Raw genomic sequence first — 57,413 nt, 5'->3', positions numbered from 1 at the left:
TCTTCATCGTCATCGGCGGCGTCACCCGCGTCATCCCGCTGACCGGCCTCACGACCCCGTTCCTCGCGGCCGGCGGCTCGTCGCTCGTCGCCAACTGGATCATCGTGGCGCTGCTGCTCAGACTGTCCGACACGATCAGGAGTGGACCGAAGCTGGTGGTCGGCCCGTGAACAAGGAACTCAAGCGCGTCAGCTTCGCGGTGCTGGCGATGTTTCTCGCCCTCTTCCTCTCGACGACCACGATCTCGGTCTTCCAGCGCGAGACGCTGCAGTCCGACGGCCGCAACGTGCGCGTGCTCTACGACAGCTACTCGACCCAGCGCGGGTCGATCCTCGTGAACGGCGAGCCGATCGCGCAGTCCGTGCCCGTCGAGGACCGCTACAACTACCAGCGCGAGTACGCCAACGGGCCGCTCTACGCACCCATCACGGGCTACTTCACGCTCAACCAGGGCACGACGGGCGTCGAGAGCGAGCTGAACGACTTCCTCAGCGGCACGGCGAACGAACAGTTCCTCGAGCAGCTCAACGCGATCCTCACCGGCCAGGAGGCGCAGGGCGCCTCCGTCGAGCTGACCATCGACCCCGCCGTGCAGCAGGCGGCGTGGGACGCCCTCGGCGACCAGACGGGGGCCGTCGTTGCCATCGAGCCGTCGACCGGCCGCATCCTCGCCATGGTGTCGAAGCCGACCTACGACCCGAACCAGCTCGCCTCGCACGACACGCAGGCGGTCATCGACACGTACGAGGCGCTCGAGGCCGACGAGGGCGACCCGCTGCAGAACCGCGCGATCGGCGGTGCTCTCAACCCGCCCGGCTCGGTGTTCAAGCTCGTCGTCACCGCCGCCGCCCTCGAGAACGGCCTCACGCCCGAGAGCGAGTTCCCCAACCCGCCGACGTTCACCCTGCCCGGCAGCACCGCGACGGTCTCGAACTCCGGAGAGGGCTCCTGCGGCGGCACCGAGAACGCGACGATCGCGACGGCCCTGCGGCTCAGCTGCAACGTGGCGTTCGCCCAGATCGGGCTGGCGGTCGGTGAAGACCGGATCCGCGGCCTCGCCGAGGAGTTCGGCTTCGGGCAGTCGGTCGACGTGCCGATGTCGTCGACGCCGAGCGTCTACCCGGACGAGATGGATGACGCGCAGCTCGCGCTCTCGTCGTTCGGTCAGTACGACGTGCGCGCCACCCCGCTGCAGATCGCCATGGTCTCGTCAGCGATCGCCAACGGCGGCGAGCTCATGCGCCCGACCCTCCTGGAGAGCATCATCGGCCCCGACCTGGAGACCGTCGAGGAGTACCAGCCAGAGGGCTTCAGCACGCCGATCAGCCAGCAGACCGCGTCGACGATGACCGGGATGATGGTCGAGGGCGTCGGGAACGGCGTGGCGAGCAATGCAAGAATTGGCGGCGTCGACGTGGCCGGCAAGACCGGTACCGCGGAGAACGGGAACGACGAGCCGTACACGCTCTGGTTCACCGGTTTCGCGCCTGCGAACGATCCGCAGGTCGCTGTCGCCGTGGTCGTGGAGAACGGGGGCGGACTGGGTCAGTCCGGTTCCGGAAACAGGGTGGCTGCGCCCATCGCGCGCCAGGTGATGGAGGCGGTGCTGAACCAATGAGACCCACAAGTGGCCTCACCTTCGGTGGGCGTTACCAGTTGACGTCCCGTGTCGCGATCGGCGGCATGGGCGAGGTCTGGCAGGCGACCGACCTCGTGATCGGGCGTACCGTCGCGATCAAGATCCTCAAGGACGAGTACCTCGGCGACCCGGGCTTCCTCGAGCGCTTCCGCGCCGAGGCCCGGCACGCGGCGCTCGTCAACCACGAGGGCATCGCGAACGTCTTCGACTACGGCGAGGAGGAGGGCAGCGCCTTCCTCGTCATGGAGCTGGTTCCCGGCGAGCCCCTCGCATCGATTCTCGAGCGCGAGCGCGTGCTCTCCTCCGACCGAGTGCTCGACATCGTCGCGCAGACCGCGAGCGCCCTGTCGGCGGCTCACGCCGCGGGCCTCGTGCACCGCGACATCAAGCCGGGCAACCTCCTCATCACGCCCGAGGGCCGTGTCAAAATCACCGACTTCGGCATCGCTCGAATCGCCGACCAGGTGCCGCTGACCGCGACCGGTCAGGTCATGGGCACCGTGCAGTACCTCTCGCCCGAGCAGGCGAGCGGACACCCGGCGACCCCGTCCACCGACATCTACTCGCTCGGCATCGTCGCCTACGAGGCCCTCGCCGGCCGCCGCCCCTTCACCGGGGAGTCGCAGGTCGCGATCGCCATGGCGCAGATCAACGAGACGCCGCCGGAGCTGCCGGTCACGATCGACCAGCACGTGCGCAACCTCGTGATGTCGTCGCTCGCGAAAGACCCGGCCGCCCGTCCCGCGACGGCCGCCGCCTTCGCCAGCGCCGCCACCGCCCTGCGTCGCGGCGACGTCTCCGCCGCGGCCGCGGCCGTGCCCGCCGTCGTCGGCAACGAGGAGACGTTCACGCAGCTGCTGACGCCGACCCGCCGTCTCGACGACGACGCGGAGGCCACCCGACTGATGCCCGCCGCGGGCGCAGGTGCGGCCGGCGCGGCCGGCGCCACCGTCGGCGCGGGCCTCTTCGACACCGACGCGAACGCCGTCGCCGCGGTGCCCGCCGAGGAGACGGACGAGAAGCGCGAGCGGTCGAAGTGGACGTGGCCGCTCATCGCGCTCATCGTGCTGCTCGCCATCATCCTCATCGGCGGTCTCATCGCCCTGATCAACGGCCTCAACTCCGGCGACCCGGTCGAGACGAGCAGGCCGTCGTCCACACCGTCGCAGACGCCGTCGCAGACGCCGAGCGCCACACCGTCGGCCACGGCTCCGGCGACCGTCGACTTCAACGCGGACGACGTGATCGGGCTCTCGCCCGACGAGGCGCAGGAGGTCATCGAAGGCCTCGGGCTCGGCTTCGACGCCGTCGAGGACGCCGCTGCTCCCTCCTCCGACGAGGTCGGGATCGTCTACGAGACCGACCCCGGCAGTGGTGAGCTCGAGGAGGGCACCGTCGTGACGGTGTTCTACTACGGCAACGTCGGCGCTCCGCCGGCCCCGTCGTCGGCTCCGACCCTGAACAGCGGCAACCCGCAGGCCGGCGAGAGCTACCGGCTCAGCTGGTCGGCGTACAACCAGTGCACGGGCGGCGCGAGCGTCTCGCAGTACAACGTCTCGATCTCGGGCGGTTTCTTCACCGGGTCGAACACGCCGTTCCCGGCCGGCACGACCTCGGCCGAGGTTCAGATGGACGACGAGGCGAGCGAGTTCAGCGCGAGCTACACCGTGACCTGCTCCGACGGACAGACCACGGGCGGCTCGCCGACGCTCTCCGCGCCGGTGCAGCCGGCCGAGGAGCCCGCGCCGGCGCCCGCGCCCAGCTCGACCCCGTCCCCCTCGCCGTCGACGGCGCCTTAGGGCGTCGTCGGCGGGTGAGATCCTGACAGTCAGAGGGAGCAGTTAGACTCGCGCACCGGAGCTGACCGGGGGGAGGGCACAGTGACGACCGACAGCGTTTCGGAGGACGTCCGCACCCTCGCCGGACGCTACCGCGTCGGCCGTCTGCTCGGCCGGGGCGGCATGTCGGACGTGCACGAGGGCACTGACATCCGGCTGCGTCGCCGCGTCGCGGTCAAGCTGCTGCGCCCGGAGCTCGCGACCGACCCCGCGTTCCGCACCCGCTTCCGGCAAGAGGCGCAGGCGGCGGCCAAGATGACGCACCCGACAATCGTGCGCGTGTACGACGCCGGCGAGGACACGGTGCTCGACGACGAGGGCTACGAGCGCCAGCAGCCCTTCATCGTCATGGAGTACGTCGACGGCCGGCTGCTCAAGGACATCCTCAAGGACGGCGCACTGTCGCCCGAGCGTGCGACCGAGATCGCGAAGGGCGTGCTGACCGCGCTCGAGTTCTCGCACCGCGCCGGCGTCATCCATCGCGACATCAAGCCCGGCAACATCATGGTCACCGAGTCCGGCCAGGTGAAGGTCATGGACTTCGGCATCGCCCGAGCCATCTCCGACTCCGCCGCCACCGTCGCGCAGACGAGCGCGATCCTCGGCACCGCCCAGTACTTCTCCCCCGAGCAGGCGCGCGGCGAGAGCATCGACGTGCGCACCGACCTGTACTCGATGGGCGTCGTGCTCTACGAGATGCTCGCGGGGCGCCCGCCGTTCCGCGGCGACACCCCCGTGGCCGTCGCGTATCAGCACGTCAGCGAGGCGCCGACTCCGCCGAGCTCTCACCGCTCGGGGATCTCCCCCGCCTACGACGCCGTCGTGCTGCACGCGCTCGCGAAGGACCGCGACGACCGCTTCCAGACCGCCGGCGAGTTCCGCCAGGACCTCGAGGCCGCCGCCGCGGGCGAGCTGCCGCGCAAGCGCGAGAAGGTGCGCACCGACACGGTGTCGACACTGTTCGGCGTCAACCCCGCGCTCAACAGCGACGACGCCGCCGTGCGTCAGATCCGCGCCGAGTCGGACGACCGGATGCGGCGGGTGCAGTCCCGCCCGCCCGCCGCCTGGATCTGGCTCGGCATCGTGTTCGCGATCGTCATGGTCGGCGCGCTCGGCATCTGGCTCATCAACCTGCAGGCGCCGAACCTCGCGTTCGCACCGAACTCCGTCGCCGTACCGGACGTCGTCGGGCAGAGCTACGACGAGGCCGCCGCCGAACTCGAGCAGCTCGGACTCTCGCCCGAGCGCCGCACCGAGCCGAGCGACACCGTCGAGCAGAACCAGGTCGTGCGCGTCGAGCCCGGTGTCGGCGTCAACGTCGAGACGGGCCAGACGGTCAACGTCTATGTGTCCCTCGGGTCCGACCCCGTCACGGTGCCGCCGGTCGCTGGACTCGGTGAGCAGCAGGCGATCGACGCCCTGACCGCGGCGGGTCTCGCCTACGAGGTCGAGCCGACCTTCTCCCCGACGGTCGGCGCCGGCACGGTCATCACGTCGACTCCTGCCGGCAACAACGTCACCACCCGGGGCGACGTCGTGCGGCTGCAGGTCAGCAACGGACAGGTCGAGCTCGGCAACTACGTCGACCAGGATCTCGCAGCGGCGCAGGCCGCGCTCGTGGCGCTGCAGTTCTCGCCGCGCCTCGACCCCGACTGGAGCTGCGCGGGCAACATCGTCACGGCCCAGTCGCTCGAACCCGGACCGCAGCCGCAGCGCAGCGAGATCACGCTCACCTACTGCGCCGACCGCTAGCGCCCGCCCGGCGCCCTCCACCCGTCGGTCGAGTAGCGAAGTCCGTCGAGAAGGGGCGGCGTCAGTCCAGCGCGACCAGCGGCGACAGCTCGCGCGACGCCTCGCGGGCGTCGGTGAGGCCGGCGGATGCCAGCCAGTTGCCGAGCATCTGGTAGCCGCCCTGGGTGAGCACCGACTCGGGGTGGAACTGCACACCGAAGACGGGCGCACTCTTGTGACGCAGCCCCATGATGACGCCGCCCACGGTGCGCGACGTGACGACGAGGTCCTCGGGCACCGTGCCGTCCACGACGGCGAGTGAGTGGTAGCGCGTCGCATGGAACGGCTGGGGCACCGCCTCGTAGAAGTCGCTGCCGTCGTGCTCGACGAGGGAGGTCTTGCCGTGCATGAGCTCCTCGGCGTGCGTGACGGTCGCACCGAGCGCCTCCGCGATCGCCTGGTGGCCGAGGCAGACCCCGAGCAGGGGCTGACCGGACTCGAGGGCCGCGTGCACGACGGGAATCGAGACACCCGCGGCGGCCGGAGTACCGGGGCCGGGGCTGAGCAGCACGGCGTCGTAGTCGGCGAGGCGGTCGCCCGCGGCATCCGCCTCGAAGGCGTCGTTGCGCACGACGTCGGTCTCCGCACCCAACTGCTGCAGGTAGCCGTTCAGGGTGTAGACGAAGCTGTCGTAGTTGTCGACGACGAGGACCTTCATTGTTCGACCGTCACCTCCTGGGTGTTCACGAGCGTATCGACCCACGGGAACACCCATGTCACGCAGGCGTAGAGCACGGCCGCGGCCAGCACGAGCAGGATCAGCAGACGCACGACCCACGGCCCGGGCAGGGCTCGCCAGAGGGCTGCGTACATCAGGCTCCTCCGACGGCCGGCAGCAGGTGGGCGATCTCGGCGGGCGGTTCGGCGCCGAGCGGCTGCCACGACTCCAGCACACCGTACGCGACGATGCGCTCCGCCGCTGAGTAGCGCGGGTTGCAGCTGGTCAGGGTGATCAGCCGGTCGCTCGGGGCGACACCCTCGAGCTGCGGCACCGGGTCGATCACGCCGACGCCGGTGGGCAGCACGTACTCAGAACCGCGGTAGACGTAGGTGTAGATGCCGTCGGCGGTGGCGACGTAGATCCTGTCGCCGAGCTGCAGGGACGCGATCTCCGCGAAGGGCGCTCCCCACGTCGTGCGGTGCGCGGCGATCGCGAAGTTGCCGACCTCCCCCGGCATCTGCGTGCCCGGGTAGTGGCCGACGCCGATCGGGTTCAGCACCGTCCGCGTGCCGATGCCCTGCGCGATCGGCTTCGCGTAGTCCGCGCCGAAGCGCGGCACGTAGAGCGTGGCGAAGGTCGTGGCGGTCTCGGTGGGCTCCGGCGCGACCACTGGCTCGCCCCAGTCCGCGGCGGGCTCGACGGGCGCGACATCCGCGAGCCACTCCTCCGTCAACGTGTGTGCGCGCTCGCTCTGCTCGCCGCCCGCGACGATGTCGTTGAACCACAGCTGCCAGCCGAGGAAGAGCAGCACGAAGACGCCCGCCGTGATGAGCAGCTCCCCCAGCACGCCGACGACGGAGATCCGGGTGCGGCCGCGGCGCGCTCGGTTCATGCGGGCAGTCTAGAGGCGGCCGCCTGAGCCTCCCGAGGCGGAGGAATGGTCACGATACAATCACGGGCATGGCGCGTCCCTCTAGCAAGCCCGTCCCCTCCGAGGACCGATCGGGCGAGCCCGTTCCCAATCCCGTGTGGTTCAAGCCGGTGATGTTCGGCTTCATGATCGTCGGCCTGCTCTGGATCATCGTCTTCTACATCACCAACGGGCAGTTCCCGATCGCCGAGGCTGGCTCGTGGAACATCGCGATCGGGTTCGGCATCCTGCTGATCGGCTTCCTCATGACCACTCGTTGGCGGTGAATTACACAGGTGTAGTTCTCCCCAGTGTGAGTAACCCTGTGGATAACTAAGAGGGGGCGGATGCCATGCAGCATCCGCCCCCTCTTCTCGTTCGCGCGCCCGGTCAGCCCTGGGTCAGCAGCAGCCCGAGCGGGAACAGGTTCGGGGCCGCGAGCGGCAGCAGGGCGAGCAGCAGCAGGCCGCCGGCGACCGCCCCGAGCAGGAGCCCCAGGTGCCGGCGCTGGTCGCGTCGGCGCACCCGGCCCATGATCAGCGCGACCAGTGCACCGCCCGCGGCGCCACCGAGGTGGGCCTGCCAGGCGATCCCCGGCACGAGGAAGCCGATCGCGAGGTTGATCGCGATGAGCGCGATGATCGGCGTCGCGTTCGCACCGGTGCTCCGCGCGATGACGAAGTACGCGCCGAAGAGGCCGAAGATCGCCCCCGACGCCCCGACCGCACCGGTGAAGCTCGTCGCGAAGAGGATGTAGGCGACCGAGCCCGCGAGCCCCGACAGCAGATACAGCGTCAGGAACCTGCCCCGGCCGAGCAGGGGTTCGAGCACCCTGCCGAAGATGTACAGCGACAGCATGTTCGTCAGCAGGTGCAGGAAACCACCGTGCGCGAACATCGCCGTCACGATCCCCCACGGCACGACCCAGGCGGCCACCCCCGGGTAGACCCGGAGGTAGCCGTCGGGGATGACGAACTGCAGCAGGAACACGAACACCGAGACGCCCATCAGGGCGTACGTGACCACGGGTCCGTCGCTCGAGCGGAGCCGGCTCGGGCGCATCCGGGTCACGACCGCCGGCTTCGTGCGCGGCGCCGACTGACGGGCCTCACGCATGCACTCCGGGCACTGGAAGCCCACCGGTGCAGCGGTCTGGCACTCGGGGCAGATCGTGCGCCCGCACCGCTGGCAGAGGATGTAGCTCTGACGGTCCGGATGCCGGTAGCAGTAGTCGTTCGGGTCGTACCCGGGCTGTGTCATCGAAGGATCGGGGCGGAGGAGGTCAGACCTGCTCCACGTCGATGCTCTCGATGCGCACGTCGTCGAGGGGCTTGTCGCGCCCGTCGGTCTGCACGGCCTCGATCGCGTCGACGACCTTGCGCGACTCGTCGTCGGCGACGACGCCGAAGATGGTGTGCTTGCCCTGCAGCCACGGCGTCGGAACCGTCGTGATGAAGAACTGCGAACCGTTGGTGCCGCGGCCCGCGACCTTGCCCGCGTTGGCCATGGCGAGGATGTAGGGCTCGCCGAAGGTGAGCTCCGGGTGGATCTCGTCGTCGAACTGGTAGCCGGGACCACCGATGCCCTGACCGAGCGGGTCGCCGCCCTGGATCATGAACTGCTTGATGATGCGGTGGAAGATGACGCCGTCGTAGAGCGGCTCGGTGGACGTCTTGCCCGTGCCCGGGTGGGTCCACTCCTTCGCGCCGGTGGCGAGGCCGACGAAGTTCTCGACGGTCTTGGGGGCGTGGTTCCCGAGCAGGTTGACCTTGATGTCGCCCTTATTGGTGTGGATGGTGGCGACAGCGGTGTGAAGCGGCATGCCCGGATTCTTCCACAGCGGGCTCCCGCGAGGCTGGCGGTGCACTCAGCGAGTGTTCAGTCAACTCCATATCGCGACGGCACCCTGCGTGCCAGTATGGGTTTTCGCCGCATCGATTGACGGAGGTTTGTCACGCATGGAACTGACACGCAAGCGCAAGCGGGAGCTGAAGAAGCTGCAGGGTCGCGCGCAGAACGTCTGGAGCGAGCAGAAGCTCGTGCTGGAGCGCGCCCGTGAACTGGCCCGTGACGCGAAGGTGTCCGGCACCGACTACGCCCGCAACGAGGGCCTGACCGCTGCGCGCGGTGCCTACGACACCCGCGTGCGTCCGGCCGTCGAGTCGGGGAAGGTCGTCGTGAGCGGCGCCCGCGACAAGGTCGTCACCGACATCGCCCCGGCCCTCTCGGCCGCGATCGCGACGGCACTCGCCTCGATCACCACCGTCAGGGAGGGTGGCGAGAAGGGCGTCGACACCGCGGTCAAGACCGTGACCAAGAAGGCCGACGTCGCGCCGCAGACCGCCAAGGTCGCCAAGGCCGCCGGCAAGAAGGAGGTCGCGAAGGCGGCCGCCAAGGCGGCGGGCAAGGTCGCGAAGAGCAAGAAGAAGGGCTCGGGCTCCGCCGGACCCGGCAAGTTCATCCTCGGCAGCTTCCTGCTGGTCGCCGTCGCGGGTGTCGCCTACGCCGTGTGGCAGACGCTGCGCGCCGACGACGAGCTGTGGATCGCCGACGAGGAGCTCGAGACGAGCCCCGACGGCACGACGACGGACGGCACCACCACGGTGACGCCGGCCGACTCCTCGACCACTGGCACCTCGGGCTCGGGCGCCACCGGGGTCTAGACCCGCACGGCGCCGGGCTTCTCCAGCAGAGCGAGCCCTACGCGCACGAGATCCAGGAGCGGGAGTTCCGCGAGCTCCTCGATGGGGAACCATCGAGCCTCGTCGGAGCTCCCGCTCTTCTCGTTGGTCAGGGTGCCGCCGGTGATGGCGCCCTCGTACACGACGCGCACGGCGTTGAGCGGCACGCCCTCCCGCGACATCCGCCGCTCGGCCGGGATGACGTAGTTGTCGACGCCCAGCACCCGGAGCAGCTCGACGGTGTGCCCGGTCTCCTCGAAGACCTCGCGCTCCGCGGCATCCGCCGGACTCTCGCCGGGTTCCACCCCGCCGCCGGGCAGTGTCCAGGCGCGGCCGCCGACCCAATGCGTGAGCAGGATGCGGCCGTCGTCGACGATCACGGCGTAGGCGCCGAGGCGGAGGTCCATCCGTTCAGCGTAGGACGGGGCCGCGGATGCCGCTCGGCGGGTGTGCGCCGCCCGGGTCAGAGTGTCGTCATGCCGCCGTCGACGCGGAACTCGGCGCCCGTCGCGAAGGCGCCGTCGTCGGAGGCGAGGAACACCATCACCCCCTCGACGTCGCGGGTGCTGCCGGCGCGACCGAGCGGGATGCGGCTGACGATCGCGGCGCGAGAGGCGGGATCGTCGGCGATCGCCGCCACGAGCGTGGTCTCGGTGTAGCCCGGCACGACCACGTTGGCCCTGATGTTCTCGGCGGCGTACGCGCCCGCGACCGCACGGGCCATGCCGTGCATCCCGGCCTTGCTCGAGGAGTAGGCGGTGAACTCGTTCCCCTCGCCGTTCAGCGCTGTGGGCGAGCCGGTGAAGATGACGGAACCGCCGCGCCCGTGCCGGCGCAGCGCACGGACGCCGTGCTTGACGGTGAGGAACGTGCCCGTGAGGTTGACGTCGATGGTGCGCTGCCACGTGCTCAGGTCGAGGTCGGCGATCTTCGCGTCCTGCCCGAAGAGCTGGATGCCGGCGTTGGCGACGACGACGTCGAGCTCCCACCCGGCCGCGGCGACGGCCGCGTAGCCGGCCTCCACCGAGCGCTCGTCGCTGATGTCCATCCCGACCGCCAGCGCCCGGTCGTGTGCGGCAGCCGCGCCGGCGCCGTCTGCGTCACGGTCGGCGTACGCGACGCGCGCCCCCTCGGAGACGAAGCGATCGGCGATCGCGCGGCCTATCCCCGTCGCTGCCCCGGTGACGAGGACGGTCTTGCCTTCGAGTCGTGCGGGCACGCTCGCTCCTTCTTCTCGTGTGCGCGCGGATGCCGCGGCGCACGGCTTCATCGAGACCGACCGAGGTCAGCGCGACGGGCTGCGCGACTCGTGGAAGCGCCGGAATTTGTGGAACATGTCCTCGAGCAGCCACCGTGTGTCGACCGCGTCGCAGACACGGATGACGCGGCGCCCCGCCTCGACGAGCTCCATCTCGCCTCCCGCGGTGAAGCGGGGGGCTGGGCGCTCACGCCACTGCGCGCCGAGCGGGTTCATGACGACCCCGATCGCGGGACTGTCGCCCAGCGACCGGAAATCCATCATCTCGTCCGGCTCGCGCGCGTTGTAGTCGATCACCTGCTGGACGAGGTACGAACCCCACTCACCGAGCGGTTCGACGCGGTGGCGCAGCTCCTCGTAGCCGACGCCGATCATCGTGTAGACCGACATCGGGATCTGCCACACCGGCACCCGCGAGTCCATGACGACGTTCGCCGCGTGGACGTCGTTGGAGAGGTTGAACTCGGGGCTGTAGCCGGGAAGGATGCCGTCGTAGCTGGGCCCCCCGATCCAGACGACCACCACGTCGCGATCCTGGATCGACGGTTCCTCCAGGAGCGCCGCCGCCATGTCCGTCAGCGGGCCGAGGAACGCCACGTACAGCGTTCCCTCGTCCTTGAGCGCCTCGTCGATGATCAGCCGCGAGCCCGGGGAGGTCACCGGCGTCGCGGGGTCGGGGAGAGCAGTGGCGGCGCCGTTCTCGACCCGGACGGGATGCGGGAGATCGAGCATCCGCAACAGCAGGTCGACCTCGTCGCGCGACTCCTGCATGCTGTTCTCGTTCCGGCGAGTGCCGAAGTGAGCGGGCACGATCCCCCTGATGTCGAGGGTCGGGGACAGCAGCGCGTGAACGATCGCGAACTGGTCGTCGGCCTCGTTCTTGGCGTCGGTGTCGAGGATGAGGCGGCGGGGGCCTGAGGGCATGAGGTCTTCCTTGTCGTCGGAAGCGGAGATGGTCGAACCGGTGGTGCGCCTCGCTGCATCGGTGGCGGCGCAGCATTCATGACGGGCGGGTGGCTCAGCCGTTCCAACCCACGGTCGAGGCGCGCACCAGGAGATGGGGCTCGAGCACCACCCGACGGTGCTCGTGGTCGGGGCCCTGGTCGAGTTCCTCGAGCAGGAGCTGCATCGCCGTCTCGCCGACCTCGCGGCCCTGCATCGCGACGGTGGTCAACGGGAGCCGGCCCGTCCAGGCGCTGGTGTTGTGATCGCATCCCATGACCGCGATGTCGACGGGTACTCGCACGCCGGCCGCTGTCAGTCCCTCGATCACCCCGGCCGCCAGACCGTCCGTCACCGCGATGACGCCGTCGGGGCGCTCCTCGGCCGGCAGTCCGAGGATCTGTTCGGCGACCGCGATGCCCGAGCCGGGTTCGAGGTCCGGGGTGTTCTGCATCTCGACCTGCGCCTGAACGCCCGAGCGGCGTAGTGCCCGCTCGACGCCCAGCCAGCGGAAATGCACCGGCTGGATCGCCGGATTGTCACCGCCGACGAAGAGGAGCCGCCGTCGACCGAGCGACAGCAGGTGCTCGGCCGCGAGCTGACCGGCGAGCTCGTTGTCGACGATCACGCTGCAGATCCCGGGGTCCTTGTGGTCGTAGTTGACGACGACCACCGGGCGACGGTGCTTGCGGAACCGTTCGATCTGCTCGGCGGAGTCCTGCATCGGAGCGAGGATGAGCCCGCTCACCCTGGCCTCGTCGAAGAACGCGACCTTCGACGCCTGCGTCTCGTAGTCGTCCTCGCTGCCGGCCAGCAGGAGGTCCAGTCCAGCCGGGCGCGCGGCGCTCTGCGCACCGTTGGCGATGTCGACGAACATCGAGTTGCCGAGATCGATCGCCACGAGACCGACGTTCCGCGAATGCCCCGCCGCGAGAGTGCTGGCGTTGGCGTTGCGGACGAAACCGAGCTCCTCGATCGCCTGCAGCACGCGCTCGCGGGTGGCCGGGGTCACACGGGCCGGATGATTCAGGACGTGGGAGACGGTGCCGACCGAGACACCTGCCCGTTCGGCGACGTCGTAGATCCTCGTCGACCGGCGCTTGGCCTCCACCGCTCCCACCCCCTTGCTTCCTCGCTTCGCTTGAGAATACTCAGGCCGCAATCAACCCTTGACCGCGCCGGAGGTCATTCCCGCCACGATCTGCCGGTTGAAGAAGATGTACATGATCAGCGGGGGCACCGTGATCAGCAGCACATCCATGAACAGCAGGTTCCACTGGTTGAGGCCCTGCGACTGGAAGTTGTAGAGCGTCAGCTGAACCGTCGCGTTCTCCTCCCCTGGCAGGAAGTACAGCGCGTAGGTGAAGTCGTTGAACACGGTCACCGCCTGCACGACGATCACCGTGACGATCACCGACCGCAGCAGCGGGAAGATCACGGAGAAGAACAGCCGGAGGGGCGAGGCGCCGTCGAGCAGCGCCGCCTCGTCGAGCTCCCGAGGGATGCCCGCGACGAAGGCCCTGAACAACAGGATGCAGAACGACAGCCCGAACGCCACGTGCACCGCGATCAGGCCCGGCATGGTCTTGAACAGCCCGAGCGACTGGAGCAGGAAGATCGTCGGCACGACGGCGGGCGGGATGATGAGGCCGGCGAGCACCAGCAGGTTGACGACCGGGTTCCACCTCGACTGACGCCGCTGGAGTACGTATCCGACCATCGCTGCGAGCACGACCATGATGGCGACGCTCGCGACCGTCAGGATCGTGCTGTTGAGGAACGCCCGGAGGATGATCCCGTCCCGCGTCTCCACGACGGCGGCGAGGTTCTCGAAGAACTGCCATTGGGTGGGGAGCGTGAACTGCAGGAGGGACGCCTCCTGCTGGGACTTCGATGCGGTGAGCACGATGAAGGCGAACGGGACCAGGAACACCACCGTCGTGACGACGATCGCGATGAGTCCGAGCCAGGTCCCTCTGGAGCGCGCGGCGTTCATGCCTCGGTTCCCTTCCTGTTGAGCCAGAACGACAGAGGCACGACGATCGCGGCGATCACGAGGAACAGCACGACGTTGCCTGCGGTCGACAGGCCGTAGAACCCGGCCTGGTACTGCTTGTAGATGACGGAGGCGATCACGTCGCTCGTGAATCCCGGCCCGCCTCGGGTCATGGCCCAGATGAGGTCGAAGGACCGGAGCCCGCCGATCAGCGACAGGATCACGACGGTCACCGTGGCCGGCCGTGCGAGCGGCAGGATGATGTGCCAGAAGTTGTTCCACGAGCTCGCGCCGTCGACGCGGGCCGCCTCGAAGTAGTCGGCGGGGATCGCTACGATCCCCGCGATGTAGATGAGGGTGGCGAGACCGACGCCCTTCCAGACGTCGACCATCGCGACCGAGAACAGGGCCCAGGCGGGGTCGGTCAGCCAGCCGGGCCCCGTGATGCCGAGCGCGGCGAGACTCTGGTTCACGAGGCCGTCGAACGGGTCGAGCAGCACCTCGAAGGTGACGCCGACACCGATCGTGCTGACCAGCACGGGGAAGAAGATGACCGACCGCAGGTAACCGCGGGCGAGGATCTGCGACGTGAGGAACACCCCGAGCAGCAATCCGATCACGACCTTGAGCCCGGAGGTCAGAAACGCGTAGATGAAGGTGTTCGTGAAGCCCTGCAGCAGGGCGGGCTCGCGGAAGAACTGGGCGAAGTTGTCGAGCCCGATGAACTCGATGTCGAACAGCGTCCAGCGGGTGAGCGCGAAGTAGAACGACGCGCCCGTGGGGATGATGAAGAGAAGGATGTAGAAGAGCCCCGCGGGCAGGTAGAACCAGGTGGGGTAGGGGCTCTTCATCGCCCGCCGGCCGCCACGACGCTGCGGCGACCCGGGCTTCGGCTTGGTCGGCTCGGACAGTGCCTGAGTCGCGACGCTCATTGATGCTCCTCGGGGTAGAAGAAATGGGGCGGACGCCTGGGCGCCCGCCCCATCAGATGGTGGTGAGAAGGCTTACCAGCCCTCGAGGCCGAGCTGCTGGGCCTGCTTCTCGACGTCCTCGTCGTAGAGCGCGGCACCGTCCTCGGCGCTGCGGATGCCGGAGCCGACCTCGACGGTGATCTGCTCCAGGGCCGGTCCCTTGATCGGCGAGAGGAACTCGAGCGCCAGCCCGGTGCGACCCTCGTCGAAGTAGGGCTGCAGGTCGGAGACGATCGCCGGCACGTCACTCGGCAGCTCGCAGCCCTCGACGACGAACGGACCGCCGAGCGTCACCGAGTCGGCGATGGCCTCGCAGCCCTCGGGGGACGTCAGCCACTCGAGGAACTCCATGGCCGCGTCGAGCTGAGCGCCCTCGGTGGACTTCGGGACGTACATGCCGTTCGGCATCCAGACCGTCACGCCGTTCTCGACGCCTTCGGCATCCGTCGGGATACCGAAGACACCGATCGCGTCGGCCGCGTCGGGGTAGTTGCTGCCGATGTTGCCGGCCACGTTGCCCGTGAGCATCGGGTAGTGCGCGGCCGTGCCCTCGGCGAGCATGCGCACGCCGTCGTCGTACGTCGCCGACGCGAAGTCCTGGTTGAAGTAGCCGGCCTCGAACGCCTCCTGCTGGTGACGGAAGCCGTCGATGGCGGGCTCGTCGACGTACTTGGCCTCGTTGTTCGTGTACTTCTCGGCCCAGTCGGGGTCCTGCGCGAGCACGTTGTAGAAGTCGCCGAGCACGAACAGCTGCGAGGTCCACGTGTCGCCGTACGTCTGGGCGATGGGGGTGATCCCGGCCGCCTTGATGGCCTCGTTGTTCGCCATGAACTCGGACCACGTGGTGGGGACCTCGAGACCGAGCTGCTCGTAGACGGTCTTGCTGTAGACCATGGCGCCGGCGAAGGAGGCGCTCGCAGGGGCACCGTAGATGCCCTGATCGGTCGAGACCGTCGTCACGAAGTCCTCTTCGAGCTTGTCGACCCACGGCTGGTCCGACAGGTCGACGAGCGTCTGGTCGGGGTTCAGCGCCTGGAAGAGGGAACCCGAGTTGTAGTAGAAGAGGTCGTTCATCTCGCCGGTGGCAAGGCGCGTCTTCACGAGGTTGTCGCCCTCGCCGCCGGCCGGGTGGGTCTCGGTGGTGATGGTGACGTCGGGGTTCGCCTCGGCGTACGCCGCGATGATGCCCTCGAACTGAGCGACGGTGGACTCCGCGCTGTCGATGTAGATCGAGAGCTCGGAGCCGTCGCCGCCGCTGTTGCCACCGCCGCCGCTGCAGCCGACCAGCATCGCGGCAGTCGTGGCTAGCGCTCCGGCCGCCACCAACCTGCGGGTTCTACGGATTGTCATCCTTTACCTCCTTGTAAAAGTCCGGTGACCCGGCGCCAACGTCTTTGAATCGGTTCAAGACGGCTTCACGATAGAAAGGCGGCTGCACCGCTGTCAAGCCTTCCGAGGGGCACGATCGGATAACGGAGACCCCTCCAGGGGGCTTCTTGACCCGCACGCCGCCTCATGGGAAGAATGATCGAGCGCTTCGAGGCTGAAGCGTTTCAAAATCGGAGAGCCATGTCACTTCCTTCCGCGACCGACCTCGACCGTTCGGTCTCCGTCTCCCGCCTTCGTCACCAGTTCGACCAGGGGCTCCTCGGACTCCCCCTCGTTCCGCTGCTGCTCACCTGGACGGCCTCGAGCGACGGGGACGAGGAACCCACGGGTTACCAGCTCCGTCACCGACGCCCCGACTCCGACTGGGTGGAGGACGAGCCGGTGTCCGGCTACGATCCGATCGAGGTGCCGGCACCGGGTGGTGCCCTGACTGCTCGCGAGCGACGCCACTACGCCGTCCGCGTCGCCACCGCCACCGGATGGAGCGAGTGGAGCGACTCTCTGGAGGTCGAAGGCGGGCTCTCCCCCGCGGACTACACCGCGACGATGATCGACGTGCCGAGCGAAGTCGCCGGTCCGGTACCGATCCTTCGCACCGAGTTCGACATTCCGCAGTCCGTCTCGAGCGCACGGCTGTACCTGACGGCGCTCGGGACGGCCGAGGTCCGGCTCAACGGACGGCTCGTCGACGGGGCGCTGCTCACCCCGGGCTGGACCAGCTACCGCGAACGGGTGCTCGTCGACACCGTCGACGTGACGGAGCTGCTGCAGAGCGGCCGCAACGCGATCGCCGTGTCCGTCGCGGACGGGTGGTACCGAGGACGCTTCGGCTTCGCCGGTCACACCGAGATCTACGGCGACCGGATCGGCGCGCTCCTGCAGCTCGAGACGGTCGACGGTTCAGGTGACCGCACGGTCGTGGCGACCGGCCGGGAGTGGCGCGGCGGATTCGGGCCGATCCGGTCGGCGAGCATCTACGACGGCACGGCGATCGACTTCCGTGAGGACGCCGGTGACGCGTCTCTCGTCGGGTTCGACGACTCCGCGTGGACCGCTGCCGACGCGGTGCCGTTCGACGTGGCGGTGCTGGAGCCGCGGGGCGTCGCTCCCGTGCGCGTCATCGACGAGCGCGCCATGCGCGCCGAGGAGCGCGACGGCCGAGTGATGCTGGACGCCGGGCAGAACATCTCCGGCTGGGTGCGACTGCGTGTCGAGGGTCGCGCCGGCCAGACGGTGACCGTGCGTCACGCGGAGGTGCTCGAGCCCGACGGCGCTTTGCACACCGCCGCGCTCCGCAGCGCGAAGGCCACCGACACGTACGTCCTCGCCCGTGACGGCGAGATCCTGCTCGAGCCGGTGTTCACCTTCCACGGATTCCAGCACGCCGAGGTCAGCGGAGCCGACCGTGTGCTCGAGGCGACCGCCGTCGCGATCTCCACCGACCTGCCGCGGCGCTCGAGCTTCTCGTCGTCCGACGAGGCGCTCGACCGTTTCCACGAGAACACCCTGTGGTCGCTCCGCGACAACTTCGTCTCGGTGCCGACCGACTGCCCGCAGCGCGACGAACGACTCGGCTGGACGGGAGACGCGCAGGCCTTCGCTCCCACCGCCTCCACCCTCGTGGACTCGCGGAGCTTCTGGGCGTCCTGGCTCCGCGACCTCGAGCTGGACCAGACCGACGAGGGGGGCGTCGCCTCCGTCGTACCCGACATCATCCGGCACGGCGACATGATCATGGGCGGCATCGCGATCGACCCCAACGGGCGCGCGGGTTGGGCGGATGCCGCGACCATCGTGCCGATGGCCGTGCACCAGTCGTACGGCGGCACGGACATTGTGCGGCGCCAGCTCTCGAGCATGCGTCGCTGGGTCGGTCACCTGGAGCGCCGCGCCGGCACCGAGGTGCTCCTGCCGCACGAGCCTTTCCAGTACGGCGACTGGCTCGATCCCGACGCCCCGGCCGACCGCCCCTGGGCGGCGAAGGTCTCGTCGGACTACGTCGCGAACGCCTTCTACGTGCAGTCCGCGCGGCTGCTCGCGCAGGCCGAGCGTCTCGTCGGTGACGAGGCCGAGGCCCGTCGTCTGGACGACCTCGCCGCGACAGTCGCTGAGGAGATGTGGCGGAAGTGGAGCGACGAGGCCTTCCGCACCCAGACGGGCGCGGCGCTCGCTCTCGAGTTCCGGGTGGCTCCCGAAGCAGAGCGCACCGCCGTCGCGGCCGCACTCGCCGAGAACGTGCGGAACGAGCGCGGGCGCATCGCCACGGGGTTCCTCGGGACGCCGCTCGTGCTGTTCGCCTTGAGCAACACCGGTCACCTCGCCGAGGCGTACTCCATGCTGCTCCGCCGGGAGGCGCCCTCGTGGCTCTACCAGGTGGAACGAGGGGCGACGACGGTGTGGGAGCGCTGGGACGCGATCCGCGAGGACGGCAGCATCCACACCGGCGACATGGACACGACCGAGGGCGACGGGATGATCTCGTTCAACCACTATGCCTACGGAGCGATGCTCGACTGGGTCTATCGCACCGTCGCCGGGCTGGCACCTGCGGAGCCCGGCTACCGGGTCGCGTCCATCGCACCCCGGCCGGGCGTGGGACTGGACCGCGCACGTGCGAGCATCGACACCGCGTACGGCGAGCTGTCGATCGACTGGCGGATCGACGATCAGCGGCTCTTCGAGGCGGAGGTGCACGTGCCGTTCGGTGTGCGTGCCCGCCTCGACCTGCCCCTGACCCCGGAGTCGGTAGTCACCGTCGACGGTGCTGCCACGGCAGGCGAACTCGGCCACGGGCGGCACACGATCCGCATCGAGCGCGCCTCGGTCGCGGGGGCGCCCGCGTGACCTCGACCCCGACCCGGCTCGCGCCGCCGTCCGGGCGGGAGGAGTTGCTCGCCGCGCTGCGCGAGCTGGGTCCTGATCCGTTCCCGGACGTCTCCGGCGAGCGGGGGACGACGCACGACTGGGTGTACGCGGAAGCGGACCGCGAGCTCGGCATCCTGGCCCGGATCGTCAGCGAGGGGCGCCGCGTCGGTCGTCACGTCGACTACAGCGAGAACTTCGGGCGTCCGGCCGAGCACGTCCGGTTCCGCAGGACATCCCGCGACGGCACGGCCGGCGATGTCTCGTTGATGGCAACGGGTGCGGTCCGGATGGATTCCGGCGGAACGGCGGAGCCCGCTCCGGCCACTGGCGCCGGGCTCCGGACGGTGGTGCTGCATCCGGCGAGCGCCGTGCTCGAGTTCACACTCACGTCGGAGGACGGCGAACCGTGCGCCGTCGCCGAGGCGAGCGGGACGGGCGTCGAATGGGCCTTCCTGGCGCGGGACGGCGAATGGCAGGCCGTCGCGCCTCGAGCCGGTGGTTCGACACCGCCGCATCGGGTCGAGGAACCGACACAGCGCCGGCAGATGGTCCCCACCGAAGCCGACGTGTGGAGTCTCGCGGAACCGGTCCTGGGCCGCCCGCTGATCGCCGCTCCCGAGCGTCCGACGGTGGTGCCCGGCGAATCCCTCGCCGAGGCGATGGCGGACGAACGGCTCACCGAGGTCGTACCAGAGGTCGTGGCCGTCGCGCCTGGTCTGTGGACCACCGTGCTGCCGCTGGCGATCTCGCATCTCCGGATCACCGGCACCCAGGCATCCGAGGTCGCGGTCGACGCTCTCGTGCGGGACGTGCCTCGCCGTGGGGCGTTCCTCTCCTCGGACGACACCCTCAACCGCATCTGGTCGACGAGCGCCTACACGATGCGGCTCTGCATGCAGGGACTCGTCGTCGACGGGATCAAGCGGGACCGGATGCCGTGGATCGGCGATCAGGCGCTGGGGATCACCGCCAACGCCTTCGCATTCGGCGACAAGGCGATCGTGCAGGACGGGCTCGCGGCCCTCGGTCGCGTGGTCGACGGGTTCGTCAACGGCATCGCGGACTACTCGCTCTGGTGGGTGATCGCCCACCGGGCCCACCTGCAGTACTTCGGCGATCGCGAGTTCACCCGTCGCGAGGCGGACGTGCTCCACGACTTCGTCTCCGCGCTCGCACAGCATGCCGACGCCAGCGGACTTTTCCGTCCTGCCAGCGGCTCCGACGCCTTCGTGGGTGCCGGCCCTGGATCCGTGTTCATCGACTGGGGGTACCGGTCCGACCACGACGGTGTGCCGACGGCCCTGCAGATGCTCTGGCACTGGGCACTCGAGAGCGCGTCCGAAGTGCTCGGCGCGGTGGATCATCCCGGCGCAGGGACTTGGTCGGAACTCGCTGCTCGGCTGCGCCAGACCCTCCGGTCCGCCTGGGACGGCGACGCGCGGCGCTGGCGACCGACGATCGGCACCACCGTGGTCGACGACGACGGAGGCTACGCGGACTTCCTAGCGCAACTCGCCGGTGTCCGACCACCCGACGGACGGACGGCGGAGTCGCTGCAGCACGTCGACGCACAGACGCCCTTCATGCGGGCGTTCGCGATCCAGGCGCTGGCGGACGCCGGCGAGCTAAGGTCGGCACTGGATCGCATCCGCTCCGACTGGGCGCCGATGCTCGAGCAGGGCGCCAAGACGTTCTGGGAGGACTTCCCCGAACCCGGGCATTCTCCCTGGGAGATGTACGGTCGGCCGTTCGGCAAGAGCCTGTGTCATGCCTGGTCGTCGGGGCCTGCTGCCCTGCTGCCACAGATCGTGCTGGGCATCCGTCCGACCGGCTACGGCTGGTCGGAGTTCGTCGTCGAACCCGACCTCGGCGACCTCGACTGGGCCGCCGTCACTGTACCGACGGCGCGGGGCCACATCGGTGTCACCGCGACCCGCGACGAGCTGACCGTCGACGTGCCCGCCGGGACCACCTGGGTGCGCGGCAAGGAGCGCCACGAGGGCCCGGTGCTCGTGTCCTATCCTTTTTCGCGCCTCTAGCGGCGTACGCTCCGCGTACTCCGCTCCGGAAATGATGCGCTTCAAAACATTCTTGACAACCCTCCACCGCGCTGTGAGTGTGTGAAGCGGTTCACAAAGATGGACCCGGTCCTGGGGGACCGACTCTCGACGATGAGGGAAACGAATTGATGCAACGACGCATTGGGAACCGGAAGCCGCGCTCGCGGCGGAGGACAGCACGGGGTCTCGCCGTGGTCATGAGCGGGATCGTTGTCGCGACGGGCGCCGGCGGCCTGCTCGCGGCACCGGCAGCGGCCGCCACCGTGGACTGCTCGACGGTGCCGTGGATGGACACGTCACTGAGTGCCACCGAGCGCGCCAACGCGCTGCTCGACGCCAGCAGCCAGCACCAGAAGTACCGGTGGCTCGTGGAGCAGCCGGCGAATGACCCGACGAAGACGACATGGACGGCCCGCGGCGAGGCCGACGTGGTCTACCCGGCGCAGGTGCCCTGCACGCCGGTGGTCGTCTACAACAACGGTCCCGACGGCGTCTATCGCTCCGCCGGAACGACCGCCTGGCCTGGCCCGATCGCGGTGGCCGCGACCTGGAACCTCGAACTCGGGGAGGAGAAGGCGATTGCGCACGGCAGCGAGTCGTTCGACAAGCGCAACGCCGTCATCCTCGGCCCGGGCATCGCGTCGGGTAGGACCCCGCTCTCCGGCCGGGGATCTGAGTACTTCGGCGAGGATCCCGTGCTCTCCGGCCTCATGGCCGCGGCGAACGTGCGCGGCCTCGAGGACGGCAACCCCGACAAGCCGATCGTCGCCAACCTGAAGCACTACGTCGCGAACGAGCAGGAGGTGGACCGCGAGGAGAGCTCGTCCAACATGGATGAGCGCACCTTCAAGCAGATCTACGACCTGCCGTACGAGATCGCCGTCCGCAAGAGCGACCCCGGCAGCGTGATGTGCTCGTACAACCAGGTCAACGGGGTGTACGCGTGCGAGAACGACATCCTCACCACGAGCCTGCGCGAGGACTACCCCTTCCGGGGCTACGTGATGAGCGACTTCGGGTCGGTGCACTCCACCGCTGAGTCACTCAACGCCGGGCTCGACCAGGAGCTGAACCGCCCCATCTGGTTCACCCCCGCTCGACTCGACGCCGCGCTCGCCGCCGGCGAGATCACCCAGGCGCGCATCGACGAGGCCGCCTTCCGGGTCGTCCACTCGTACATCGAGGGCGGACTCTTCGACCACCCGGTGCCCGCGACGCCGGTCGCGAACGTGTCGACGCCTGAGCACAAGGCGCTCGCCCGGGAGATTGCCGAGCAGAGCACGGTGCTGCTGAAGAACGACGGAGTGCTGCCGCTCGCCGAAGGTGACCTCACCGTCGCCGTCATCGGCCAGACGGCATCCAAGACGCCCACCAACGGCGTGAGCGCCAAGACCGGCTGCGCGTGGGACTTCCCGTTCGGCCCTCCTGGGAACCAAGCGCTGAACTGCGACGCGATCGTGGACCCGCTGACCGGCATCACCGAGCGAGTCGAGGAAGCCGGCGGAACGGTCGTCTACGACAACGGCGCCGACCCGGCGAAGGCAGCCCAGGTCGCCGCGGCGGCCGACGTCGCCCTCGTCTTCGGGCACTACAAGATGGGTGAGACCAAGGACCTGCCCGACCTGCGGCTCGACGGCAACGGTGACGCGCTGATCGAGGCGGTGGCCGCATCGGCTCCGCGCACGGTCGCCGTCCTCAACGCTGGATCCGCGGTCGAGATGCCTTGGCTCGACAAGGTCGATGCAGTGCTCCACGCCTGGCACTCGGGCGAGCAGGTGGGACCGGCGCTCGCACGCCTCATCTACGGCGACGTGAACCCGTCGGGCAAGCTGCCGATGACGTTCCCGAAGTCGGTTGCGGACACGCCCACGGGCAAGGACGCGGCGCAGTACCCGGGCGTATTCTCCAACGGCTCCACCACCCGCCCGGCGGGCAGCACCGAGATCCGCCAGGTTGAGTACTCGGAAGGCCTGAAGGTCGGCTACCGCTGGTACGAGTCCGAGGGCATCGAGCCGCTGTTCGAGTTCGGCCACGGCCTGAGCTACACCGAGTTCGAGTACGACAAGGTGAACGTGACGCCGAAGTCGACGACGGGCGACAAGGAGATCCGCGTGCGGTTCCGTCTGACCAACACCGGTGACGTCGCGGGCACCGAGGTGGCGCAGGTCTACCTCGAGCTGCCGAGCTCGACGGGCGAGCCCTCGAAGCGTCTCATCGGGTGGGAGCGCGTGACGCTCGAGCCCGGTGAGCACCGCAACGTGCAGGTGACCCTGACCGCGGACGACCTCGCGGATCTGCACCTCCTCGAGTACTGGGACACCAAGGCCGACGACTGGAAGACCGCATCCGGCACCTATGAGGTGACGGTCGGTGGCTCGGTCGACGCCGACGCTGCGGCGACGTTCGCCGTGAAAGCAGGGAAGTAGCTCTCCCCACTTCGCCGGGTGGGGCGGGAGCGAGCCTCTCGCCCCACCCGGCTTCTTTGAGTACAACTCCACCCTGGCGAACGTGCAGCTCGATCGCGGAGTGATGCGCGTGACGCCGAACGCCAGCGGTCGGTCGGCTCGAGGGAGTCGGCCCCTTCAGCGTTTCAGCGTCGCGCTCGGCCGCTCGTGGAAGGCGTCCTGGTAGTACCCGGCGAAGCGGCCGCTGTGGGCGAAGCCCCACCGCAGCGCGATCGACTCGACCGACGCGTCGCCGTCCGGGTCCGCCGCGAGCAGATCCTGCCGGGCCCCTTCGAGGCGCACGCGGCGCAGGTACTCAGTCGGGGTGCTGTCGAGGTGGCGGCGGAAGGCCCACTGCAGTCCACGGGTCGACATGCGCGCGGCGCGCGCGACGTCGTCGACCGTGATCGCCGTGTGGGCGTTGTCGTCGATGAACGCGCGGGCCCGACGGACGGCATCCGGCAGCGCGGCCTGCGGCTCCACCGCGCGATGTCGGTCGCCGAACGCCTCGATCGCGGAGACAGTCAGCAACCGGAACGCCGACAAGCGCACCAACGGGCTCTGCATGACGCGGTCGTTCGACACGATCTCCCGAGCCACGTGCTTGACGGTCGAGCACCAGAGGCGCGCCGACTCGGGCGACTGGGCGGGGACGAAGTCCTGCGGGCCGTTGATCAGGGACTCGGCCTCGGGGCGCACGTCGGTGAACACCGCGACCGCGGCCGGGTTCAGATTGACGATGAGCAGGTCGAAGTCGTCGCCCCAGCCCTCGTGCCCGACGTTGCGCGGCACGAGAGTCGGCTGCACGGGCGACATCCGGCGATCGGGCGAGAGCTCCAGACGGAAGTCACCCGACACCTGCGCGATGGTGATCTGGTCGAGCTCGTTCGAGAACTCGACGCTGTCGGTCGTGCGGAGTCGCGCGATCTTCATCCGGTCGTCACCGTCGATCTTCTGGCGATAGCGAAAGCGGCGGGGCCCGGGGTCCTTGAGCGACGCCCTGCCGTAGAGCGTGCGCAGCAGGGTGTCGGCCGAGTGGAGATCGTTCGTCGAGGCGTCCTGGTGAATGATCCTGGTCATGTTCTCGGCCGTTCTGGTGGGCTCACCCGAGCGCGCGCATCATCGGCCGAAGCGCTGGGGAGGAGGGGAAGAAGTCCCCGTTGACGCCCGGGGCGGCGGAGCCCGGCTCGCGGCCGGAAGAAGCTCAACACCAGCAGTGTAAGGGGACAGGTGTCCCCCGCGCTGGGTCGAAGGTCCCGGTTACGCGAGATTTCACGGCGGCGCGGATGCGCTGCGGCGCCGCGTTACCGTGGCGTCATGGCTGATCGAGAATACGGCTTCCGCACGCGTGCGATCCACGCCGGCAACATCCCCGACGCGGTCACGGGTGCCCGCGCCCTGCCGATCTATCAGACGAGCGCCTTCGTCTTCGACGACACCGCGGATGCCGCGGCGCGCTTCGCCCTGCAGAAGTACGGCAACATCTACAGCCGCCTGGAGAACCCCACGGTCGCGAGCTTCGAGGAGCGGATCGCATCGCTCGAGGGCGGCCTCGGCGCCGTCGCGACCGCGAGCGGTCTCTCGGCGCAGTTCGTGACGTTCGCCTCGCTCGTCGGCGCCGGCGACCACGTCGTTGCGAGCTCGTCGCTCTATGGCGGTTCGGTGACGCAGCTGGATGTCACGCTGCGCCGCTTCGGCGTCGAGACGACGTTCGTCAACAGCTCCGACCCCGCCGACTACGCGGCCGCGATCACCGACAGGACGAAGGTGGTCTTCGCCGAGACGATCTCCAACCCCTCCGGCGCGATCGCCGACATCGCGGGCCTGGCGGACGTCGCCCACGCCCACGACGTCCCGCTCATCGTCGACTCCACGGTCGCGACGCCGTACCTCGTGCGCCCGATCGAGTGGGGCGCGGACGTCGTCGTGCACTCGGCCACCAAGTTCCTCGGCGGCCACGGCACGACCCTCGGCGGTGTCGTCGTCGAGAGCGGCCGGTTCGACTGGGCGAACCACCGGTTCCCGCTCTTCGACGAGACGGTGCCGCACTACGGCGGCCTCAACTGGCACGGCAACTTCGGCGAGTACGCGTTCCTCACGCGCCTCCGCGCCGAGCAGCTGCGCGACATCGGCCCGACCCTCGCGCCGCACTCGGCATTCCTCCTCGCGATGGGCGTCGAGACGCTGCCCCTGCGCATGCAGACCCACGTCGACAACGCGCGTGCCGTCGCCGAGTGGCTCGACGCCGACCCGCGCATCGAGAAGGTGCACTGGGCGGGCCTGCCGAGTCATCCGCATCACGAGCGCGCGAAGCAGTACCTGCCCAAGGGACCGGGTTCGGTGTTCTCGTTCGACGTCGCGGGCGGCCGAGACGTGGGCCGGCGCTTCATCGAGTCCGTCGACCTCGCGAGCCACCTGGCCAACATCGGCGACACGAAGACCCTCGTCATCCACCCCGCCTCGACGACCCACGCGCAGCTCACCGAGGAGCAGCTGCTGCAGGCGGGCGTCGGACCCGGCCTCGTACGATTGAGCGTCGGCCTCGAGGACGTGGACGACATCATCGCGGATCTCGATCAGGCCCTCACCGCGGCCGCGAAGGAGAACTGATGACCACGGATGCCACGGTCACGACGCACCTCGTCAACGGTCTGACCTGCGAGATCCCGGCCTCCTCGCCGCTCGCGAAGCTCATGCGCTCGCAGCGCACCTGGGTGGGTCCCTCCGCCCGCGAGCGACTCGCGATCCTGCGCAAGGCCAAGTCGGTCGCGATCGTCGGCGCCTCCCCCAACCCCGCGCGCTCGAGCTACTTCGTCGCGACCTACCTGCAGCAGTCGAGCGACTACAAGCTGTATTTCGTCAACCCGAACGCCACCGAGATCCTCGGCGAGAAGGTCTACCCCGACCTCGCCTCGCTGCCCGAGGTGCCCGACATCGTCGACGTGTTCCGCAAGCCCGCCGACATCCCCTCGGTCATGGACGACGCCCTGGCGATCGGCGCGAAGACCGTGTGGGTGCAGCTCGGCATCTGGAACGAGGAGGCCGCCCGTTACGGCGAGGAGCAGGGGCTGACGGTCGTCATGGACCGCTGCATCAAGGTGGAGCACGCCCGGTTCCACGGCGGCCTGCACCTGCTCGGCTTCGACACGGGCCAGATCACCTCACGCAAGTCGATCCGCTGACGGCACGAGAAAGGGCCGGTCCCCGAGGGGGCCGGCCCTTTGTCGTGCCTGCGCTCAGGCGGGAACGGACGACCAGCGGTACTGCGCGCCCTTGTGCTCCTCCGGCAGCCGGTCGCCGCGACCGTGCAGCTTGTTGCGGAGCGTGCCCTGCTCGTACGACTCCGGGTAGGCGCCGCGCCTGCGCAGCTCGGGCACGACGTACTTCACGACGTCCTCGAACGTGCCGGGCGTGATCGCGTAGGCGAGGTTGAAGCCGTCGACGTCGGTCTCCTCGACCCACGACTGCAGCTCGTCCGCGATCTCGGAGCCGGAGCCCACGATGAACGGGCCGAGGCCGCCGATCGCGCCGTGGCGGGCGATGTCGCGCACCGTGAACTCGCGGCCGTGCTCCGCGGACTCCGCGAAGTTCGCGATCACCGACTGGATCGCGTTGCTCTTGACGTTACCGACCGGCTCGTCGAGGTCGTACTGCGAGAGGTCGATGCCCATCCAGCCCGACATGAAGACGAGGGCCCCCTCCTCGCTCGCGTACGAGAGGTAGTCCTCGTACTTCGCCTGCGCCTTCTCGCTCGTCTCGTCGGTGATGATCGTCAGCAGCGTGTAGATCTTCGCGGCGTAGCGGTCGCGGCCAGCCGACTCGAGGGCGTCGCGGATGCGCTTGACCGTGCCGCGCAGCACCTCCTTGGTCGGGGCCGCGACGAAGATCGCCTCCGCGTTACCGGCGGCGAACGCGATGCCCCGCGGCGACGCGCCCGCCTGATAGATCACCGGCGTGCGCTGCGGCGAGGGCTCCGAGATGTGGATGCCGGGCACCTTGAAGTACTTGCCCTCGTGCCCGATCTCGTGCACCTTGCTTGGGTCGGTGAAGACGCCGCGCTCCCGGTCGACGACGACGGCGTCGTCCTCCCACGAGCCCTCCCACAGCTTGTAGAGCACCTCGAGGTACTCGTCCGCGTGGTCGTAGCGGTCGTCGTGCTCCATCTGGTCGTCGTGGCCCATGTTGCGCGCGGCCGAGGGCAGGTAGCCCGTCACCACGTTCCAGCCGACGCGGCCCTTCGTGAGGTGGTCGAGCGTCGTCATCCGCCGGGCGAACGGATAGGGGTGCTCGTATGCCGTGCCTGCGGTCACACCGAAGCCGAGGTGCTCGGTCACGAGCGCCATCGCGGAGACGAGCAGCACGGGGTCGTTCACGGGCACCTGAGCGCCGTGACGGATGGCTGCCTCGTTGCTGTCGCCGTAGACGTCGTAGGTGCCGAGCACGTCGGCGATGAAGATGCCGTCGAACGTGCCGGACTCGAGCAACTTCGCGAGCTCGGTCCAGTACTCGAGGGTGTTGTAGTTCCGCGAGCGGTCCTGCGGGTGCCGCCAGAGGCCGGACGACTGGTGCGCGACGCAGTTCATGTCGAACGCGTTGAAACGGATGTGTCGGGGCATGCGCCCATGCTCGCCTCGCCCGCCCGGGGAGTCACCCGCTGCCGCAATACGGCGTCACAGAGTGACGTTGTGTTTCGGTGGCCCTCCCGCCCGCGGCATCCGTCGGCCTAGCGTCGGAGCCATGTCGCACACTGAGCCGCTCAAGGTGGTCGGGGTCTCCGGGAGCCTGCAGTCGCCCTCGAAGACGACGGCGCTCGTCCGCGCGATCCTCGACCAGGTCGCCGATGGGGCCGAGACCGAGACGCACCTCATCGAGCTCAACGAGCTCGGGCCGCACCTCGCCGGCGCCGTGCAGCGCGACCAGCTGCCCGCCGTCGCCGAGCAGGAGCTGCAGCGCATCGAGCAGGCGGACCTGCTCGTCGTCGCGAGTCCGGTGTACCGCGCGACGTTCACCGGGCTGTTCAAGCACCTGTTCGACTTCGTGGGCCAATACGCGCTCGTCGACCGTCCGGTGCTCCTCGCCGCGACCGGAGGGAGCGACCGGCACGCGCTCATCATCGAGCACCAGCTGCGTCCGCTCTTCGGGTTCTTCCAGGCGGTGACGCTCCCGCTCGGCATCTACGCGAGCGACGCCGACTTCCAGAACTACGAGATCTCGAACCCGAAGCTCGCCGAGCGCATCGAGCTCGCCGTCGAGCGGGCGCGCCCCTTCCTCGGCCGCCAGCTCGAGGTCGCCCGCCCCGCCTGGTGGTGACGCCGGCTCAGCCGACTCGGAGCGGCGTGTGAGGGAGTTGGCCCATGGCCTCCCTCCTGGTCGACGTCAACGAGACCCTCTCCGATCTGTCGCCGGTCGCCACCGTCTTCGGCGAGGTCGCCGGCGACGGGCTGCTCGCGGATGTGTGGTTCGCGTCGATCCTCCGCAACGGGTTCGCGCTCACCGCCGCCGGTGACGACGCCTCCTTCCCGCAACTGGCTCAGGGGCACGCCGAGGACCTGCTCCGCAGCCACGTGACCGCCGAGGCGCTCGACGAAGCGGTGTCCTCCGTGCTCGACAGCTTCGCCGCGGTCCCGCCGCACGACGACGTGATTCCTGGCGTCCACGCTCTCCGCGAGGCCGGTCACCGTCTCTTCACCCTGTCCAACGGCCCCCGCTCGAACGCGGAGCGGCTGCTCGGCGACGCGGGCCTGCTCGAGTCCTTCGACGACCTGCTCACGGTCGAGGGGAACTCACCGTGGAAGCCCGCGCGCGCGGCGTACCGGACCGCCGTCGAACGGGCACACGTCGAACCGGGCGACGCCTGGCTGGTCGCCGTGCATCCGTGGGACGTCCACGGTGCCGCGGGAGCCGGGCTGCGGACGGCGTGGATCGACCGCTCGGGGCGCCGGTATCCCCCTCACCTCCGACAGCCGCTCATCGCGGCGACGGGAGTCCTCGACCTCGCCCGCCACCTCGGGCCGATCGACACCTCCGGGTCGGCGTCGTAGGTTCTCGACATGGCGAAACAGGCGACGCCCGCGGTCGAGCTGCAGGTCGGCGACCGCACCGTGCGCATCTCGAACCCCGATCGCGTGTACTTCCCCGCCCGGGGCGAGACGAAGCTCGACCTCGTGCAGTACTACCTGTCGGTCGGCGACGGGATCGTCAATGCGCTACGGGAGCGGCCGTGCATGCTGCACCGCTTTCCCGAGGGCGTGGCCGGCGAGAAGGTGCACCAGAAGCGGCTGCCGCACGGCGCCCCGCCCTGGATGGAGACGGTGCGGGTGTTCTTCCCCCGCTACAAGCGCACGGCCGACGAGCTGTGCGTGACCGAACTCGCGCACGTGGCGTGGGCCGTGCAGATGTCGACCGTCGAGTTCCACCCGTGGAACAGCAGGCGGGCGGATGTCGAGAAGCCCGACGAGTGGCGGATCGATCTCGACCCCATGCCCGACTGCCCCTTCGACCGGGTGCAGCGGGTCGCCGGCGTCGTGCACGAGGTGCTCGACGAGTTGGGCGCGGTGGGCTGGCCGAAGACCTCGGGCGGCAGCGGCATCCACATCTACGTGCGGATCGCCCCCGAGCACGGCTTCGACGACGTGCGCCGCGCCGCCCTGGCCTTCGCCCGCGAGGTGGAGCGGCGCGCGCCGCACGACGTGACGACCACATGGTGGCGGCACGACCGCGATCCCGCCGCCGTGTTCGTGGACTACAACCAGAACGCCCGCGACCACACGATCGCGGCGGCGTACTCGGTGCGCGGCAACCCCGAGGGCACCGTGTCGACGCCGATCCGCTGGAACGAGATCGACGACGTGCAGCCGGGCGACTTCACGATCGCGACCGTGCCCGAGCGCTTCGCACGCCTGGGCGACCTGCACGCCGGCATCGACGACGTCGTGTTCGACATCACACCGCTGCTCGAGTGGGCCGACCGCGACGAGCGCGAGGGGGCCGAGACGCCGCCGGCACCGGATGCCGCGGAGTGACAAGCACGACAGGAGGCCGGGAAACTGTGGAGCCTAGGAGAATCGAACTCCTGACATCTTGCTTGCAAAGCAAGCGCTCTACCAACTGAGCTAAGGCCCCGAACGGATCTCGTCGATCCGCGGCTGTGTTGCGACTTCCGACACTCTACGACCTGTTCGGTGCGTGGTGTCGGATCACGGTGGTGGGGCTACCAGGACTTGAACCTGGGACCTCTTCGTTATCAGCGAAGCGCTCTAACCGCCTGAGCTATAGCCCCGTGAACCGCATTAGAGAGTACCCCAAGCGGCCCGTTTCGCCCAATCGGGCTAGTTGTTGGTGAATCCGACGAGCAGACCACCGGTGATGCGGACGCTGAAGTTGTACAGCATCGCGATCACGGCGCCGAGGGCGGTGCCCACGACGACGTTGAGAGCGGCCACGATGATCGAGAACAGCAGCACCTGCGGCAGCGACACGACATCGGTGACGTTGAAGTTCTCCTGGCCCAGGATGTCGCGCAGCAGGTCGCTGATCGATCCGAAGACCCCCGTGAGGGCGAGGATGTTCCAGATCAGGAACGTCGCCACGATCAGCACGACGCCGCCCGCCACCGAGATCAGGAACGCGAGCTTCACCGCCGACCAGAAGTCGATGTAGACGAGCTTCAGGCGTACCTGCTTACCGCTCACGGGCTTCGGGGCCTTCCTCTGAAGCTTCTCCGCGACGCTACTCATTGCCCGACTCGTCCTTTCCGTCCTCGGTCACCGGCACGACATGTGCTTCTTCCACCGGTGCCTCGAGCTCCTCGTCGGCACTCTGCTGGTCGAGGTTCCGCTCACTGTTCTTGGCGATGCCAATGATCCTGTCACTATCCGAGAACCTGGCGAACACGACACCCATCGTGTCGCGACCCTTCGCGGGAACCTCGGCCACGGCGCTGCGCACGACCTTGCCGGATTCGAGCACGACGAGGATCTCGTCGTCCTCGTCCACGATCAGAGCGCCGGCGAGGTCGCCGCGGGTCTCCGCGAGCTTCGCCACCTTGATGCCGAGGCCGCCGCGGTTCTGCAGACGGTACTGGTCGACCGCGGTGCGCTTGGCGTAGCCGCCCTCGGTCGCGATGAAGACGTAGCCGTTCTCGCGCACGACGGATGCCGAGAGCAGCGCGTCCTCGCCGCGGAAGTGCATGCCGATGACGCCGGACGTCGAGCGGCCCATCGGGCGCAGCGCCGCATCGGACGCGGTGAAGCGCACGGACATGCCCTTGCGGGACACCAGCAGCACGTCATCCGTCTCGTCGACGAGCAGGGCCGAGACGAGCTCGTCGCCCTCGCGCAGGTTGATCGCGATGATGCCGCCAGAGCGGTTCGTGTCGTAGTCGGTCAGCGCCGTCTTCTTCACGAGGCCGTTGCGGGTCGCGAGCACGAGGTACTGGGCGACGCCGTAGTCCCGGATGTCGAGCACCTGGGCGATCTCCTCGCCCGGCTGCATCGCGAGCAGGTTGGCGACGTGCTGGCCCTTCGCGTCGCGGCCGGCCTCCTGGATCTCGTACGTCTTCGCCCGGTACACCCGGCCCGCCGTCGTGAAGAACAGCAGCCAGTGGTGCGTGGTGGTGACGAAGAAGTGCTCGACGACGTCATCCGCCCGCAGCTGAGCACCGCGCACGCCGCGGCCACCGCGGCGCTGGCTGCGGTAGTTGTCGCTGCGGGTGCGCTTGATGTATCCGCCGCGGGTGATGGAGACGACCATCTCCTCCTCGGGGATCAGGTCCTCGACGCTGACGTCGCCGTCGTAGCCGAACATGATCTCGGTGCGGCGGTCGTCGCCGAACTTCGCGACGATCTCGCGCAGCTCGTCGGCGATGATCTGCCGCTGGCGCTCGGGCTTGGCGAGGATGTCCTTGTAGTCGAGGATCTCGCGCTCGATGCGGTCGTGGTCCTCGAGGATCCGCTGACGCTCGAGGGCCGCGAGGCGGCGCAGCTGCAGGTCGAGGATGGCCCGCGCCTGGATCTCGTCGATGTCGAGGAGCTTCATGAGGCCCTCGCGAGCCTCCTCCACCGTCGGCGAGCGGCGGATGAGCGCGATGACCTCGTCGAGCGCGTCGAGCGCCTTGAGGTAGCCGCGCAGGATGTGGATGCGCTCTTCGGCGTCCTTGAGCAGGTACTGCGTGCGCCGGACGATGACCTCGACCTGGTGCGCGACCCACAGCGAGATGAACTGGTCGATCGGCAGGGTGCGCGGCACCCCGTCGACGAGCGCGAGCATGTTCGCGCCGAAGTTCTCCTGCAGCTGGGTGTGCTTGTACAGGTTGTTCAGCACGACCTTCGCGACGGCGTCGCGCTTAAGGATGATGACGAGGCGCTGACCGGTGCGGGCGGAGCTCTCGTCACGGATGTCGGCGATGCCGCCGATCTTCCCCTCCTTGACGAGCTCGGCGATCTTCAGCGCGAGGTTGTCGGGGTTGACCTGGTAGGGCAGCTCGGTGACGACGAGGGCGGTGCGACCCTGCAGCTCCTCGACGCTGACGACGGCGCGCATCGTGATCGAGCCGCGGCCGGTGCGGTAGGCGTCGTGGATGCCCTTGACGCCGAGGATCTGCGCCCCGGTCGGGAAGTCCGGTCCCTTGATGCGCTCGAGGAGCGCCATGAGGAGCTCCTCGCGGGTGGCCTCGGGGTTCTCGAGCGACCAGAGCGCGCCGTCCGCGACCTCGCGGAGGTTGTGCGGCGGGATGTTCGTCGCCATGCCGACCGCGATGCCGACCGACCCGTTGACGAGCAGGTTGGGGAAGCGCGCCGGCAGCACGACGGGCTCCTGGGTGCGGCCGTCGTAGTTGTCGCGCCAGTCGACGGTCTCCTTGTCGATGTCGCGCACGAGCTCCATCGCGAGCGGCGCCATCTTCGCCTCGGTGTACCGGGGGGCGGCGGCGCCGTCGTTGCCGGCCGAGCCGAAGTTGCCCTGGCCGAGCACGAGCGGGTAGCGCATGCTCCACGGCTGTACGAGGCGCACCATCGCCTCGTAGACGGGCGAGTCGCCGTGCGGGTGGAACTGGCCGAGCACCTCGCCGACCACGCGGGCCGACTTCGAGAACGCCTTGTCGGGCCGGTATCCGCCGTCGTACATCGCGTAGATCACGCGGCGGTGCACCGGCTTCAGGCCGTCGCGCACGTCGGGCAGTGCACGCCCGACGATGACGCTCATCGCGTAGTCGAGGTACGAGCGCTGCATCTCGAGCTGGAGGTCGACCTGGTCGATGCGGTCGACACTGCGCTCGATCGGTACGTCGATCTCTTCAGGAGTCACGTCGTCGTCAGCCACTCAGGGCCTTTCTGTCGGAAGGAGGGAACGGATGCCGGGCAGGCTCGCGCCTCGAGCGCGAGCGCCTCGGTCAGATGTCGAGGAAGCGGACGTCCTTGGCGTTCTGCTGGATGAAGGTGCGCCGGGACTCGACGTCCTCCCCCATCAGCGTCGCGAAGATCCCGTCGGCGGCCGCGGCGTCCTCCACCGTGACCTGCAGCAGGGTGCGGGTGTCGGGGTTCATCGTGGTCTCCCACAGCTCCTCGGCGTTCATCTCGCCGAGACCCTTGTACCGCTGCACGCCGTTGTCCTTGGGGATCCGCTTGCCGGCGGCGAGGCCGTCGGTCAGCACGGCGTCGCGCTCGCGGTCGCTGTAGACGTACTCGTGCTCCGCGTTCGTCCACTTGATGCGGTACAGCGGCGGCTGCGCGAGGTAGACGTAGCCGTTCTCGATCAGCGGCCGCATGTAGCGGAACACCAGCGTCAGCAGCAGCGTGGTGATGTGCTGCCCGTCGACGTCGGCGTCGGCCATGAGGATGATCTTGTGGTACCTCGCCTTGGCGGGGTCGAAGTCCTCGCCGATGCCGGCACCGAAGGCGGTGATCATCGCCTGGATCTCGGCGTTGGCGAGCGCACGGTCGAGGCGCGCCTTCTCGACGTTGAGGATCTTGCCGCGGAGCGGCAGGATCGCCTGCGTCTCCGGGTTGCGCCCCTGCACCGCGCTCCCGCCGGCCGAGTCGCCCTCGACGAGGAAGATCTCGCTGATCTGGGGGTCGCGGCTCGAGCAGTCGCGCAGCTTGCCCGGCATCCCGCCGGACTCGAGCAGGCCCTTGCGTCGCGTCGACTCGCGCGCCTTGCGGGCGGCGATACGCGCCTGCGAGGCCTGCTGGGCCTTGCGGATGACGTCCTTCGCCTGGTTCGGGTTGCGGTCGAACCAGTCGGCGAGCTCGGTGCCGACGACGCGCTGCACGAACGCCTTCGCCTCGGTGTTGCCGAGCTTCGTCTTCGTCTGGCCCTCGAACTGCGGCTCGCTGAGCTTGACGGAGATGATCGCCGTGAGGCCCTCGCGCACGTCGTCGCCTGTGAGGTTCTCGTCCTTCTCGCGCAGCATGTTCTTCTCGCGCGCGTAGCGGTTGACGAGCGAGGTCAGCGCGGCGCGGAAGCCCTCTTCGTGCGTGCCGCCCTCGTGCGTGTTGATCGTGTTCGCGTAGGTGTAGACGCTCTCGCTGTAGGCGGTCGTCCACTGCATCGCGACCTCGAGGGCGATGTGCCGCTCGGTGTCCTCCGACTCGAACGCGATGATCTCGGGGTGCACGACCTCCACCTTCTTGGCGGAGTTGAGGTACTCGACGTAGTCCTGCAGACCGCGCTCGTAGTGGAAGACGTCGGAGCGGAGGTTGCCCTCCTCGTCGGGCTCGCGCTCGTCGGTGAGCGAGATGCGCAGCCCCTTGTTGAGGAACGCCATCTGCTGGAAGCGCGTGCGGAGCGTCTCGTAGTCGAAGTCGACGGACTCGAAGATGTCGGCACTCGGCCAGAACGTGATGATCGTGCCCGTGTCATCCGCGGTCTCGCCCTTCTCGAGCGGCGCGACGGGCACACCGATCTCGAAGCGCTGGCGCCACACGTGCCCCTGGCGGTGCACCTCGACGGCGAGCTCCTTCGAGAGCGCGTTGACGACGGAGGAGCCGACGCCGTGCAGACCGCCGGAGACGGCGTAGCCGCCGCCGCCGAACTTGCCGCCGGCGTGGAGCACGGTGAGCACGACCTCGACGGTCGAGCGTCCTTCGGTGGGGTGGATGTCGACGGGGATGCCGCGGCCGTTGTCGCGCACGCGCACGCCGCCGTCGGCGAGGACGGTGACCTCGATGTTGTCGCAGTAGCCGGCGAGGGCCTCGTCGACGGAGTTGTCGACGATCTCGTAGACCAGGTGGTGCAGTCCGCGGGGGCCGGTCGAGCCGATGTACATACCGGGGCGCTTGCGCACCGCCTCGAGTCCCTCGAGGATCTGGATCTCGTTCGCGCCGTATTCAGGCGCAGGCGTACCCTGGGCTTCGGACGTTGACATTCGGCTCCTGCCTGATCACTGGGGGAACCGCATGCTCGACGCGCAGGCGTCCAGAGCCGTCCCCACTGCCCTCCCAGTCTATCAAGAGGAGGGACGGCCGAGTCGGATATACGCCCGTCTGAGCGCCTTTCTTCTGCTCGAAGGGCTCTTTTGTCCGCTCAACCGTAGGTATCGCGCGGACCGCGCCCCTGAACCGATCTGGGGCCCTTTTTCCAGGAAGGGGCGTCAGGGCCCAAAAACCGCACCTGCTGGATGCCCGCCGCTGGGAACTCGCGCAGCAGCTGCGTCGTGAGCTTCGTGCGCATCAGCCGCAGCTGCGTCGCCCACGCCGTCGAATCGCAGCGCACCGTGAGCACGCCCTCCTCGATGCCGACGGGCTGGGCGTGCTGAGCGGTCTCCTCCCCCACGATCTGCGGCCAGGACACGAGCAGTTCGGATTTTGCGAGCGGAGAGCTCCATCCGAGCTCCTCCGTCATCGCGGCCATGACGTCGCCGAGCCCGAGCGGATCACGGCCGGAGCCGTACGGCGTGGTCGTCGCGGGCTTCTCCCGGCGCTTGCGATAGGTGGCGGAGCGACCGGCCGCACTGCCGAAGACGGCGCGGAACCGCTCGTACACGCGCCGTGCCTCGGACTCGGGCTGCTCCGTCATCCGTCGCCCTGGTCGTCGGAGGCGGGGGCCGCCTCGGTATCCGAAGCGCCCTCACGGTCGCCGGCCTCGTCGCGTTCGCCCGCCAGCTTCTCGACGACGCGGCCGCGTTCGATCCGCACCGTCGTGCCGGCGAGCTCGCCCGGCACGTCGCCGAGTACCGCCGCGGTGATGAGCACCTGCTCGAAGTCCTGCACGGCGGAGGCGAGCCGGAGCCGCCGGCGCTCGTCGAGCTCGGCGAAGACGTCGTCGAGGATGATGACGGGGTCGCCGAGCGGCGACTCGGCGCGCAGCACCTGCGCCGACGCGAGCTTGAGCGCGAGGGCCATCGACCACGACTCCCCGTGACTCGCGTAGCCCTTCGCCGGCAGCCCGTTGAGGGTGAGCACGAGGTCGTCGCGGTGCGGCCCGACGAGCGTGACGCCGCGATCGAGCTCCGACCGGCGCACCGTGGCGAGCGCCTCGCGGAAGCGGGCCTCGATCGCCGGGGCGTCGAGGCGCACGGATGCCGCGTCGTGCGCGTCCTCGTCGTCGACCGACTTCGACAGCACCGAGAGCGCCGGGGCGAGCGTGGCGGAGTGCTGCTCGCCCGCGACCGCCTCGTACGCCGCGCGCACGTGCGGCCGCAGCTCCTCGATCAGTCCCCATCGCGCGTCGATGATCTCGGTACCGAGCGTCACGAGGCGGTCGTCCCAGATGTCGAGCGTGGAGAGGTTGCCGCCGCGGAGTCCGGAGTTGCGCGCGCTCTTGAGCAGGGTGTTGCGCTGCCGGAGCACCCGCTCGTAGTCGGCGAGCACGCCGGAGAGCCGGGGCGCACGCTGCACGAGCAGCTCGTCGAGGAATCGCCGCCGCCCCGAGGGTTCCCCGCGCACCAGCGCGAGGTCCTCGGGGGCGAACAGCACACTCGACACGTACCGCGGCAGCTCCCGCGGCTTGATCGCCGACCGGTTCACCTGGGCACGGTTCGCCGACGACCGGTTGAGCTGCACCTCGGCGAGGAGCTCGCGATCGCCGTGCCTCAGCCGGGCACGCACGATCGCGGCATCCGTGCCCTGCCGGATCATCGCCTGGTCGCTCGACACCCGGTGCGACCCGAGTGTGGAGAGGTAGCCGATGGACTCGACGAGGTTGGTCTTGCCCTGCCCGTTGCTGCCGACGAACAGGTTCGCCCCCGTCCCGAGATCGATCTCCGCCGTCGTGTAGTTGCGGAAATCGGTGAGGCTCAGGTGGGTGACGCGCAAAGTGAGGGAAAGGGTCAGTCGGTCTTGCGGACGACGGCGTGACCGCCGAACTGGTTGCGCAGCGCCGCGACGGCCTTCATCGCCGGGGAGTCGTCCTGGCGGGAGACGAAGCGGGAGAAGATCGAGGCGCTGATGACCGGCATGGGCACGGCGTTGGCGATGCCCTCCTCGACCGTCCAGCGACCCTCGCCGGAGTCCTGCACGTAGCCCTTGATGTCCTTGAGCTCCGGGTCGGCGTCGAGCGCGAGCACCATGAGCTCGAGCAGCCAGGACCGCACGACGGTGCCGCGCTGCCAGGCCTTGAACGTGCCGGGCACGTCGCTGATCAGGTCGTCGCGCGCGGCGAGCAGCTCGTAGCCCTCGGCGTAGGCCTGCATGAGGCCGTACTCGATGCCGTTGTGCACCATCTTCGCGTAGTGGCCGGCGCCGACCGGGCCGACGTGCACGAAGCTCTCCTCGCGGGGGCCCTCGGGGCGCAGCGCGTCGAAGACGGGCATCGCGCGCTCGATGTCGGCCGCGTCGCCGCCGACCATGAGGCCGTAGCCGTTCTGGTGGCCCCACACGCCGCCGGAGACGCCGGCGTCGACGTAGTGGATGCCCTTGGCCGAGAGCTCCTCGGCGTGCTTGAAGTCCTCCGTGAAGCGCGAGTTGCCACCCTCGATGACGAGGTCGCCCTCGTCGAGCACCTCGGCGAGGTCCTTCACGACGGCGTCGGTGATCTCGCCGGCGGGCACCATGACCCAGACGAGACGCGGGGTGGGCAGGGCCGCGGCGAGGGCGCCGAGGTCGGCGACGTCGGTCACCTCGGGGTTGCGGTCGTACCCGGTGACCTCGATGCCCTTGTCACGCAGGCGGGCACGCATGTTGTTGCCCATCTTGCCGAGACCGATGAGACCGATGTGCATGGGGATGCTCCTTCGATGTACGGATGCCGCGGGTCGCGGCACCACGCGGATCAGCGCAGCAGCAGGTTGGGCTGCAGCAGGTACCGGTAGTCGTCCGAGCCCGCCTGTTCGCGGCTCGTCTGACTGGTGATGAGGACCGGCCCCGGCTTGTTGGGGTTCTCGGTCTTCGTGAACGAGATGCGCACGAACTCCGAGTGCACGGCGCCGAGCCCGTCGAGCAGGAACTGCGGCTTGAGCGAGACGACGGTGTCGCCGCCCGTGAGGATCGCGTCGATCGACTCGGATGCCTGCGCCTGCTCGGATCCGATCGCCTCGAGCGTCAGACCGTCGGAGGTGAAGGTGTAGCGCAGCGCCGCCTCGCGCTCGAGCACGAGCGACACACGGCGGGTGGCCTCGACGAGCTCGGCGGTGTTCATGACCGCGTAGTTGTCGACGTTCTCGGGGAACAGCCGGCGCACGGGCGGGAAGTTGCCCTTGATGAGCAGCGACGTGACGACCTTGTTGTCGGCCTTGAACGCGATGAGCTCACGCTCGTCGGTGTTCGTGATGGCGACGCCGATCTCGCCGCTGTGGCCGAACGTGCGGCCGATCTCGGCTAGCGTGCGGGCCGGGACCAGGGCGGATGCCGCGTCGAGGCCGCTCGTGCCGGAGTCCCACTCGACGGCGCGTACCGCGACGCGGTAGCGGTCGGTGGCGACGAGCGACACGTTGTTGTCGGCGACCTCGAGCTGGACACCCGTGATGACGGGAGTCACGTCGTCGCGCGACGCGGCGACGGCGACCTGCGAGACGGCGTCGGAGAAGTCCTGCGCCTTGACCAGGCCGAGGTTCTCCGGAACCTGGGGCAGGGTCGGGTACTCCTCGACGGGCATGCTCAGCAGGGTGAACGACGCGGAGCCGCAGCTGACGAGGATGCGCGACTCCTCAGTGGAGAAGCGCACCGGGGCGTTCGGCAGCCGGCTGGCGATGTCGGCGAGCAGACGGCCCGAGACGAGCACGCGGCCCTCGTCGTTCACATCCGCCGCGATCGTCGTGCGCGACGAGACCTCGTAGTCGAACGAGGAGAGCACGAGCCCGTCAGGGCCGGCCTCGATCAGCACGCCGCTCAGGATCGGCAGTGTGGTTCGCTGCGGCAGGAGCTTGACGGCGAACGACACGGCCTCGCTGAAGACGTCGCGATTGACTTCGAATCTCACCGGCACCCCTGTGGCTCATGGACAACGCCGGTTAATACTGGCACAGCGCCTCGTCGCGTCCTCCGCGTTGTAGTTCCGAGCACCCGCTCGCGCACGTGAAGCGTCCGGCCCGTGTCATCCGTGCCGCGGGCTCGGCTGCTCACACCCACAGGGTTATCGGACTTGTCATTACATGAAGATCTTCATTAACGGTCTTAACCACTGTGGAGACTGTGAGTAACCCGGCGGATGCCAGTCGGCGAGCGGGAACTACACGCGTGCAAGTTGTTGGCCGGTTGGGAGTCGACGGGTTCTTGTCATTCACACGACTGGGGAGACCGGCGGCGCCTTCCACAGGTTCGAGGCGATAACCCCCAGAGCTGTGGACGTTATCCACGGTTATCCACAGGCTGTCAACACAGTGTGGATGAAGGCGCCCTTGTCTGGGAAAAAGCCGAATCGGCGGGGCGTCCCGCGGAAAGCCGCGGAAGTCATGGCATCGGCAGGGCGCGACTCACAGGCGCACGGCGGCACCTGTGGAGAGCGGTCGACGAATGACAAGAAAGAGAGGCGGGAGGTCGGTCACCGGCCGCCGCCGGCGGCGTGCTCCTCCCAGAAACAGGGCTCGAGCCGACACCGTCGCGACCGGCGAGGGTGTCAAGGCCATGACGACCACTCGCTGCGGGATCGGGGCTCGTTGCCACGACGAGCGCGGGCTGCGCACCGCTCCTACTTGTAGCGGTTGCCCTGCTTGATGCGGTTGGTGAGCTCGGTCACCTGGTTGTAGATCGAGCGGCGCTCCTTCATGAGCTCCGTGATCTTCTTGTTCGCGTACATCACCGTCGTGTGGTCGCGGCCGCCGAACAGCTGACCGATCTTCGGCAGCGACAGGCTCGTCATCTCACGGCACAGATACATGGCGATCTGCCGGGCGGTGGCCACGGCCTGCGAGCGCGACGACCCGTAGAGATCGTCGACCGTGAGCCGGAAGTAGTCGGCGGTGTGATTGATGATGTCGACGGGTGAGATGACGTTGTCGTCGTCGAGCGTGATGACGTCCTTGAGCACCGTCTGCACCAGCTGCATGTCGACGGCCGTGCGGTTGAGGTTCGCGAACGCCGTGACGCGAATGAGCGTGCCCTCGAGCTCCCGGATGTTGGAGGAGATTTTCGACGCCATGAACTCGAGGATGTCGTCGGGCACCTGCAGCCGCTCGCTCTGCGCCTTCTTGCGCAGGATGGCGATGCGGGTCTCGAGGTCGGGCGCCTGGACATCCGTGATGAGGCCCCACTCGAATCGCGACCGCATCCGGTCTTCGAACCCGGTGAGGTGCTTCGGCGGCAGATCGCTCGTGATGACCACCTGCCGGTTGTGGTCGTGCAGGGTGTTGAAGGTGTGGAAGAACGCCTCCTGCGTCTCCGCCTTCCCCTGCAGGAACTGGATGTCGTCGATCAACAGGATGTCGATCTCCCGGTACCGCGACTGGAAGAGGGAGCCGCGGTTGTTGGCGATCGAGTTGATGAAGTCGTTCGTGAACTCCTCCGAGCTCACGTAGCGCACCCGCACGCCCGGGTAGAGGCTCTCCGCGTAGTGACCGATCGCGTGCAACAGGTGCGTCTTGCCGAGCCCGGACTCGCCGTAGACGAAGAGGGGGTTGTACGCCTTGGCCGGCGCCTCGGCGACGGCGACCGCCGCGGCATGGGCGAAGCGGTTGGAGCCGCCGATGACGAAGTTGTCGAAGCTGTACTTCGGGTTCAGCCGGGAGTCGGTGCGCTTGCTCGTCGCGCGGGTGTCCATCACAGGGATGGGCGCGGTGTAGTTCGAGGTGTCCTCGACCACGGGCGTCGGGGTGGCCGGGGTCACGGGGGCCGGCTCGGACAGCCGGTCGGGTTCGACCTCGGGGTTCACCGTGATCGCGAACGTCGAGACGGAGTGGTCGCCGAGCTGCGAGATGGCCTCGAGCATCGGCACGCGGATGCGTTGCTCGAGCATTCCGCGGGTCAGGTCGTTGGGCACCTCGAGGTAGAGGGTGCCGGCCATGATGCCCTTCGGCAGCACGAGGCTGAGGAAGCCGTGCACCTGCGGGGTGACGCGATCGTCGAGCGAGAGTGCGGCTTGGACGGACCTCCAGACCTCCTGGGTCGTGACATCCGCTGAGCTCGTCATCGCTCCCCTGATCGCTCGTCCCGTCGTGAGTTACTCACAGACTTATCCACCGGCTGTTAATGATGCACCAGTGTGCCACGGCGCCGGAGCAGCCCGAGCGCCGGAGAAGCCCCCACTGTAGTGCCGGTCGGCGCGTCATCCGAAGGGTCTTCCACACCGTCGCCATACTGGTCCGTTGCCGTCCACATCGGGGTTTGACCCCAGCGCGCTCGTGGCCTAAGTTAAATCAGTTGAAATCAGCCCTCGCGGCTGTCCTGACTTCGGGCCTTCCGGCCACACCACCTCTTCCAGTGGAGATACGAGCATGAGCAAGCGCACCTTCCAGCCCAACAACCGTCGCCGCGCGAAGGTCCACGGTTTCCGTCTCCGCATGCGCACCCGCGCCGGCCGCGCGATCCTCGCGGCGCGTCGCCGCAAGGGCCGCACGGAGCTCTCCGCCTGATCCAGGCCTGTGCTGGCCAAAGCCAACCGCGTCGTACGCGGGGCGGACTACCGCCTCGTCGTGCGGCGCGGTCGGCGTTATCCGGGCGCGAACACGATCACGCACGTGCTCGCGCGTGACTCCGATGCCGCCCCGCGGTTCGGCTTCATCGTCGCGAAGAACGTCGGGAACGCCGTGGTCCGCAACCGGGTGCGCCGGCGGCTGAAGGCCGCGAGCTGGGAACTGCTCTCCGAAACGCGTCCCGGCACCGACATCGTGGTCCGCGCCCTTCCCGGCGCGGCCTCGGCTTCCTGGGCTAGCCTCCGGGGAGAACTGACGACCGCCATCGAGAGGGGCGCCGCGCTCGCATGACCCGCGTGCTCACGTTCCTCCTCCTACTCCCCCGCAATGCTGCGGTGGTGTTGTTGAAGGCGTATCGCGCGGTCGTCTCCCCGCTGTACGGCGACGTCTGCCGCTACTACCCGTCCTGCTCCAGCTACACATTGCAAGCCATCCAGCGCTTCGGGCTCCTCCGGGGGTCCGTGTACGGCGCTCTCCGCATCGCCCGCTGCCACCCGTGGGCGGCGGGAGGCGTGGACGACATCCCCGAACGGGGTCGTCCGAAGTACGCTCTGACCCCGTTCGGATTCGTCGTGGCCCCCGGCCGAGAGAGAGTCTCCCCCTCGCTATGAACATCATCGACGCCATCCTCTGGCCCATCAAATGGGTCATCGAGGCGATTCTGGTCGGCTGGCACACGCTGCTCACCGCCGTCGGACTCGACCCCGCCGCGGGACTCACGTGGGTGCTCTCGATCGTCGGGCTCGTGCTCGTCGTGCGTGCTGCGCTCATCCCCCTGACCGTCAAGCAGATCAAGAGCCAGCGGCGGATGATGGAGATCGCCCCGCAGCTGAAGAAGATCCAGGACAAGTACAAGGGCAAGACCGACCAGTTCTCGCGCGAGGCGATGCAGCGCGAGACGATGGACATGTACAAGAAGGCGGGCACCAACCCGCTGGCCGGCTGCTTCCCGCTGCTGGTTCAGATCCCGATCTTCTTCGGTCTGTTCTCCGTGCTCAACAACGCCCAGAACGGCACCCGGGGCGTGGGCCTGCTCGACGACCGCCTCGCCGCTCAGTTCGGCAGCGCGTCGATCTTCGATCTCGCGCCGCTGCACGACACCTTCGTCACCGCGTCGACGCCGCTCGTGCAGATCATCGCGGTCTCGATGGTCGTGCTCATGACCGCCTCGCAGTTCATCACGCAGCTGCAGATCATGTCGAAGAACCAGTCGGCCGAGATGAAGGCCAGCCCGATGTACCGGCAGCAGAAGGTGCTGCTGTACCTGCTGCCGCTGGTCTTCGCGTTCTCCGGTTTCACGTTCCCGCTCGGCGTGATGTTCTACTGGCTCGTCTCGAACTTCTGGACGATGGGGCAGCAGTTCATCGTCATCCGGAACATGCCGACGCCGGGTTCGGAGGCCGCCCTCGCCAAGGAGGCGCGCGACGCCAAGAAGGCGCAGCGTCGTGCGAAGCGCCGCGGCGGCAGCGTCGCCGACGAGGACGAGGCCGACGAGGAGCACGCGGTCGCAGCGAAGCCCGTGACCACGCAGCGTCAGCAGCCCGTCGGTAAGAACCGTGCGAAGAAGCAGGGAGCGAAGAAGTGACCCACGTCGACGAGACCGGAGCCGGCACCGACCTCGACCGCGAGGCGGATGTCGCAGCGGACTACATCGAGGAGCTCCTCGACATCGCCGACCTCGATGGCGACATCGACATCGACACCCGCGGTGGGCGTGCCTACCTGTCGGTGACGGCGTCGGAGGGCAGCAACCTCTCGATCCTGGCGACCCCCGACTCGGTGGCCGCGCTGCAGGAGCTCGCCCGCATCGCGGTGCAGACGAAGACCGGGCAGTTCTCGCGCCTCATCCTCGACATCGCCGGCTCGCGCGACGCGCGCCGTGGCGAGCTGTCGAAGCTCGTGGAGAAGGCGATCGAGCGGCTCGAGGAGGGCGCGGCGTCCGCCTCGCTCCCGCCCATGTCGTCCTACGAGCGCAAGCTCGTCCACGACATCGTGGCCGAGCGCGGCTACCGGTCGGAGTCCGAGGGCGAAGGCCGCGACCGGCACACGGTCATCACCCCGGCGTGACGGACGTCGAACCCCCGGTCGTCGAGGCCGAGCCGGCGGCCGCCGCCGAGCTCTTCGGAACCCGGATCGACCTCGCCCGCCGCTTCACCGCCGCCCTGGCGGAGCACGGCGAGGAGCGCGGACTGATCGGTCCGCTCGAGCTTCCGCGCCTGTGGACGCGACACGTGCTGAACTGCGCGCTGATGGCACCGCTGCTCCGACCGGGGCGGGTCGCCGACATCGGCAGTGGCGCCGGTCTCCCCGGCCTCGTGCTCGCCATCGCACGCCCGGATGTCACGATGGTGCTCGTCGAGCCGATGGAGCGCCGTATCGAGTGGCTGCAGGAGCAGACATCCGAGTTGGGTCTCGACAACGTCGAGATCGTCCGCGCCCGCGCAGAGGAGATCCCGTTCGGCAACCCCTTCGACCAGGTGACCGCTCGAGCCGTCAGTGCACTCTCGAAGCTCATTCCGATGACAGCTCGGCTGGTGCGGCAGGGCGGCGAGCTCGTCTTCCTCAAGGGTGCGAGCGTGGAGAAGGAGATCGAGGCGGCCGCGAAAGCGATCCGCAAGGCGGACCTGCACGACATCGAAGTCCTGGAGCTCGGCACGGGTGTGCTTCCCGAGGTGACGAGGGTGTTCAGGGCTAAAGTTGGAACGCGTCCGACGGACTGACGGGTCCGCTCCCCCCGGTCCCGGCGTGAGCGTCGCGACAGACGTTTCACGTGAAACAACAGCGAGAAAGACACCCGCGACTTGGCTTCTTCGACCGATTTCGACGACAGCACTCCGCTCGCGCGGGAGATCGCTGACCTGACGCGTCGGCGGAACGCCCTGGCGATCAGCACCTTCCCCGTGCCGGAGAAACCCCGCGTCTTCACCGTCGCGAACCAGAAGGGCGGCGTGGGCAAGACCACCACCGCCGTCAACCTGGCCGCCGCCCTCGCGCGCAACGGCGCCCGCGTGCTCGTGATCGACCTGGACCCGCAGGGCAACGCCTCCACCGCGCTCGGTGCAGAGCGCCACCAGGACACCAAAAGCATCTACGACGTGCTCATCAACGACATGCCGCTCGCCGATGTCGTGCAGCAGAGCCCGGAGTTCCCGCAGCTCTTCTGCGCTCCGGCGACCATCCACCTGGCCGGCGCGGAGATCGAGCTCGTGTCGACGGTCGCGCGCGAGCAAAGGCTCCGGACCGCGCTCGACGACTTTCTCACTGCCTCCGCGGACGACCCGTTCCACTACGTCTTCATCGACTGCCCGCCCTCGCTCGGGCTCCTCACGATCAACGCCTTCGTCGCGGCGCGCGAGGTGCTCATCCCGATCCAGTGCGAGTACTACGCGCTCGAGGGACTGAGCCAGCTGCTCTCCAACATCGAGCTGATCGAACGGCACCTCAACCCCGAGCTGCGGGTGTCGACGATCCTGCTCACGATGTACGACGTGCGCACCAACCTCTCCAATCAGGTCGTGCAGGAGGTGCGCGAGCACTTCCCCGAGCAGGTGCTGCAGGCGTTGATTCCCCGGTCGGTACGCATCTCGGAGGCACCGAGTTACGGGCAGACGGTGATCACGTACGACACCAACTCCCCCGGATCCCTGTCCTATCTCGAGGCGGCGAAGGAGATCGCCGCAAGAGGAGTGAAAGCCTGATGGCAAAGCGCACCGGTCTGGGCAGGGGCATCGGAGCCCTCATCCCCTCCCCCGAGGACACCACCGCTCACCGTCCCGTCGACGTGTTCTTCCCCTCGAACGGGTCGACCGCGGCGACGGCAATCGTGGAAGCGCCGGCTGCCTCGTCGGCTTCTCCCGAGCAGGGCCCGGATGACTCCGAACTCGTCGCCGTGCCCGGCGCGCGCCTCGCGAGCATCTCTCCCCACGAGGTCGTACCGAACGCGAACCAGCCCCGCAAGGAGTTCCGCGAGGAGGAGCTCAACGAACTCATCGTCTCCATCCGCGAAATCGGCGTGCTCCAGCCCATCGTCGTGCGCCCCATCAAGGGTGCCAAGGCGGATGGCGCGAAGTACGAGCTCGTCATGGGCGAACGCCGTCTGCGCGCCAGCAAGGCTGTCGGCTTGGAGCGCATCCCCGCGGTGATCCGTGAGACGGACGACGACGCGATGCTGCGCGACGCCCTCCTCGAGAATCTGCACCGCGCCGAGCTCAACCCCCTCGAGGAAGCGAGCGCCTACCAGCAGCTCCTGGCCGATTTCGGCATCACCCAGGAGGAGCTGGCGATGCGCATCGGGCGATCGCGTCCGCAGATCACCAACACGATCCGTCTGCTCCGACTCCCCCCGTCGGTCCAGTCTCGTGTCGCCGCCGGCGTGCTGACCGCCGGCCACGCTCGCGCCATCCTCGCCGTGCCCGATACCGAGGCGATGGAGAAGCTGGCCGACAAGATCGTCAACGAAGACCTCTCGGTCCGCGCCGCCGAGGCTGCCGCTGGCCAGTTGTCGACCGGGCCCAAGCGCAAGGCCGCCGCCGGCCGCAAGCAGGGCCAACTCGACGAGATCGCCGACCGGCTGGGCGACCGCCTGAACACCCGGGTGAAGGTCAACCTCGGTGTGAAGAAGGGCACGATCGTCATCGACTTCGCGACGGTCGGCGACCTCAACCGTATTCTCGGGGAGCTCGGCGAGCCGGGCTTCGGTTGAACAACCAGAGATAGCTGGCGCGCGCGTTCCATCGGTTCAGGCCGGGCGGCGTTAGTCGTCGACCTGCCGCTGGACGCCGGCTCTACCGTGCCAGTGTGGACGTTGGGTCGACTCAGCGGCTGAGTTCCTGTGCATCGAAGTTGGAGTCATTGCGCTCTGTCGAGCTGCACCACCCGGCTCAGCGCGTGGTGCGGTGGGGAGATTGCGTACCGACCTCGGTCCGACATTTTTCCGCTGCCGCCGTTCGTGTGACTGACCACCGCTGCTCCGTCGCGCCTTCGACGTTTCACGTGAAACGATGAGTTCGGACAGGCGTCCGGGGAGGTCGGGCGCTCATCGCGCCGCGTATCAGAGGAGCCGCCACTCCCCCGGGTGAATCGATTGGCGGCCGCGGCCGCGGCCGTTGCCGATGAGACGGCAATGCGCCAATCAGGTTTACGGGCCAGGAAGCCGCGCTACCGCCCGATCCGAACACGACCGGATGGGACGACCCACCGATCGAGGAACCCGCGACTCGGGGTTGTCGAGCCCGCTTTGAGCGTTCACGCGATCTGGCTAGGTGGCGCGGGTTGGCGGAAGGCGGGCAGAAGGTCCAAGGCTGAACGGAGTGGAAGCAGCGGCAACCGGCCCCCGACGTCGGTCGACCCGCCGGGCGGCGCGGGTACAGCGGGGCGATGCGCTGGTCGGAGCCGCGAAGGGGCAATTGCGACGTGGCGAATGTGAGGAGGCCGGCCAGCGCCGAAGGTGTGACGCCGCGCACCTCGCTGACGGATCGCTTCGCGTGCAAGCCCCGCCAGCGGTTCAGGTCCGGCAGGGACCGAAACTGGGACTTTCGCACGGCGTCCCGACTCAGCGAGGCTCGTACGCGGAGTCGGCTCGTTCACTGCTGTTTCACGTGAAACACCGGTCACCACCGTCCGCCCTCTCCAAGAGGCGGTTCATGCCTGCGAGAACGGCACTACTGACGCCCGCGCTATGCCGACAGACCTGAACGGACGGAGGGCCGCACGTCCAAAGAACGACTATTTCTCAGGCGAGCTCGTCCGGCCATACACCTCGGGCTCTCCCGTCGCGTCGCTTCCCATCGCATCGCGCCTCTAGCCCCCGGGTGACGTCCTGTCGCCTAGGGCGGACGATCAGCAAGACGCAGACGGAGCCACGGCACCTCGACCGGAGGTCCAACAAGGCAGCCGCGGCGGTAGAGGCGTTCCCAGCCCATCGCCGGAGGACGGGCTTGCGGGGCGAGAGCCCGCGGTCATCCGTTCCGCGCGAGGTTCAGCAGGTCCCCCGCAGCGTCCGACGGCTGGCTCTAGGTCAGATGTGCTCGCGGGTCAGCGGCGCTCGCGAGTGCTCGATCACGGCGCGTTCGCAAGGATCAGCGGCACGCCGTCACGAGGGGTACTCACGCTCGCGCTGACCAGCGCCGGGCGCGTGCGAGCCGATTAACGGAAGCGCGGATTTGGGGGGCATGCGCTCCAAGCCGTGTCACGCCCGCGCCGATCAGCGGCGGGTGCTCATCAACCGAATGCTGCTCGCGCCCACCAATGGCGCGCGCGACTTGTCGGTTGTTTCACGTGAAACATCACTGCTTGTAGGACGACAGGAAGTTGCCGAGCCGTTCGATCGCCTCGCGCAGCACCCGGGCCTCGGGAAGCGTGACGATACGCAGGTGGTCAGGAGTCGGCCAGTTGAAGCCAGTCCCCTGCACCAGCAGGATGTGCTCCTGAACGAGCAGGTCGTAGATCAGCTTCGCGTCGTCGTGGATCTCGTAGACGTTGGGATCCAGGCGCGGGAACGCGTAGAGGGCGCCCCGCGGCGTGACGCAGCTGACGCCGGAGATGGTGTTGAGCGTCTCGACGGCCGTGTTCCGCTGCTCGAGCAGGCGTCCGCCGGGCGCGATGAGGGCGTCGATGCTCTGCACTCCCCCGAGTGCCGCCTGCACCGCGTATTGGCCGGGCCCGGGGCAGAGCCGCGTCGACGCCAGCAGGTTGATCCCCTCAATGAAACCTTCGGCGTGCTGGCGGGGTCCGGTGACCACGAGCCACCCGGAGCGGTAGCCGGCGACGCGGTAGGTCTTCGACAGGCCGTTGAAGGTGAGGCACAGCAGGTCCGGCGCGAGCGATGCGAGCGGAATGTGCTCGGCGCCGTCGAACAGGATGCGGTCGTAGATCTCGTCGGCGAGCAGCAGCAGGCTGTGTCGCCTGGCGATGTCGACAATCCCCTCGAGTACCTCACGGCTGTAGACGGCGCCCGTGGGGTTGTTCGGGTTGATCACGACGATTGCCTTGGTGCGCTCGGTGATCTTGGACTCGATGTCTTCGAGATCGGGCTGCCAGCCGTTGTCGGGGTCGCACCGGTAGTGCATGGGCGTGCCGTCGGAGAGGCTCGTCATCGCGGTCCACAGCGGATAGTCCGGAGCGGGGATGAGCACCTCGTCGCCCTCGTCGAGGAGGGCCTGCATCACCATCGTGATGAGCTCGGAGACGCCGTTCCCCAGATACACGTCGTTCGGATCGAACCGCGGGAAGTCAGGGATGGTCTCGTACCGCGTCACGACGGCCCGCCGCGCGGAGAGGATGCCTCGGGACTCGGAATAGCCATGGGCCTTCGGGATCGCCTCGATCATGTCGCGCACGATCTGATACGGCGCCTCGAACCCGAACGCGGCCGGGTTGCCGGTGTGGAGCTTCAGGATCGTGTGACCCTCGGACTCGAGCTGCGCGGCGGCGACGCCGGCCTTGCCGCGGATCTCGTAGAGGACGTCCTTGAGCTTGGATGACTGGTCGAGCGAACGAAGCGGCGGCACGAATAAACCCTACTTCCGCCTCAGGGCTCCCCCGCTTAGACCGGGGATGCCACCGCCGAGGTGCTGGCCTGGGTGCCCGCGGGCGATGTTTCACGTGAAACAGGAGCAGGCGACGAAGCAGCGCCGTTCGGCGCGAGTGAACCGCACCTCCACTGTCGACGTGGCACGACAGAACGGGCGTACACCTGCCGGCGTCAGTCCTTGCCACCACGGGGCGCGTTGAGAGGGAGCGCCGCCGAGGTGCTTCGCCGGCGGCGAGCGACCACCCCCTAGAGCAGGCCCAGCGCCTCTACTGCATCGCGCTCGTCGACGAGTTCATCGAGCGACGCACGATGGCGCCGTCTCGACGCCTCGTCGAGCTCGAGCCCGTCCACGATGCGCCACTCCCTCGCCTCGGCGACGACCGGGTACGACGAGATGAGCCCTGCCGGTACGCCGTACTCGCCGTTCGACCAGACGCCTGCCGACGTCCAGTCCCCCTCGGCGGTGCCGGTGTGCCAGTCGCGCATGTGGTCGATCGCGGCACTGGCCGCAGATGCGGCCGACGAGGAGCCGCGGGCGTCGATGATCGCGGCCCCGCGCTTCGCGACCGTCGGGATGAACGTGTCGACGAGCCACGGCTGGTCCGCGACGACGGTCGTAGCTGGAACTCCGCGGACGAGCGCGTGCGTGACATCCGGGAACTGCGTCGCGGAGTGGTTGCCCCAGATCGCGACACGGGTGATCTCGCTCACGCTGCTGCCCGTCTTCCTCGCGAGCTGCGCGACGGCGCGGTTGTGATCGAGCCGCGTCATCGCGGTGAATCGCGACTTCGGGATGTCGGGAGCGTGCGCCGCTGCAATCAGGGCGTTCGTGTTCGCCGGGTTGCCGACGACCAGCACGCGGACGTCATCGGCCGCCGTCTCGTTGAGGGCGCGACCCTGCGGCGCGAAGATCCCGCCGTTGGCCTCGAGCAGATCGCGACGCTCCATTCCCGCCGCTCGCGGGCGCGACCCGACGAGGAGGGCGACCGAGGCGGCGTCGAAGGCGGCGCGAGCATCGTCGGTGATGTCGACGCCGGCGAGCAAGGGGAATGCGCAGTCGTCGAGCTCCATCGCCACCCCCTCGGCCGCTCGGATGGCTTGCGGGATCTCGAGAAGCCTCAGCCGCACCGGCCGGTCACCGAGCATTGCGCCGGAGGCGATTCGGAAGAGGAGCGCGTATCCGATCTGTCCGGCGGCGCCGGTGACCGTGACGGTGACGGGAGTGGTCATCTCACCAGCGTGGCCCGAAGCCGGCGCCCGGACCAGGCCGGAAACGGGCTGCTCGGGTGGACCCCAGGTAGGGAGAACTCGGTCCGTCCTCACAGTGGCGGAGGAACGCGCTTCAAAGCGGATGGGTCAAGGCCCAGCGCTAGAAACACACTAGCCCTCCCGCGAATTCCCGCGGGTCTTCAAGGGTGGAGCCGAAGCAGAGAAAGACGAAGGGGCCCGCCCTTTCGGACAAGCCCCTTCGTGTGAGGTGGAACTACAGGCTGCTGGCGTCGCTCGGCACGAGGTACTCGGCCAGGTCCGACTCGAGCACCGGCTTCGGCTTGGCGCCGATGACGCTCTTCACGACCTCGCCGCCCTTGAACACCTTCATCGCGGGGATCGAGGTGATCTGGTACTTCATCGCGAGCTGCGGGTTGTCGTCGACGTTGACCTTGACGAGGGTCAGCGCGTCTGCGTTCTCCGCGGCGATCTGGTCGAGGATCGGCGAGACCGCACGACACGGACCGCACCACTCGGCCCAGAAGTCGACGAGCACGGGCTTATCGGACTTCAGGACCTCCTGCTCGAAGGTCGCCTCGGTCACATCCTTGGCAGCGGACATATCTGTTCCTTCCGATTGGATTCTTTGATCAGGCGATCGCGGCGGCCGTGTCGGCCGGCGCGCTCAGCGCGGTCTCGGGCAGCGACGCGAGGTAGTGCTCGGCGTCGAGCGCGGCGACGGTTCCGGATGCCGCGGCGGTGACCGCCTGGCGGTAGTGCGGATCGATCACGTCACCGGCGGCGAAGACACCGGGGATGTTGGTGCGCGAGCTGCGACCGTCGACGGCGATGGTGCCCTCGGCGGTCAGGTCGAGCTGGCCGTGCACGAGGTGCGTGCGGGGGTCGTTGCCGATCGCGATGAAGAGGCCGTCGAGGTCCATGATCGTCTCGGTGCCGTCGACGGTGTCGAGCAGACCGACGCCCTTGACCTGGGTGTCGCCGTAGATGTGGCGCACTTCCTTGTTCCAGACGAACTCGATCTTGTCGTTGGCGAACGCACGGTCCTGCATGATCTTCGAGGCGCGCAGCTTGTCGCGACGGTGGATCACGTACACCTTGTCGGCGAAGCGGGTGAGGAAGGTGGCCTCCTCCATCGCGGAATCGCCGCCGCCGACGACCGCGATGGTCTTCTGGCGGAAGAAGAAGCCGTCGCAGGTGGCGCACCACGAGACGCCCATGCCCGAGAGGCGGTCCTCGTCGGGGATGCCGATGCGGCGGTACGCCGAGCCGGTGGCGAAAATGACCGTGAGGGCCTCCTCCACGTCGCCGTTACCGAGGGTGACGCGCTTGACCGGGCCCTTGAGGTCGAGTTCCACGACGTCGTCGAGCACGACCTCCGCGCCGAACTTCTCGGCTTGCTCCTGCATGGCGGTCATGAGGTCGGGGCCCTGGATGCCCTCGGGGAAGCCCGGGAAGTTCTCCACCTCGGTGGTCTTCATGAGCTCGCCGCCGGCCTCGACCGAGCTGGCGATCACGAGCGGCTTGAGGTTGGCCCTCGCCGCGTAGATCGCGGCGGTGTAGCCCGCCGGTCCGGATCCGATGATGATCACCTGGCGCACGATGCTCGATCTCCTTGTTTCGTGGGATTGCCGGTACAGGGTCTCATGACCCTTGCGGCTCTCGATGCCCTCAACACGGTGCGGGGTCAGCCTATTCCTGGGGTTCCGGCAGCGTGGTCAGTCGAATCCCAGGTCGACGGATGCCGCGGGCAACAGCTCCGCCGTTGTCCGACGAGCCCGAAACGGAGGGACGACCGACGAGTGCGCGACGAACACGAGGTACAGCAGACCGGGCGCGGTCACGACGCCGCTGAGCCCGCCAGTAGCACAGCCCGACGGAGTCAGCGGCGGCGCAGGCGTCGGATGACCGGCCCCGCGACATCCGCCAGTTCGGGAGAGCGCATCAGGGCGAGGATGCCGCCGTAGACCCCGGCCATGACGGGGCCGGTGAGCAGCATCGACAGGATGGCGGTGAGGCGCGAGTCGACCGCGAAGCCGCCGGAGAACGCCCCGAGCAGCGCGAGCACTCCCACGCCGACCGCCGCCGCGACGAGCGCGGCGACAAGGAACTGCACGTACCGGCGCACCACGCGGGCGGCGTCGATGCCGCCGAGTCGCCTGCGCAGCACGAGGAGAGCGACGACGGTCTGTGCCGTTCCCGCGATGGTGGTCGACGTGGCGATGCCGACCGCGATCCACTCCACCGGCAGCTGGGCGCAGAGCAGCGCGAGCACGACGAAGAGTCCGGACTGCACCACCTGGAGGAAGAAGGGCGTGCGGGTGTCCTCGAGCGCGTAGAACACCCGCTGCAGCACGAAGAGCGCGCTGAACGCGACGAGGCCCGGCAGATAGGCGATGAGCACGTTGCCCATCGCGGCGACGTTGCGGGGGTCGAAGACGGCCGCCATCGGATAGGCCAGCGCGACCAGCCCGAGCGAGGCGAACACCATGAACAGCCCCACGGAGCGCAGCGAGGAGGAGACATCCGCCCGCACCTTATCGAGGGCGCCCTCGTGGGCGTGCGTCGACATCCGCGTGAAGTAGGCCGTCGCGAGCGACACGGTGACGATCGAGTGGGGCAGCATGAAGATCAGCCACGAATACCGCAGCACCGTGTTCGAGGCCGCGTCACCGCTACCGGCGAGCGTCGCGACGTTCGACTGCACGAGGCCGGCGAGCTGCGTGACGAGGATCATGCCGAAGACCCAGGCGGCGGCGCGGCCGGTGCGGCCGAGGCCGACGCCGCGCCACGCGAAGTTGGGGCGGTAGGTGAGGCCGGCGCGCTTCCAGAAGAAGAAGAGGATGAGCGCCTGTACGGCGATACCGAGCGTCGCGCTGCCGGCGAGCAGGGCGATCTTGCCCGGCGCCCAGGTGCCGGGGTCCTCGTGCTGCTCCGGGCCACCGAAGAGCACGAGGAACGCCACGAGCCCGGCGATGACGACGACGTTGTTGAGCGCCGGCGACCAGGTGAACGGTCCGAACACCTTGCGGGCGTTCAGCACCTCGCCGAGCAGACTGTAGATGGCGTAGAAGAGCACCTGCGGCAGGCACCAGTACGCGAACGCGGTGGCGAGCTCGATCTGCTCCGCCGTGAAGCCGACGCCACCGCTCCCCTGCTGCGCGTAGAGCCGCACGAGCACCGGTGCGCACAGGGTCGCGACGGTCGCGGCCGCGAGGAACACGACGAGCCCGAGCGTGACGAGCTTGTTGATGAAGCCCTGCCCGCCGTCCGGGTCGGAACTCGCCCGCACGATCTGCGGCACCAGCACGGCGCTCAGCACACCGCCCGCCACGATCGCGTAGATGTTGTTCGGCAACTGGTTCGCGAGGGTGAACGCGTTGGCGCTCGCCCCCACGGTTCCGAGCGTTCCCGCGAGCAGCAGCGCGCTCGCGAATCCCAAGATCCGCGAGACGAAAGTGCCGGATGCCAGCACCGCGGCCGCGCGGCCGAGACCTCCCTCAGCCACGGTCGGCCTCCTTGTCGTTCTGGTCGGGAGCGACGGATGCCTCGGGGCGCTCCGCCTCCTCGATTTCAGGCTCCGCGGCATCCGGTGTTTCACGTGAAACAGCAGCACGCGTCCTGCGGCGCTTGAGCACGGTGCGGACGATGCCCGCGGTGAAGATCAGCACGACGAGAGCGGCGAAGATCGCGGTGCCGAGGGACTCCCACTCGGCCTGCACGTTGATCGCGACGATCGACGGCGGCGCGATCTCCTGGCCGGACGGGCCGGTGATGCGCACGGTGACCGTCGCGTTGCCGCTCGCCACCGAGGTGACGGGCACCTGCAGGCGCGCCGACGAGTTCGGCTCGATCGTGAGCTGCGAGATGGGCTGCTCGACCTGCAGGATCGCGCTCGACGACGCCACCGACACGGTGACGGTGACCGCCTGGGGCAGGTCGTTGCTCACCGAGATCGGCAGCGGGGCCCCGTAGCTGTAGAAGTTGACGGTCGAGCTCTCGGGGATCCGCACGCCGCCGAGGATCGCGGCCGCGTCCTGCCGGAACTCGGCGCGCGCCGACTCCCATCCCGTGGTGTTGCCGAACCACGCCGGCGAGAGCAGTGCGGCGTACCGGGCGCGGGTGCGGCCGGTGAGGGCCGCCGGGTCCTCGGCGATGACGCTGTAGGCATCGACGGCCTGCACGTCGCGGGCGAGTTCGGCGACCGCGGTCAGGCGCTCGGGCGACTGCGTGCGGTCGGTGCGGATGCCGCCCTCGACCGGCGCGGCCGACGTCGCGGAGGAGAAGTTCGTGGTGTCCACCCAGGGCAGGGCGCCGAGCGCGGAGAGCGTCTGCCCGAAGCGCAGGGCGGAGGTCGGCTCGATGCGGGTGGTCGTGGCGAGCAGGGCGCGCGCGGAGTCGGGCTGTTCGTCGGTGATCACCGCGAGGGTCGCGGCGAGCTCGGCCATGGTCTGGCCCCACTCGGCATCAGACGCCGCGGTCGAGGCCTGCCGCAGCAGCGACGACACTCCCCCGTCGGCCATCGCGACGCCGGTACCGTTCGCGGTGACGGCGGCGCCCGGAGTGAGGTCCTCCTCGCGCGGCACATCCACGTTGCCGCTCGAGAGGATCGTCGTCGTGTAGCCGTTGTCGCGCAGATAGTCGAGGTCGGTGGGTAGCACCGTGTCCTCGACCGGCCAGGCCACGTCGGTGCGCGTCCAGTCCCAGGCGAGCAGCTCCTCCAAGGTCGGCAGGGTCGACTCCTGCGGCTCGGGCGCTGGCGTCGCCGAGGTACTCGCGGAGGGGCTGGGGGTCGCGGATGCCTCGGGCTCAGCGGCATCCGCGGCATCGGCGGGGAAGTCGGCCGGATCCAGCGCGAACTGCAGGCTCGACACGGTCGGCAGCAGGGGCACGCCCGCCTGGTTGGCGGCGGTGAGGTCGGCGTCGCCGTAGGAGAGGGGGAAGGTCTCGTTGCCGAGGTCGTCCAGGCGGTCGAGCCAGGCGAGGGCGCTCTCGGGTGCGGAGACGCCGAGCGCGCGGATCGACGCGATGATCATCGGGTCGATCGCAACGGCGACCTGCTCGCCGTCGACCGCGTCGAGCTGACGGGTGAGCAGGCCGCTCGGTGAGGTGTAGGTCTCGAGGGCCTCGGCGCCGATGAGCCCCGAGGAGTTGGCGGGCACGACGATCGGCGAGACGACGGCGACCTGCGTGGCCTGGTAGGGCTGACCCGGGTTCCACACGATCGTGCTGCGGGCGACGCCGAGGTCTTCGCCGCCGGCCTCCGCCTCGATCGCGAGTTCGTGCACGCCCCAGTCATCCGGTTCGCCCGACAGCCCGACCGCGGCGGCGGGAACGGTGATGTCGATGCGGTTGGTGCCCGGCTGCAGCTGTTCGGTCACAAGGGGCACCGTCGCGATGGTCGCGCCGTCGGCCTCCTCCTCGCTGTCGACCGCGAGCCAGCGCGAGAGCTCCTCGCGGCTGCCGATCTCGCCGCGGTCGAGCACGACGTCGACCTCGCCGCCCGGCAGGGCCTGCCCCGTGGAGTTGGTGACGGTGAGGCTGAGCTGCAGGTCGGTGTTCGGCGCGAGCACGCCGCTCGAGGCGGGGCTCACGGAGAGGCCGACGCCTTCGACTGCCGCCGCCGCGGGAGAGGTCGCCAGAGTCGTCCCTGCGGCGACGAGGCAGGCGACGAGGGTGCCGCGCAGAGCGTGGCCGAGGCGGAATGTCATAGGCAACAGGAGGACCGACGGGTGGGCGCCGGTCCGCGACGATTCTAGGAGGCGGGCGCGGTGCGAGCCCTGAGGCCCGCCTGACTACGATGGATGCCCATGGTGAGCGTCGCGCAGGCCCTCGACCGCCTCGGCCGGCTCGCGGACTCCCCGTCCATCTCGAAGCTGGCCGTCGCGTTCGACTCGGCCGGATACGAATTGGCCCTCGTGGGCGGATCCGTCCGCGACGCGTTCCTCGATCGGCCGCTCACGGACCTCGACCTGACGACGGATGCCCGGCCCGACGACATCCTGCGGATCGTCAAGCCCCTCTCCGACGCGCACTGGGACATCGGCCGCGAGTTCGGCACGATCGGCGCCCGCATCGACGGCCAGACCGTCGAGATCACGACGTACCGCGCCGACGAATACGACGGCGTGACCCGCAAGCCCGTCGTGAAATTCGGTGACAGCCTCGAGGCCGACCTCGTGCGCCGCGACTTCACCGTCAACGCCCTCGCGC

Annotated in this window: 51 protein-coding genes and 2 tRNA genes (2 of these 53 running past the window's edge); 23 read left to right on the top strand and 30 right to left on the bottom strand. The window is 68.8% G+C overall.

Features of this window, described 5'->3' with window-relative positions; translation table 11 throughout:
• From JUB10_RS08350 to pknB, 4 genes are all read left to right on the top strand, one after another.
• On the top strand, positions 1-170 hold the end of the coding sequence (locus JUB10_RS08350) for an FtsW/RodA/SpoVE family cell cycle protein (protein WP_207455446.1). 1,240 nt of this gene lie to the left of the window's left edge; the window shows 170 of its 1,410 coding nt (coding positions 1,241-1,410); its start codon lies beyond the left edge, outside the window; the stop codon is at positions 168-170.
• The gene (locus JUB10_RS08345) at positions 167-1,618 is read left to right on the top strand and encodes a peptidoglycan D,D-transpeptidase FtsI family protein (protein ID WP_207455444.1); all 1,452 of its coding nucleotides are present in this window, start codon (positions 167-169) and stop codon (positions 1,616-1,618) included. The genes JUB10_RS08350 and JUB10_RS08345 overlap by 4 nt, the downstream gene beginning before the upstream one ends.
• Entirely contained in the window at positions 1,615-3,438 is a 1,824-nt protein-coding gene (locus tag JUB10_RS08340) for a protein kinase domain-containing protein (protein WP_207455442.1), read from the top strand. Before JUB10_RS08345 ends, JUB10_RS08340 begins: the two co-directional genes overlap by 4 nt.
• Before the next feature lie 81 nt (positions 3,439-3,519).
• Positions 3,520-5,229, top strand: coding sequence for a Stk1 family PASTA domain-containing Ser/Thr kinase (gene pknB / locus JUB10_RS08335; RefSeq protein ID WP_207455440.1), 1,710 nt, complete (start codon positions 3,520-3,522; stop codon positions 5,227-5,229).
• Between the two features lie 61 nt (positions 5,230-5,290).
• On the opposite strand, the gene JUB10_RS08330 is transcribed toward pknB, so the two are convergent.
• Genes JUB10_RS08330 through JUB10_RS08320 form a run of 3 tightly spaced genes read right to left on the bottom strand, consistent with a single transcriptional unit; the run spans position 5,291 to position 6,821 of the window.
• Positions 5,291-5,926, bottom strand: coding sequence for an anthranilate synthase component II (locus tag JUB10_RS08330; RefSeq protein ID WP_207455431.1), 636 nt, complete (start codon positions 5,924-5,926; stop codon positions 5,291-5,293).
• A complete protein-coding gene (locus JUB10_RS08325) occupies positions 5,923-6,081 on the bottom strand; it encodes a hypothetical protein (protein WP_207455428.1) in 159 nt (52 codons plus the stop codon). The genes JUB10_RS08330 and JUB10_RS08325 overlap by 4 nt, the downstream gene beginning before the upstream one ends.
• Entirely contained in the window at positions 6,081-6,821 is a 741-nt protein-coding gene (locus JUB10_RS08320) for a class E sortase (RefSeq protein WP_207455426.1), read from the bottom strand. The genes JUB10_RS08325 and JUB10_RS08320 overlap by 1 nt, the downstream gene beginning before the upstream one ends.
• A 68-nt stretch (positions 6,822-6,889) precedes the next feature.
• Between JUB10_RS08320 and JUB10_RS08315 the strand changes: the two genes are divergently transcribed.
• The gene (locus JUB10_RS08315; RefSeq protein ID WP_207455424.1) at positions 6,890-7,126 is read left to right on the top strand and encodes a cell division protein CrgA; all 237 of its coding nucleotides are present in this window, start codon (positions 6,890-6,892) and stop codon (positions 7,124-7,126) included.
• 103 nt (positions 7,127-7,229) lie between these two features.
• On the opposite strand, the gene JUB10_RS08310 is transcribed toward JUB10_RS08315, so the two are convergent.
• The gene (locus tag JUB10_RS08310) at positions 7,230-8,099 is read right to left on the bottom strand and encodes a rhomboid family intramembrane serine protease (protein ID WP_207455422.1); all 870 of its coding nucleotides are present in this window, start codon (positions 8,097-8,099) and stop codon (positions 7,230-7,232) included.
• A gap of 22 nt (positions 8,100-8,121) precedes the next feature.
• Complete coding sequence (locus JUB10_RS08305) at positions 8,122-8,661, bottom strand: peptidylprolyl isomerase (RefSeq protein ID WP_207455413.1); 540 nt, start codon at positions 8,659-8,661, stop codon at positions 8,122-8,124.
• Between the two features lie 136 nt (positions 8,662-8,797).
• Here JUB10_RS08305 and JUB10_RS08300 point away from each other — a divergent pair, with 136 nt between their 5' ends.
• The gene (locus JUB10_RS08300; RefSeq protein WP_207455405.1) at positions 8,798-9,502 is read left to right on the top strand and encodes a hypothetical protein; all 705 of its coding nucleotides are present in this window, start codon (positions 8,798-8,800) and stop codon (positions 9,500-9,502) included.
• Here the strand turns inward: JUB10_RS08300 and JUB10_RS08295 are convergent.
• The 7 genes from JUB10_RS08295 to JUB10_RS08265 form a co-directional block, all read right to left on the bottom strand.
• Positions 9,499-9,927, bottom strand: coding sequence for an NUDIX hydrolase (locus JUB10_RS08295; protein ID WP_207455403.1), 429 nt, complete (start codon positions 9,925-9,927; stop codon positions 9,499-9,501). The genes JUB10_RS08300 and JUB10_RS08295 overlap by 4 nt on opposite strands.
• Positions 9,928-9,983: 56 nt before the next feature.
• Positions 9,984-10,739 carry an SDR family NAD(P)-dependent oxidoreductase gene (locus JUB10_RS08290; protein ID WP_307859154.1) on the bottom strand — a complete coding sequence of 252 codons (756 nt, stop codon included), beginning with the start codon at positions 10,737-10,739 and terminating at the stop codon, positions 9,984-9,986.
• A 66-nt stretch (positions 10,740-10,805) separates the two neighbouring features.
• Positions 10,806-11,702 (bottom strand): nucleoside hydrolase, encoded by an 897-nt coding sequence (locus tag JUB10_RS08285; RefSeq protein WP_207455400.1) that lies wholly within the window; start codon positions 11,700-11,702, stop codon positions 10,806-10,808.
• Positions 11,703-11,796: 94 nt separating this feature from the next.
• Positions 11,797-12,840, bottom strand: coding sequence for a LacI family DNA-binding transcriptional regulator (locus JUB10_RS08280; RefSeq protein WP_207455386.1), 1,044 nt, complete (start codon positions 12,838-12,840; stop codon positions 11,797-11,799).
• A gap of 42 nt (positions 12,841-12,882) precedes the next feature.
• On the bottom strand, positions 12,883-13,716 hold the full coding sequence (locus tag JUB10_RS08275; RefSeq protein ID WP_207455378.1) for a carbohydrate ABC transporter permease: 834 nt from the start codon (positions 13,714-13,716) through the stop codon (positions 12,883-12,885).
• Positions 13,713-14,648, bottom strand: a complete 936-nt coding sequence (locus JUB10_RS08270; RefSeq protein WP_374191696.1) for a carbohydrate ABC transporter permease — start codon at positions 14,646-14,648, stop codon at positions 13,713-13,715. Before JUB10_RS08270 ends, JUB10_RS08275 begins: the two co-directional genes overlap by 4 nt.
• Before the next feature lie 72 nt (positions 14,649-14,720).
• Complete coding sequence (locus tag JUB10_RS08265) at positions 14,721-16,037, bottom strand: ABC transporter substrate-binding protein (RefSeq protein WP_207455376.1); 1,317 nt, start codon at positions 16,035-16,037, stop codon at positions 14,721-14,723.
• 219 nt (positions 16,038-16,256) lie between these two features.
• Between JUB10_RS08265 and JUB10_RS08260 the strand changes: the two genes are divergently transcribed.
• The 3 genes from JUB10_RS08260 (at position 16,257) to JUB10_RS08250 (ending at position 23,427) form a co-directional block, all read left to right on the top strand.
• Positions 16,257-18,920: an alpha-L-rhamnosidase gene (locus tag JUB10_RS08260; protein ID WP_207455375.1), complete on the top strand. Its 2,664-nt coding sequence runs from the start codon at positions 16,257-16,259 to the stop codon at positions 18,918-18,920.
• Positions 18,917-20,980 carry an alpha-L-rhamnosidase-related protein gene (locus JUB10_RS08255; protein ID WP_207455372.1) on the top strand — a complete coding sequence of 688 codons (2,064 nt, stop codon included), beginning with the start codon at positions 18,917-18,919 and terminating at the stop codon, positions 20,978-20,980. The genes JUB10_RS08260 and JUB10_RS08255 overlap by 4 nt, the downstream gene beginning before the upstream one ends.
• 218 nt (positions 20,981-21,198) lie before the next feature.
• Positions 21,199-23,427: a beta-glucosidase gene (locus JUB10_RS08250; RefSeq protein WP_207455371.1), complete on the top strand. Its 2,229-nt coding sequence runs from the start codon at positions 21,199-21,201 to the stop codon at positions 23,425-23,427.
• A gap of 156 nt (positions 23,428-23,583) precedes the next feature.
• Here JUB10_RS08250 and JUB10_RS08245 read toward each other — a convergent pair whose 3' ends face one another.
• Positions 23,584-24,525, bottom strand: coding sequence for an AraC family transcriptional regulator (locus tag JUB10_RS08245; protein WP_242682332.1), 942 nt, complete (start codon positions 24,523-24,525; stop codon positions 23,584-23,586).
• A gap of 237 nt (positions 24,526-24,762) precedes the next feature.
• On the opposite strand from JUB10_RS08245, the gene JUB10_RS08240 reads away from it, so the two are divergent.
• Positions 24,763-26,055, top strand: coding sequence for an O-acetylhomoserine aminocarboxypropyltransferase/cysteine synthase family protein (locus JUB10_RS08240; protein WP_207455369.1), 1,293 nt, complete (start codon positions 24,763-24,765; stop codon positions 26,053-26,055).
• Positions 26,055-26,627, top strand: a complete 573-nt coding sequence (locus tag JUB10_RS08235; RefSeq protein ID WP_207455368.1) for a CoA-binding protein — start codon at positions 26,055-26,057, stop codon at positions 26,625-26,627. Before JUB10_RS08240 ends, JUB10_RS08235 begins: the two co-directional genes overlap by 1 nt.
• Positions 26,628-26,681: 54 nt before the next feature.
• On the opposite strand, the gene JUB10_RS08230 is transcribed toward JUB10_RS08235, so the two are convergent.
• The gene (locus JUB10_RS08230) at positions 26,682-28,061 is read right to left on the bottom strand and encodes an LLM class flavin-dependent oxidoreductase (protein WP_207455367.1); all 1,380 of its coding nucleotides are present in this window, start codon (positions 28,059-28,061) and stop codon (positions 26,682-26,684) included.
• A 121-nt stretch (positions 28,062-28,182) separates the two neighbouring features.
• On the opposite strand from JUB10_RS08230, the gene msuE reads away from it, so the two are divergent.
• From msuE to ligD, 3 genes are read left to right on the top strand one after another with little or no spacing between them, the layout of a single operon-like run.
• Positions 28,183-28,755 carry an FMN reductase gene (msuE, locus tag JUB10_RS08225; protein WP_207455366.1) on the top strand — a complete coding sequence of 191 codons (573 nt, stop codon included), beginning with the start codon at positions 28,183-28,185 and terminating at the stop codon, positions 28,753-28,755.
• Positions 28,756-28,799: 44 nt separating this feature from the next.
• Entirely contained in the window at positions 28,800-29,486 is a 687-nt protein-coding gene (locus JUB10_RS08220) for a haloacid dehalogenase type II (protein ID WP_207455365.1), read from the top strand.
• Between the two features lie 9 nt (positions 29,487-29,495).
• Positions 29,496-30,467: a non-homologous end-joining DNA ligase gene (ligD, locus tag JUB10_RS08215; protein WP_207455363.1), complete on the top strand. Its 972-nt coding sequence runs from the start codon at positions 29,496-29,498 to the stop codon at positions 30,465-30,467.
• A 27-nt stretch (positions 30,468-30,494) separates the two neighbouring features.
• Here ligD and JUB10_RS08210 read toward each other — a convergent pair.
• From JUB10_RS08210 to dnaA, 10 genes are all read right to left on the bottom strand, one after another.
• Positions 30,495-30,567 (bottom strand) — tRNA-Ala (locus JUB10_RS08210).
• Positions 30,568-30,647: 80 nt separating this feature from the next.
• Positions 30,648-30,724 (bottom strand) — tRNA-Ile (locus tag JUB10_RS08205).
• Between the two features lie 49 nt (positions 30,725-30,773).
• A complete protein-coding gene (locus tag JUB10_RS08200; RefSeq protein ID WP_207455362.1) occupies positions 30,774-31,181 on the bottom strand; it encodes a DUF3566 domain-containing protein in 408 nt (135 codons plus the stop codon).
• A complete protein-coding gene (gene gyrA / locus JUB10_RS08195; RefSeq protein WP_207455360.1) occupies positions 31,174-33,762 on the bottom strand; it encodes a DNA gyrase subunit A in 2,589 nt (862 codons plus the stop codon). The genes JUB10_RS08200 and gyrA overlap by 8 nt, the downstream gene beginning before the upstream one ends.
• Before the next feature lie 70 nt (positions 33,763-33,832).
• A complete protein-coding gene (gene gyrB / locus JUB10_RS08190; protein WP_207455359.1) occupies positions 33,833-35,806 on the bottom strand; it encodes a DNA topoisomerase (ATP-hydrolyzing) subunit B in 1,974 nt (657 codons plus the stop codon).
• Positions 35,807-35,964: 158 nt separating this feature from the next.
• Positions 35,965-36,456: a DUF721 domain-containing protein gene (locus tag JUB10_RS08185; protein ID WP_207455357.1), complete on the bottom strand. Its 492-nt coding sequence runs from the start codon at positions 36,454-36,456 to the stop codon at positions 35,965-35,967.
• Entirely contained in the window at positions 36,453-37,694 is a 1,242-nt protein-coding gene (recF, locus tag JUB10_RS08180; protein WP_207455356.1) for a DNA replication/repair protein RecF, read from the bottom strand. The genes JUB10_RS08185 and recF overlap by 4 nt, the downstream gene beginning before the upstream one ends.
• A gap of 14 nt (positions 37,695-37,708) precedes the next feature.
• A complete protein-coding gene (gene gnd / locus JUB10_RS08175) occupies positions 37,709-38,599 on the bottom strand; it encodes a phosphogluconate dehydrogenase (NAD(+)-dependent, decarboxylating) (protein WP_207455355.1) in 891 nt (296 codons plus the stop codon).
• Between the two features lie 50 nt (positions 38,600-38,649).
• Positions 38,650-39,795 (bottom strand): DNA polymerase III subunit beta, encoded by a 1,146-nt coding sequence (gene dnaN / locus JUB10_RS08170; protein ID WP_207455353.1) that lies wholly within the window; start codon positions 39,793-39,795, stop codon positions 38,650-38,652.
• Between the two features lie 708 nt (positions 39,796-40,503).
• On the bottom strand, positions 40,504-41,940 hold the full coding sequence (gene dnaA, locus JUB10_RS08165; RefSeq protein WP_207455351.1) for a chromosomal replication initiator protein DnaA: 1,437 nt from the start codon (positions 41,938-41,940) through the stop codon (positions 40,504-40,506).
• 304 nt (positions 41,941-42,244) lie between these two features.
• Between dnaA and rpmH the strand changes: the two genes are divergently transcribed.
• The 8 genes from rpmH (at position 42,245) to JUB10_RS08125 (ending at position 47,144) form a co-directional block, all read left to right on the top strand.
• Positions 42,245-42,382 (top strand): 50S ribosomal protein L34, encoded by a 138-nt coding sequence (gene rpmH, locus JUB10_RS08160; RefSeq protein ID WP_022881903.1) that lies wholly within the window; start codon positions 42,245-42,247, stop codon positions 42,380-42,382.
• A 9-nt stretch (positions 42,383-42,391) separates the two neighbouring features.
• Entirely contained in the window at positions 42,392-42,733 is a 342-nt protein-coding gene (gene rnpA / locus JUB10_RS08155; protein WP_207455349.1) for a ribonuclease P protein component, read from the top strand.
• Entirely contained in the window at positions 42,730-43,053 is a 324-nt protein-coding gene (yidD, locus tag JUB10_RS08150; RefSeq protein ID WP_207455348.1) for a membrane protein insertion efficiency factor YidD, read from the top strand. Before rnpA ends, yidD begins: the two co-directional genes overlap by 4 nt.
• The gene (gene yidC / locus JUB10_RS08145) at positions 43,050-44,027 is read left to right on the top strand and encodes a membrane protein insertase YidC (protein WP_207455346.1); all 978 of its coding nucleotides are present in this window, start codon (positions 43,050-43,052) and stop codon (positions 44,025-44,027) included. Before yidD ends, yidC begins: the two co-directional genes overlap by 4 nt.
• Positions 44,024-44,509 carry a Jag family protein gene (locus JUB10_RS08140; protein WP_207455344.1) on the top strand — a complete coding sequence of 162 codons (486 nt, stop codon included), beginning with the start codon at positions 44,024-44,026 and terminating at the stop codon, positions 44,507-44,509. The genes yidC and JUB10_RS08140 overlap by 4 nt, the downstream gene beginning before the upstream one ends.
• Positions 44,506-45,162, top strand: coding sequence for a 16S rRNA (guanine(527)-N(7))-methyltransferase RsmG (gene rsmG, locus JUB10_RS08135; RefSeq protein ID WP_207455342.1), 657 nt, complete (start codon positions 44,506-44,508; stop codon positions 45,160-45,162). Before JUB10_RS08140 ends, rsmG begins: the two co-directional genes overlap by 4 nt.
• Positions 45,163-45,243: 81 nt before the next feature.
• Entirely contained in the window at positions 45,244-46,140 is an 897-nt protein-coding gene (locus JUB10_RS08130; protein ID WP_207455340.1) for a ParA family protein, read from the top strand.
• The gene (locus tag JUB10_RS08125) at positions 46,140-47,144 is read left to right on the top strand and encodes a ParB/RepB/Spo0J family partition protein (protein WP_207455338.1); all 1,005 of its coding nucleotides are present in this window, start codon (positions 46,140-46,142) and stop codon (positions 47,142-47,144) included. The genes JUB10_RS08130 and JUB10_RS08125 overlap by 1 nt, the downstream gene beginning before the upstream one ends.
• A 1,582-nt stretch (positions 47,145-48,726) precedes the next feature.
• Here JUB10_RS08125 and JUB10_RS08120 read toward each other — a convergent pair.
• The 6 genes from JUB10_RS08120 to JUB10_RS08095 all read right to left on the bottom strand — a co-directional run bounded on the left by JUB10_RS08120 (position 48,727) and on the right by JUB10_RS08095 (position 56,911).
• On the bottom strand, positions 48,727-49,950 hold the full coding sequence (locus tag JUB10_RS08120; RefSeq protein ID WP_207455336.1) for a pyridoxal phosphate-dependent aminotransferase: 1,224 nt from the start codon (positions 49,948-49,950) through the stop codon (positions 48,727-48,729).
• A gap of 269 nt (positions 49,951-50,219) precedes the next feature.
• Complete coding sequence (locus JUB10_RS08115) at positions 50,220-51,203, bottom strand: malate dehydrogenase (RefSeq protein ID WP_207455335.1); 984 nt, start codon at positions 51,201-51,203, stop codon at positions 50,220-50,222.
• 253 nt (positions 51,204-51,456) lie between these two features.
• Positions 51,457-51,804 carry a thioredoxin gene (gene trxA / locus JUB10_RS08110; protein ID WP_207455328.1) on the bottom strand — a complete coding sequence of 116 codons (348 nt, stop codon included), beginning with the start codon at positions 51,802-51,804 and terminating at the stop codon, positions 51,457-51,459.
• Between the two features lie 28 nt (positions 51,805-51,832).
• On the bottom strand, positions 51,833-52,801 hold the full coding sequence (gene trxB, locus JUB10_RS08105) for a thioredoxin-disulfide reductase (protein ID WP_207455326.1): 969 nt from the start codon (positions 52,799-52,801) through the stop codon (positions 51,833-51,835).
• A gap of 281 nt (positions 52,802-53,082) precedes the next feature.
• On the bottom strand, positions 53,083-54,708 hold the full coding sequence (gene murJ / locus JUB10_RS08100) for a murein biosynthesis integral membrane protein MurJ (RefSeq protein ID WP_307859153.1): 1,626 nt from the start codon (positions 54,706-54,708) through the stop codon (positions 53,083-53,085).
• Positions 54,701-56,911 (bottom strand): DUF6049 family protein, encoded by a 2,211-nt coding sequence (locus JUB10_RS08095; RefSeq protein ID WP_207455324.1) that lies wholly within the window; start codon positions 56,909-56,911, stop codon positions 54,701-54,703. The genes murJ and JUB10_RS08095 overlap by 8 nt, the downstream gene beginning before the upstream one ends.
• A 99-nt stretch (positions 56,912-57,010) precedes the next feature.
• On the opposite strand from JUB10_RS08095, the gene JUB10_RS08090 reads away from it, so the two are divergent.
• Positions 57,011-57,413, top strand: partial view of a CCA tRNA nucleotidyltransferase gene (locus JUB10_RS08090; protein WP_207455323.1) — the start only. 1,025 nt of this gene lie beyond the right edge of the window; 403 of the gene's 1,428 nt are visible here — the first part of the coding sequence; it begins with the start codon at positions 57,011-57,013; its stop codon lies off the right edge, out of view.

This window comes from Desertivibrio insolitus (assembly GCF_017355965.1).
In the GTDB taxonomy this organism is placed as follows: Bacteria; Actinomycetota; Actinomycetes; order Actinomycetales; family Microbacteriaceae; genus JAFIQW01.
This window is presented reverse-complemented; position numbering and strand designations above follow the sequence as displayed.

Excerpts from the sequence above, each read along its gene's own strand:
- rpmH (WP_022881903.1), top strand. The coding sequence starts at position 42,245 with ATGAGCAAGCGCACCTTCCAGCCCAACAACCGTCGCCGCGCGAAGGTC.
- JUB10_RS08230 (WP_207455367.1), bottom strand. The coding sequence starts at position 28,061 with ATGCCCCGACACATCCGTTTCAACGCGTTCGACATGAACTGCGTCGCG.
- JUB10_RS08270 (WP_374191696.1), bottom strand. The coding sequence starts at position 14,648 with ATGAGCGTCGCGACTCAGGCACTGTCCGAGCCGACCAAGCCGAAGCCC.
- gnd (WP_207455355.1), bottom strand. The coding sequence starts at position 38,599 with ATGCACATCGGTCTCATCGGTCTCGGCAAGATGGGCAACAACATGCGT.
- JUB10_RS08235 (WP_207455368.1), top strand. The coding sequence starts at position 26,055 with ATGACCACGGATGCCACGGTCACGACGCACCTCGTCAACGGTCTGACC.
- JUB10_RS08300 (WP_207455405.1), top strand. The coding sequence starts at position 8,798 with ATGGAACTGACACGCAAGCGCAAGCGGGAGCTGAAGAAGCTGCAGGGT.
- JUB10_RS08200 (WP_207455362.1), bottom strand. The coding sequence starts at position 31,181 with ATGAGTAGCGTCGCGGAGAAGCTTCAGAGGAAGGCCCCGAAGCCCGTG.
- JUB10_RS08220 (WP_207455365.1), top strand. The coding sequence starts at position 28,800 with ATGGCCTCCCTCCTGGTCGACGTCAACGAGACCCTCTCCGATCTGTCG.
- JUB10_RS08260 (WP_207455375.1), top strand. The coding sequence starts at position 16,257 with ATGTCACTTCCTTCCGCGACCGACCTCGACCGTTCGGTCTCCGTCTCC.
- JUB10_RS08295 (WP_207455403.1), bottom strand. The coding sequence starts at position 9,927 with ATGGACCTCCGCCTCGGCGCCTACGCCGTGATCGTCGACGACGGCCGC.
- gyrB (WP_207455359.1), bottom strand. The coding sequence starts at position 35,806 with ATGTCAACGTCCGAAGCCCAGGGTACGCCTGCGCCTGAATACGGCGCG.
- JUB10_RS08115 (WP_207455335.1), bottom strand. The coding sequence starts at position 51,203 with ATGACCACTCCCGTCACCGTCACGGTCACCGGCGCCGCCGGACAGATC.
- JUB10_RS08265 (WP_207455376.1), bottom strand. The coding sequence starts at position 16,037 with ATGACAATCCGTAGAACCCGCAGGTTGGTGGCGGCCGGAGCGCTAGCC.
- JUB10_RS08250 (WP_207455371.1), top strand. The coding sequence starts at position 21,199 with ATGAGCGGGATCGTTGTCGCGACGGGCGCCGGCGGCCTGCTCGCGGCA.
- JUB10_RS08340 (WP_207455442.1), top strand. The coding sequence starts at position 1,615 with ATGAGACCCACAAGTGGCCTCACCTTCGGTGGGCGTTACCAGTTGACG.
- yidC (WP_207455346.1), top strand. The coding sequence starts at position 43,050 with ATGAACATCATCGACGCCATCCTCTGGCCCATCAAATGGGTCATCGAG.
- JUB10_RS08330 (WP_207455431.1), bottom strand. The coding sequence starts at position 5,926 with ATGAAGGTCCTCGTCGTCGACAACTACGACAGCTTCGTCTACACCCTG.
- JUB10_RS08125 (WP_207455338.1), top strand. The coding sequence starts at position 46,140 with ATGGCAAAGCGCACCGGTCTGGGCAGGGGCATCGGAGCCCTCATCCCC.
- JUB10_RS08185 (WP_207455357.1), bottom strand. The coding sequence starts at position 36,456 with ATGACGGAGCAGCCCGAGTCCGAGGCACGGCGCGTGTACGAGCGGTTC.
- trxA (WP_207455328.1), bottom strand. The coding sequence starts at position 51,804 with ATGTCCGCTGCCAAGGATGTGACCGAGGCGACCTTCGAGCAGGAGGTC.
- JUB10_RS08285 (WP_207455400.1), bottom strand. The coding sequence starts at position 11,702 with ATGCCCTCAGGCCCCCGCCGCCTCATCCTCGACACCGACGCCAAGAAC.
- JUB10_RS08315 (WP_207455424.1), top strand. The coding sequence starts at position 6,890 with ATGGCGCGTCCCTCTAGCAAGCCCGTCCCCTCCGAGGACCGATCGGGC.
- msuE (WP_207455366.1), top strand. The coding sequence starts at position 28,183 with ATGTCGCACACTGAGCCGCTCAAGGTGGTCGGGGTCTCCGGGAGCCTG.
- JUB10_RS08275 (WP_207455378.1), bottom strand. The coding sequence starts at position 13,716 with ATGAACGCCGCGCGCTCCAGAGGGACCTGGCTCGGACTCATCGCGATC.
- yidD (WP_207455348.1), top strand. The coding sequence starts at position 42,730 with ATGACCCGCGTGCTCACGTTCCTCCTCCTACTCCCCCGCAATGCTGCG.
- JUB10_RS08320 (WP_207455426.1), bottom strand. The coding sequence starts at position 6,821 with ATGAACCGAGCGCGCCGCGGCCGCACCCGGATCTCCGTCGTCGGCGTG.
- JUB10_RS08245 (WP_242682332.1), bottom strand. The coding sequence starts at position 24,525 with ATGACCAGGATCATTCACCAGGACGCCTCGACGAACGATCTCCACTCG.
- JUB10_RS08240 (WP_207455369.1), top strand. The coding sequence starts at position 24,763 with ATGGCTGATCGAGAATACGGCTTCCGCACGCGTGCGATCCACGCCGGC.
- JUB10_RS08325 (WP_207455428.1), bottom strand. The coding sequence starts at position 6,081 with ATGTACGCAGCCCTCTGGCGAGCCCTGCCCGGGCCGTGGGTCGTGCGT.
- ligD (WP_207455363.1), top strand. The coding sequence starts at position 29,496 with ATGGCGAAACAGGCGACGCCCGCGGTCGAGCTGCAGGTCGGCGACCGC.
- JUB10_RS08095 (WP_207455324.1), bottom strand. The coding sequence starts at position 56,911 with ATGACATTCCGCCTCGGCCACGCTCTGCGCGGCACCCTCGTCGCCTGC.
- JUB10_RS08310 (WP_207455422.1), bottom strand. The coding sequence starts at position 8,099 with ATGACACAGCCCGGGTACGACCCGAACGACTACTGCTACCGGCATCCG.
- dnaA (WP_207455351.1), bottom strand. The coding sequence starts at position 41,940 with ATGACGAGCTCAGCGGATGTCACGACCCAGGAGGTCTGGAGGTCCGTC.
- JUB10_RS08305 (WP_207455413.1), bottom strand. The coding sequence starts at position 8,661 with ATGCCGCTTCACACCGCTGTCGCCACCATCCACACCAATAAGGGCGAC.